The sequence below is a fragment of the Aureimonas glaciei genome (assembly GCF_014643375.1).
In the GTDB taxonomy this organism is placed as follows: domain Bacteria; phylum Pseudomonadota; class Alphaproteobacteria; order Rhizobiales; family Rhizobiaceae; genus Plantimonas; species Plantimonas glaciei.
The window spans coordinates 229,194-286,258 of sequence record NZ_BMJJ01000006.1; the positions used below are offsets into that span (position 1 = coordinate 229,194).

Genomic DNA, 57,065 nt, shown 5'->3' on the forward strand with positions numbered 1-57,065 from the left:
GGCACGTCGGTCGGCACGCAGTTCGCGATCTTCACCTACCGGGACTTCGACGATCCGGCGCGGCGCGATGCGCTCATCGACATCGCCATCGACTGCTGGACGGAGGTCGCCGAGCACGGCAAGGCGGCCGGTCTCGACTATGTCTTCTGGGAGCCAATGTCGGTCGGGCGCGAGTTCGGCGAGACGATCGCGGCGTGCCGGTCACTGCAGGACCGGCTGACGGCGACCGCCATGGCGATCCCGATGTGGATGATGGCCGATATCGACCATGGCGACGTGACCAGCGCCGATCCCGACGATTTCGACCCCTATGCCTGGGCGCGCGCGGTACCGAAGGTGTCGCCGATCATCCACATCAAGCAGTCGCTGATGGACAAGGGCGGCCACCGGCCGTTCACGGCGGAGTTCAACGCCCGCGGCCGCATCCAGCCGGCGCCGCTGCTGGCGGCCTTCGCCGAGGGCGGGGCCGAGAACAACGAGATCTGCCTGGAGCTTTCGTTCAAGGAGCGTGAGCCGAACGACCGGGAGGTGGTCGCGCAGATCGCGGAATCGGTGGCCTTCTGGGCGCCGCACATCGACACCGGCGTGGCAGACCTCCACCTCTGACCGGGCGCCTCACCGCTGAAGGTGACTTCGGCCGTGCGGCCACCCGCGCCGAAGAGTCGGCGCTGGCGCCTCTGGTTGATGCCGGCTCAGGCGGCCCGGGCGACGAGCTTGGCGGCGAGTCGAACGGCGTTCTCGATGGCGCCGGTATCGGCGATGCCGCGGCCGACGATGTCGAAGGCGGTCCCGTGCGCCGGTGTCGTAAACACGGTGGCGAGCCCCGCCGTGACGGTGACGCCGCGGTTGAAGCCGCGCATCTTGGTCGCGATCTGGCCCTGGTCGTGATACATCGACAGCACTCCGTCATAGTCCCCGGCGAACGCCTTGAGATAGACCGTGTCGGAGGGGAAGGGACCCTCGACGGCAATGCCTGTCGCGGCCATGGCCGCGACGGCCGGTCGGATGATCTCGATCTCCTCCATGCCGAACAGCCCGCCTTCGCCGCCATGCGGGTTGAGCGCGGCGACGGCCAGCCGCGGGCTGGCGATGCCCGCCTTCGCCATCATCCTCGTCGCCAGCGTGATCGCTTCGCGGATCGCCGGGCCGGTCACCTGGTCGAGCGCCTGGCGCAGGGATACATGCGAGGTGACGCGCGACATCCACTGGCCGTCGAGGACGTTCATCTCACTGAAATAGCCGGTATGGCCGAGGAGATGGGCGAACATCTTGTGCTCGTCGGGAAACTTCCAGCCGCCGTCGAACATTGCCCGCTTGTTGAGCGGCGCAAACGACACCGCGTCGACGAGACCCGCTTTGGCGAAATCGATGGCGCGCGACAGCGTCTCGCCTGTGACGCGCCCGGACTCGGCGCTACCGATGCCCGGCGGATAGAGCGCCGGATCGGTATTGCCGAGATCGATGAGCGGCACCGAGGGGTCCGACCAGTCGATCGTCGACGGATCGTCGTACCGCTGATAGGCGAAGGTCACTCCGGCCTGGCGCATGCCGAGGTCGAGGACGCGCGCATCGCCGACCACGACGAGGCGGGCGACATCCGCCATGCGGCGGTCCGAGAGGATGCGGGCGGTCTGCTCCGGGCCGATGCCGGTGCAGTCGCCGGGGGTGAGGGCGATGAGGGGAAGGGTCATGCGGTCCTCGCGGAAGCTTCGGGGCGGGCGGCCAGAAGCGCGTCGGCGATGGCCTTGCCGGCGGTGACGGTGTCGGCGATGCCGCCGAGATCGCCGGTGCGCGCGGCCGGATCGACCAGCGTCGTCTCGATGGCCTCGACGATCGCGGCGGCGGCCTCTGTATGGCCGAGGTGCTCGAGCATCATCGCGCCGGCCCAGATCTGGCCAATCGGGTTGGCGATGCCCTTGCCGGCGATGTCGGGAGCCGAGCCGTGCACGGGCTCGAACAACGAGGGAAATTTTCGCTCGGGATTGATGTTGCCCGACGGCGCGATGCCGATCGTGCCTGTGCAGGCGGGGCCGAGGTCGGAGAGGATATCGCCGAACAGATTGGAGGCGACGACGACGTCGAACCGGTCCGGGTTCAGCACGAAATGCGCGCAGAGAATGTCGATGTGGTACTTGTCCCAGCGCACGTCCGGATAACGCTTCGCCATCTCCTCCACCCGCTCGTCCCAATAGGGCATGGTAATGGAGATGCCGTTCGACTTCGTCGCCGAGGTCAGGTGCTTCTTGCCGCGGCTTTGGGCGAGCTCGAAGGCGAAGGCGAGGATGCGGTCGACGCCGATGCGGCTCATCACCGTTTCCTGCACGACGATCTCGCGCGCCGTGCCCGGAAACATCTTGCCGCCGATCGAGGAATATTCGCCCTCGGTGTTCTCGCGCACGACGAAGAAGTCGATGTCGCCGGGCTTTCGGCCCGCGAGCGGCGAGGGAACACCCGGCATCAGCCGGACCGGACGAAGGTTCACATACTGGTCGAACTCGCGCCGGAACTGCAGCAGCGAGCCCCAGAGCGAGACATGGTCGGGCACGGTGTCAGGCCAGCCGACGGCGCCGAAATAGAGCGCGTCATGGCCGCCGATCTGCGCCTTCCAGTCGTCGGGCATCATCTGGCCGTACTCAGCGTAGTAGGCGCAGGACGAGAACTCGAACTCATCGAACGTCATGTCGAGGTCGAAGCGCTCCGCCGCGGCCTTGAGAACGCGCAGGCCCTCCGGCACGACTTCGGTGCCGATGCCGTCGCCGGGAATGACCGCGATGCGCATGCTGTTGCGGCTCATGGAAGCTCCTCTTCGTCGTCGCCGGGAGGCCGACGGACATGCCACCGGCGCTCCCTGTCATCCCGAACTGTACCACCGGAATGCAGAACGTAAGCCAAATTGTCAATTATAAACTGTTGACAATTAGGACGCCTTAGCGCGAGATTTCTGGCTACTGCCGCCGCCCGCGGCACCCGGTGAGGAGATGCCATGCCGTCCGAACCCGCGACCGCCATGCCGCCGCTCGAAACCCATCCGGGGCAGCTGATGGCGGGCTTTCGCAGCGAACGGATCCGCACCGCCGGCGCGGAGATCCACGTGGCCATCGGCGGGTCCGGGCCGCCGCTGCTGCTCCTGCACGGCAACCCGCTGACGCATGTCAGCTGGCACAGGATCGCCCCGACGCTGGCGAAGAGTTTCACGGTGGTGGCGCCGGACCTGCGCGGCTACGGCGACAGTTCCAAGCCGGCGGGCGGCGAGGACCATGCCGCCTATTCCTTCCGGGCAATGGGCGAGGACAATGCCGAGATCATGACGCAGCTCGGCTTCGACCGCTTCCAGGTCGCCGGCCACGACCGCGGCGCCCGCGTCGCCTTCCGCATGGCGCTGGATTTTCCGGACCGGGTGACGCGGCTCTGCGCCCTCGACATCATCCCGACCTACAACCTGTTGTCGGACATCACGCTGGGCTGGGGGCTGGAGAGCTATCACTGGTTCTTCATGGCCCAGAAGGCGCCGTTTCCCGAAAAGCTGATCGGCGCCGACCTCGACTATTACATCAACTACAAGCTGAACAAGAAGGGCGTCGGCCTGTCGATCTTCGCGCCCGAGGCTTTTGCCGAATACGTCCGCTGCACCACGCCCGAACAGATCCACGCGGTCTGCGAGGATTATCGCGCGACGGTGACGCTCGACTACGCCTTCGACGGCGCCGACCACGCCGCCGGCCGCAAGATCGCCTGTCCGGTGCTGGTGCTCTGGGGATCGAACAGCCATGTCGGCCGGCATCTCAGGCCGCTCGAGGCCTGGGGGCAGTGGGCGGACGACCTTGCGGGTTGGGCGGTTCCGACGGGGCACTATCCCGCCGAGGAGCGGCCCGACCTGATCTATGAAGCGCTGTGGCGGTTCTTCAGCGGCGCCGCGCCGCGGCCGTCCTGATGCCCGGCCCGATCACGGCTGTCGCGGCCAAAGCCGTGCTGCACGGAAAAGACGAGGTCGCCTGCCTCGACGTCCGCGAACACGGCCAGTACGGCGAGGGCCATCCCTTTCTCGCCGTGCCCTGTCCCTGCAGCCGGCTCGAGATCCTCGCCCCCGCGCTGCTGCCGCGCGCAAGCGTGCCGGTCATTCTCGTGGACGACGGCGACGGCGTGGCCGAACGCGCCGCGGCCGCCCTGGCCGGTCTCGGCTACCGCGACGTCGCGTGGATCGAGGGCGGCGCGGCGGCCTGGGCGCAAGCCGGTTTCACCCTGTTCAAGGGCGTCAATCTGCCCAGCAAGACGCTGGGCGAGCTTCTGGAGGCGGAGTGGCACGTCCCGCGCATCGACGTCGAGACGCTCGACGCCTGGCAGCGGGAGGAGCGTGCCTTCCACCTGTTCGACGGTCGTCCTGCCTCGGAGTACCGCAAGATGACGATCCCCGACGCGGCGTCCATGCCGAACGGCGAACTGGCGCACCGCTTTTCCGTCGCCGACCCGGCCGAGCCCGTCGTCATCCACTGCGCCGGCCGCACCCGCAGCATCGTCGGCGCCGCCAGCCTCGCGCTGGCGGGCGTGCCGAACCCGGTCTTCGCGCTGGAGAACGGCACGCAAGGCTGGGCTTTGTCGGGTCGTGCGCTGCATCATGGCGCCACACCCGCCCCGCTGCCGGATCTGAGCGAGGACGCCCGGCTGAGAAGCCGCGACCGCGCGGATGCCGTGATCGCGGCGAACCGGCTGACGGTCATCAAGCCGGGCGATCTCGATCGTCTGGCCGCCGATCCCGCGCGGACGCTGTATGTCCTCGACGTGCGAACGGAAGCCGAATTCGCCGCCGGCACGCTGACGGGAGCGGTGCATGCGCCGGCGGTGCAGCTGGTGCAGGCGAGCGACGCCTGGCTCGGCGTGCGGCGGGCCCGCGTCGTGCTGGGCTGCGATACCGGGCTGCGGTCCGCGACCGCCGCTGTCTTCCTCGCCGCTCTGAACTACGAGGTCTTCGTGCTTCCCGGGATCGAGACGTTCTCCGGCCATTCCGGCCCGGGGCGTCGCGATGCGCCGACGCCGCCGACGTTGCCGGCTCTTGAGCCGATGTCGGTCGAAGCGGCCGTGGCGTTGGCGGCCGCCGGCGAAACGCTTCTCGATCTCCGGGGATCGCTCGATTTTCGGGCCGGCCATCTCGCCGGCGCGCGCTGGGCCATCCGCCCGCGCCTCGGCGGGCTCGACCCGGCCCGGCCGGTGGCCCTGGTCGGGACGGCCGAGGTCGTCGCCCTGGCCGCCCGCGATCTGCGCGCCGCCGGCCATGCCGATATCCGCCATGTCGCGGGCGACCCTGCGGTTTGGCGTGCGAGCGGCCTCGCAGTCGAGGCCATGTCGGACGACCCGCCGGATGAGGCCGCGATCGATCACCTGTTCTTCGTCCACGACCGCCATGACGGCAATCTCGACGCGGCCAGACGCTATCTCGCCTGGGAGATGGGGCTGGTCGCCCAGCTCGATCCGGCCGAGCGCGCCGAGTACCGGATCGGCCCCGGTCCTTTCGCCTCGCCACGGGCGTAAGCCGGGGCGGGGGCGGCCGCAGGGATCCCGGTCCACGACAGGCCTCCGGTCGGTCGGCCGCTCTTGCGTCGTCCGCTGTTGGGCGCCGCGGGTCTCGCCGCTCGACAGGCCTGGGTGGGATACACTACGACCGGCCCTGCCGTCGGGAACGGCAAGAGCCGAATCTCTGGGAGAACAACGCCATGACCCTCAACCGCCGCGATTTTTCGATGATGCTCGCCGCCCTCAGCGGGGGCGCCGCGTTGCCGATGCTGCGCCCGTCCCGGGCCCAGGCGGCCATGGTCGAAGAGCTGACCATCATCGCCGCCGCCAGCACCGGCGGTGGCTACGACACCCTCGCCCGCACCGCGCAGATGCTGCTTCAGGACCAGAAGCTCGCCGGCAACGTCGAGGTGATGAACGTCCCCGGCGCCGGCGGCACGGTGGGACTCGCCCAGCTGATCAGCCGCGGCCGCTCGTCGGCGCTGCTGACCGCTGGCCTCGGCATGGTCGGGGCGGTGATCATCAACAAGTCGGCGGTGTCGCTGGCCCAGACCAAGCCGGTCGCGCGCCTGCAGGGCGAGTACCAGCCGCTGGTGGTCGCCGCCGACTCGCCGATCAAGTCGCTCGACGATCTGGTGAAGGCCTACAAGGCCGAGCCGGGCGCCGTCTCCTGGGCCGGTTTCGGCCTCGGCAGCCCCGACCATCTGGTCTCGGCGCAGGTGGTCAAGGCGACCGGCGGCGACGTCACCCAGATGAACTACATCGTCGTCGGCGCCGGCTCGGAAATGCTGCCGCTGGTGCTGTCGAACCAGGTCACCGTCGCCACCGGCGGCTACAACGAGTTCGCCGACATGATCACGACCGGCAAGCTCCGGGCGCTCGGCATCTCCTCGCCGGAGCGGCTGAAGGGCATCGACGTGCCGACCTTCCGCGAGCAGGGCGTCGACACGGAACTGGTCAACTGGCGCGGCCTGGTAGGCAGCACGAAGCTCACGGCGGAAGAGCTCGCCGACCTCGACGAAGCCTTCGGCGCCATGGCCAAGAGCGACGAGTGGAACGAGATCTGCGCCAACCGCGGCTGGCAGAACCTCTATATGCCCTCGGCCGAGTTCACGACCTTCCTCGAGGCCGAACAGACCCGCGTCACCGCGCTGCTGGCCGAGCTCGGCCTCGGCGGCTGAGACGCCTTCGGGTCTCTGACGACGAATAAGCAGAACGGCGCCGGTCCATCAGACCGGCGCCGTTCTACTAGGCAGGGATGGTTGTGCCAGCCGAGGGGCGCACCCCGTGCCTCAGGCCGCGTCGGCCTCGATTGCGGCGATGATGCCCTGCGTCATGCCCTCGGTGCCGGTCCTTCCCTTGATGTCGCGGGTACGGGTGGCGGGATCGGCAAGCGCCTTGGTGATCGCCCGTTCCATCAGCGCCGCGGCCGCGAGCGCCTCCGGAATTTGCCGGTTGTGGCCAAGCCACTCGACCATCATCCGCGCCGATTCGATCATCGCGAAGGGATTGGCGATGCCCTGGCCCGCGATGTCGGGAGCAGAGCCGTGCGTCGCCTGGGCCATGGCGAGCGCGCCCTCGCCGATGCACAGGCCCGGCGCCATGCCGAGCCCGCCGACGAGGCCCGCCGCCTCGTCGGTGAGGATGTCGCCGAACATGTTGGTGGTGACGACGACGTCGAAACTCCAGGGATCGCGGATCAGCCGCATCGCCATCGTGTCGACGATCACCTCGTCGATGGTGACGTCCGGAAATTCCTGGCCGACGCGGTAGCATTCCTCGACGAACATGCCGCAGCCGAGCTTGAACACGGTGTTCTTGTGCACGACGGTCAGCCGCTTCTTGCGCTGGCGGGCGATCTCGAAGGCGGCGCGGGCGACCTTGGACGAGCCGGCGCGGGTGATCACCCGGACCGAGATGGTGACGTCCTCGGTCGGCCGGAACTCGCCCGAGCCGGCAACGACGTTGCGGTCGGGCTGGAAGCCCTCATTGTTCTCGCGCACGATGACGAGGTCGATGTTGTCGTAGACGGCGCCGAGGCCGGGATAGGAACGCGTCGGCCGGACATTGGCGAAGAGGCCGAAACCCTTGCGCATGATCGGGTGCGGGTTGATCGCGCCGGGTACCTTCGGGTAGGCGCGGTGGCCGATCGGGCCGAGGATGAAGCCGTCCATCTTCGCCAGCGCCTCCATCGTGCCTTCCGGGAAGGTGGAGCCGTGGGTGGGAAGCGCGTTGGCGCCGATCGGCATCGGCCGCCAGTCGATGGCAAGGCCGGTGCGGGCCGCGGCGGCCCGCACGACGGCGACCGCCGCCGGAACGATCTCGAGGCCGATGTCGTCGCCGTCGAGGACGCCGAGGGTGAGATGGGGCTGCATCGGAGCCTCCGTCATGCCGGTCATGCCTGCGCCGCCGAAGCGCTGGCGATGGCCGCGACGTCGTCGCTGGATTCCAGCGCCCAGCCCATGGCGAGCAGGGCCCGCGACGCGACCTCGCCGATCACCGGGACCGACTGGGTGACGAATTTTTCGCCGATGGCCTCGTTCGACAGCGGCCGCTCCAGGCTGCCGATGGCGTGCGGCACGTGCAGTTCGATCCGCTCGCCATCAGTGAGCGTCACCGCGATGTGCACGGCGTCCTCGTGAACGGAGCCGTCGCTGGTCGCCTTGACCTTGTCGCGCAGCGCCATGACGGCGGGATCGCGCACCCGCTCGTCGGTGAAGGCGGTGGGCGAGCCATCGCCATAGAGAAGCGCCGTCGCTGCGGAGTGGAAGACCGAGAATTTCCCCTCGAGGCCGGTGGTCGGCGCGGTCTTGCCGGTCAGCTCCAGCACCAGCGGATGCGTGCGCAGCTCGACCGACGCGATGTCGGCGACGCGCGCGCCGAGCTTGTCACGCAGCTGCTGGCAGCCGTCGATGGCAGGGTGGATGACGATGCCGCAGGCAAACGGCTTGTAGGTGTTGAGGCCGGCCTCCCAGCGCGTGCCGAGGCCGTCGACGATCTCGCCATAATCCTGCTTGGTCGACAGGACGTTCGCCCAGCCGCGCGGCGCCTCGATGGCGCGCAGCGAGGAGTCGAAATCGGCCTTGGCAAGGAAGGCAGCCATGGCACCGTTCTGCGCCGCGCGGCCGGGGTGAAAACTCTTGCACATGGTGCCGAACATTTCGCGGAAGCCCGAGGACTGCGTCGCGGCAATGCCGAAGGCCCAGGTCATCTGCAGCTCGGTCAATCCGAGCAGGCGGCCGGTCGCGGCCGCGGCGCCAAACACGCCGGCGGTGCCGGTGATGTGCCAGCCGCGGTCGTAGTGGTCGGGATAGACCGAGTTGCCGATCCGGCACTCGACCTCGATGCCAGCGATCAGGGCGGTAAGAAAATCGCGGCCGGACACCGCACGCGTCTCGGCGACGGCCAGGATCGCCGAGGCGACCGGCCCGGCGGGGTGGATGATGGTCTTCAGATGCGTGTCGTCATAGTCGAGGACATGCGAGGAGATGCCGTTGAGGAGCGCGGCATGCAGCTCGTCGACGCGCTCGGCGCGGCCGATGACCTGGGCCCGGGCCGGGCCGGAGAAGGGCAAGGCCGCCGCCAAGGCCCGGTCGACGGTCTCGTGGCGGGCGCCGCCGACGGCGCAGCCGAGCCAGTTGACGAAGGTGCGCACGCCCTCGGCGCGGACCGTTTCCGGAATGGCTTCGGCGTCGAGGCCGACGGTCCAGGCGGCGAGGCGCCGGGTGATCTCGGTATCCTGCATGGTCGTCTCTTTCTCGGAAGGGGCACGCTGGGTTTGCGGCGGACCTGTGTGCGGACCGGCAGCACGGCGCGCCGGCGCGGCCCGATGCTCTTGGGGGAATGGATCTGCCGGCGCGCCGTCGCTCCGGCTGCCGACCTGTCGCGGGGCGTGGGGGAGAGCGCCTCTTCCCCCGCGCCGCTCAGGCGACGGTGATCAGGCGCTGGGTCAGCCGGTCGAGCGAGGACATGTCCTCTAGGCCGCGCACGAGGTCGACGATCTCGTCGGCCCGGGCCCGGCCCATGCCGGCGAATTCGGCATTCTCGCGGAATTTGTCGGCGACCTCGTCGTAGCTCATCGGGAAGGCCGGGCTGCCCTTGCCGAAATCGGCGCGGCCGGAGATCTTGCGCCCGTCGGTGAGCTCGATGTCGATCAGCGTCGTCATCAGATGGTAGCCGGCGGCCTCCGCCTCGTCGTCGATGACGAAGTCGACCTTCTCGATCATCGCCTTGACGTCGTCGCGCTCGACCGCTTCGTCGGTGAACTCGGCAAGCCCGGCGCGGCCGTCGAGGAGGAGGATGGCCATGCAGAATTCCATCGAGAATTTCGCCTGCAGCTCGTCCTTCGGACGATGATGGATGAGGGCGTTCGGCATGTTGGAATTGGTGCCGACGCGCACGTGCCGGACGTCCTCGGCGCGGATGCCGTTTTCCTTGATCAGGCGCAGCATCTCGGTCATGCCGGGATGGGTGAGCGAGCCCGACGGGTGCGGCTTGATCGAGATGCCGGGGCTGGCGAAGGTCCAGGGCGCGCCCAGCTTGCCGTAGATGGCGCCCTGATCGTAGCCGCCGCCGGCCGCTGCGAAGAACCCGCGCGGAGCTTCGAGGATGCGCGCCGCCGCGGTCCAGCCATAGGAGGCGAACTGCGCCGCCGCGACGCCGCTCTCGGCCGCCTTGCCGGCGTGGAAAGGCTTCGTCATCGTGCCGAAATTCTCGCGCAGGCCGGCCGACTGGCTGCCGGCGAGGGAGAGGGCGCGCTGGGTCGTCGCGACGTCGAAGCCCATCAGTTTTGCCGCGGCCGCGGCGGCGGCGAAGGTGCCGCAGGTGGCGGTGGCGTGGAAGCCGGTCTGGTAGTGGCGCGGCGCAATCGCCTCGGCGATCTTGCACTCCACCTCGACGCCGAGATGGTAGGCCAGCATGAAGTCGCGCCCGGCGGCGTTGACGAGTTCCGAGATCGCGAGCGCCGCCGGCAGGGCCGGGGCGGTCGGGTGTGTCAGCAGGCCGTAGACCCGGTCCTTGGCGACGGCGAGCTGGGTGTCGTCATAGTCGTCGGCATGAATGCCGACGCCGTTGGCGAAGGCGGCAAAGCGCGGGGCGACGCGGCGACCGCCGCCAATCACCGTGGCCGCGCCTTCGCCGAGATCGAGATCGCTGAGATGCCGGCGAACCAGCTCGCCGCTCTTGGCGACCGAGCCCGAAAGCGCCAGGCCGAAACCGTCGAGGATCGACTTCTTGCCCAGTTCCACCACCTCGGCGGACAGGTCCTCGACCTTCGCCGCGACGATGAATTCGGCAACGTATTTCGTCAGTTCGACATCGACTGCGCTGTTCTGGTTCATGCCCATCCTCGTGAATTCGTATCGGTGCAAACCCGATGTGTCAGGAGGACGGTGCTTCGTCAACTGTTAATTGTCAACAGTTTTGTAGCCATGTCAAACGGCCGCTGCTCCGCCGTGTCGTGAGCGGGCCGGCATCCCGATGGCGTTGGAGAGAAGGCAGACGCCCACGCACGGCGGCGCCTGATCAGGCTGCCGCTCCTTCGTGTTGGGTCGCGAAAAGGGACCGGCGCCCGGACGAGCGCGCGTTCCCGCGCGGTGACTCTCAGCCCGGCTTCGTTGCCCGCGGCTTGCGCGGCGGCTTCGCGGCAGCCGCCTCGCCGGGCTCGGCCGGAGCCCCGGGCTGGCCGGCCTTGCGGGTGCGGATGATGCCGTTGAGGATATGGGTGCGGGCCGCGACGAGAGCGGCGGCGGGGTCGCGGGCCGCGACCGCATCGACGATGGCGCAGTGCTCCTGATTGGAAATGGCGAGCACGTCGCGGCTCGACAGGGCCCGGTAGCGCTGGATGTGCAGTTCGCGCACGAAGCTTTGGTAGATCAGCGCCAGGCGGTTGTTGCCGGCCATCGTCGCGATCTGTTTGTGAAATTCCAGATTGACGGGATAGTAGACGTGCACGTCGCCGAGTGCGACGATCTCGTCCATGCGCTGCAGGAGCGCGCGCAGGATGGCGATCTGGGCGTCGGTCACGGTCTCGGCCAGCATCATCGCCATGCAGCCGAAGACGGCGGCGCGGGCCTCCGACAGGTCCTGCGCCTCGTCGTTGGAGAGGGCGCGGATGAAAAAGCCGCGGTTGGGGATGATCTCGATCAGCCCCATCGCAGCCAGCGCGCTGCAGGCCTCGCGGATCGGTCCGCGGCTGACGCCGAGGCGCTGTGACAGGGCGTTCTCGTTGACCCGCTCGTTCGGCGTGAGTTCGCCGTCGATGATCATCCGCTCGATCTCGGCCTGCACCACATTGGCGAGCGAACGGGTCCGCAGGAAGTCGATCGCCGAGAGGTTCTGCGGCTGCGTCAGGCTGTCCGACATGCAAGGCCCATGGTTGAGGTTCCGATGAAATGAGAGCGGGATGGCAGGCCCAGAGCCCTGCCATCCCGCAGCAAGTTTAGCAACTTACGGTGCCGTTGGCGATGCACGCCGCCCGCGCCGACATCAGCCGCGGGCGTTCATCTGCGAGCCGCCGAGAACCGGCACCCGGTTGGCGACGAAGACGACGGCGAAGGAGGCGGCAAGGAGGATGATGCCGAGCACGCAGATCGCGCCGAGATCACCACTCTCGTTGAGGTCGTAGATGATCACCGAGACCAGCTTGGTGTTGGCGGTGGTGAGCAGGATCGTCGCCGACAGCTCGCGGATGGTGCCGACGAAGACGAAGCACCAGGCGGCGACGACGCTGGTGCGCAGCAGCGGCGCCGTGATGTCCCAGAGCGTGCGCAGCCGCGACGCACCCATGATCCGTCCGGCCTCCTCGAGCTCGGGATGCACGCCCGAAAAGGCCGACGACATCTGCTGGTAGCCGGCCGGCATCTCGATGGTCATGAAGGCGATGAGCAGGATCCACAGCGTGCCGTAGAGCTGGAAGGTTGGGTTGGCATAGCTGAGGAACAGGCCGACGCCGAGGACGATGCCGGGGATCGCCACCGGGGCGGTGGCGAGCACGCCCAGAAAGCCAGAGCCCGGCACCGAGCGGCGCGTCACCAGATAGGAGACGACGACGGCGATGGCGGTGACGATCGTCGCCGTCGCGAAGCCGAGGAGGAAGGTGTTGCGCAGCGCCAGCTGAGTGGCCGAGAACTCGAACAGGACAAAGTTCCAGTGCCGAAGCGTCAGGTTCTCGAAGCTCAGCGAATCGCCGACCGTGGTGGTGAAGGCGGTCTTGATGATCGCGGCATAGGGAAAGATGAAGGTCAGCGACAGCACGGCGAAGACGAAGGCGATCGCCGGCCATTTCCAGGGCCCGAGCGCCACGATGCGCGGCGTGCCGCTCTTGCCGCCGAGGACGGTGTAGCCCTTGCGGCCGAGGATCTGCTTCTGCGCCCTGAGGAGGATCACCGTGATGATGAGGAGCGGCAGGGCGGCGGCGGCGGCAAGGCCGAGCCGCGGCGGAAACTGGAACAGGCTCCAGATCTTGGTGGTGATGACGTGGAAACCGGCCGGCAGCGCCAGGATCGCCGGCGAGCCGAACATGGTCAGCGCCTGCAGGATGGCGATCAGCGTTCCCGCCAGCATGGCCGGCAGGACGAGCGGGATCGTCACCTTGCGCAGCGTGGTCATCGCCTTGCCGCCGAGGATCGACGAGGCGTCCTCGAGGTCGGAGGGCACCCGGTCGAGCGCATTGGCGACCAGCGTGAACACATAGGGGAAGGTGAAGCAGGCGATGGCGAAGACGAGGCCGGTGAAGGTGTAGATGTTGACGAGATAGGCGCCGCGCTCCAGCCCGAAGATCGAGCGGTAGATGACGTTGACGATGCCGCTGTTGGGCGCGGCGATGATCTCGTAGGCGATGGCGCCGAGGAAGGGCGGCGTGACGAAGGACGCGGTCACCATGATGCGGATCAGCCGGCGACCCGGCAGGTCGGTGCGCGAGACCAGCCAGGCCATCGGCGTGGCGACGACGCAGGCGAGGACGCCCACGCCGAGCGCCATGCCGATGGCGAGGCCATAAGCCCTCAAGAGGGTGGGGTCGGCGACGAGGGCGACGAAGTTGTCGAAGGTGAAACCGCCCCCGGCATCGTTGCGAAAGCTGTAATAGACGAGCCAGAACAGCGGTAGGATTACCAGAACGCTCAGGACCAGGGTCAACAGAGCGAAGGTCGGCCAGGAGAGGTCGATCCCGCGGCGCAGGCCGAGGGCAGGAGCGTTGCTGGTCATGACGGATGGATCCCGATTGCCTTACGTGCCGAAGTACTTTTCGTAGTTCGTCTTGATGGTCTGGATCTCAGGCTCGAGCTTGGCCGGATCGGAATGCAGGAGCTTGATGTCGGCGATCGGCGTGCGGCCGGCCTTCTCCTTGACGTCCGGATGGAACGAGCGGAGCCCGCCGAAATCGCTGTTCAGCTGCTGCGCCTCTTTGGAGAACAGGAAGGCGTAGAACAGTTTGGCGGCGTTCGGGCTCGGCGCCTCTTTCAGCACCGCGGCATTGCCGACGGCGAGCGGCGTGCCCTCGGCGGGATAGACGATGTTGATCGGCACGCCCTCGTCCTGCAGGCGGAAGACGTTGTATTCGTTACCGTCGACCTGGATCGAGCGTTCGCCCTGGGCAAGCTTCTTCGGTGGCTCGGTCGAGGATTGGACCTGCATCACGCCCTGCTCGCCGAGCTTTTCGAAAAACTCCCAGCCGAGCAGTTCGGAGAGGACGAATGTCGAGGTCATCACCGTACCGCTGTAGCCGGGATGGGCCTTGACCATCTTGTCCTTGTATTTGGCGTCGAGCAGGTCGGTCCAGGTCTTCGGCGCATCGGCTTCCGGCAAGAGGTCGGAGCGATAGGCGAGGACCGAAAGGTGGGCGCGGTAGGCGGCGAAGTTGCCGTCGGGGTCCTTCTCGTCGGCCGGCCACTTGTCGGCGACTTCCTGCGGGACCATCGGCGCCAGCCAGCCCTCGCGCTTGAAATACTCGAAATGCACGGCGTCCGAGGTCTCGATCACGTCGGCGCCGTAGATGCCCGACGAGTATTCCTGGCCGATGCGCTGGAACACGCGCTCGGAACCCGCCCGCTCCACCTGGACGGCGATCTCGGGATATTTCGACTTGAAGAGGTCGGCGAGCTTCTCGGCGACGGTGACGTCGGTCGCGGTGTAGAAGATCACCTTGCCCTCCGCCTTGGCCGCAGCCTCGAGCTCGGGGGTGACCTGGTAGGGCTCGGGGGCCTGCGCCATGGCCAGTGACGAGACCGACAGGCCCGCCGCCAGGATGGCTGCGCCGAATGTTTTCGTCCACATGCTGTGATTCCTCCCTTATTGCGCGAGCGCCCGGCAGTGCTGTGGTGGAAAGTGCAGCCAGACGTCCTGGCCGACCGGGATCGCGACGTTGACCGGTGCGACGGTGCGCACCGTTTCTCCACCCTTGAGGGCGACGAGATAATCCCGGTGCGAGCCGAGATAGATCTGCCGCGTGACGGTGCCGATGGCGCAATTGGTGGCGTCGGCGGGCTTGTTCTCTGACAGCGCGACGTCGTGGTGGCGCACCGAGACGGCGGCCCTGCCGGTGGCCGGAACGGTCCCGCTGCTGCAGCGCAGGACGAGCCCGCCTTCGCAGACCACGGTGTCGGCCTCGCCGCGGGTGCCGGTCAGAATGTTGGTGCCGCCGATGAAGCGGGCGACGAATTCGGTCTCCGGCCGCTCGTAGATGTCCTCGGGCGATCCGGCCTGCTCGATCCGCCCGTCGTTCATCACGACGATGATGTCGGCGGTGGTCATCGCCTCGACCTGGTCGTGGGTGACGTAGACGGTGGTGTAGCGGAACTCGTCGTGCAGCCTTCGGATCTCGAAGCGCATCTCCTCGCGCAGATTGGCGTCGAGATTGGACAGGGGCTCGTCGAGGAGCAGGATTTCCGGCTTGATCACCAGCGCCCGCGCCAGCGAAACACGCTGCTGCTGGCCGCCGGACAGTTCTCCCGGATAGCGCGCCTCGAGCGCGAGGAGCTGCGTCGCCGACAGGATTTCGCGCACCCGTGTCTTGATGTCGGCCGGGGAGAGACGGCGCAGCTTGAGGCCGTAGGCGACGTTCTCGAACACCGTCATGTGGGGCCAGAGGGCGTAGCTCTGGAAGATCATCGACATGTTGCGGCCTTCCGGCGGCACCGTCGCCGAGGCCGAGGAGACGGTCTGGCCGTCGACGCGAATGGCGCCGCCATTGGCCGCGACGAAGCCGGCGATCAACCGCAGCGTCGTTGTCTTGCCGCAGCCCGACGGCCCGAGCAGACAGACCAGTTTGCCCTTCTCGACCGAGAGGTTGACGCCTTTGACCACGGTCAGAGCGCCATAGCTCTTGGTCAGGCCGTCCAGTTCGAGGAACGCCATGCCATCTCCCAATACTGCGCTGCGCGTGGGCTCCGGCCGGGACCGGGTCCACTGTTCTGCCTTTGTAAGACCCTAGAAACGAAATTGAAGACTGTCAACAGATTACCATTTACATTTCGAGGCTCTGCGTCAGGCTGCTGGACGAAGCCCCGCCGCCCACCGGATCAGCGGGGGCAGGCAGAGGTTGGTGAGGATCGACCGGGTCAGTTGGAAGCCCGCGACAGCTGCCGCCAGGAGGCCGAGGGTGGCCGCCGAAGCGATCATTTCGCCGAGCCCGCCGGGGGCGACGGCGAGGATCGCCGAGACATGGTCGAGATCGCTGAAATGCTCGACCACGGCGGCGAGGCCGACAAAGGCCGTGCCGATGAGGACGATGCCGCTGAGGCAGCCGCCGAGCGCTAGCCGCGGCATCCGGCGAAGCCGGTCCAGCCGGAAGCGCAGGCCGAGCGAGGTGCCGATGGCGATCTGCGCGGCGAAGAGGACGAGCGGCGGCACCGGCGGCAGCGGATGGCCGGCACCGACGACGGCGACGCACAGGAGCATCGGCGCGATGATATAGGCGTTGACGATCCTTGCCCGCGTCGCTGCGGCGGCAATCGCGGCAGAGACCGCGGCGAGGACCAGGATTTCGCTGAGGCCGGCCATGCCGAACAGCGGTTGCGGCGCCTGGGCGGTGCCGGCGACGAGGCCGAGCCAGAGCGGGATCAGCATCAGGACCAGGACGACCCGGAGCGTGTGCACCAGGGCGACGGCCTGTTCGTCGGCCTTCAGCTCCTGCGCCAGCGTCGCCATTTCGGCCATGCCCGCCGGCAACGAGCAGAGCACCGCCGTCAGCCGGTCGACGCCGGCGATTTTCGCCAGCGGCACCGCCAGCAGCAGTCCGGCAAGGTTCGACAGCACCGCGACGGCGAGCATCACCGGCAGCAAGGCCGTCAGGGCGCCGAGAATGTCGGGGGAGAGCACCGCGCCGACCGAGGCGCCGACGAAGAGCTGGCCGCCGCGCCGCAGAGTGCGGCCGCCCGGCACGGTGCCGACGAGATTGGCGACGAGGGCGGCGCCGAGAAGCGATCCGAGGATCGCGGCGAGCGGCAGGTGCAACGCCCGAAACAGTAGGGCGCCGGCCAGGGCGGCGCCGAGCGTCGCGGCCCACAGGCCGGCGGCCCGCAGCAACGTGGCCCGCCGCCGGCCCGGGGGCGGCGGGGCGGGAGAGGGCGCGGACACCCGCGTCAGACCATCAGGGCGCCGCCGTTGACGTGCAGCGTCTGGCCGGTGACGTAGCGCATCGACGGGCCGGCGAGGAGGCGCACCGCGGCCGCGACCTCCTCGGGTGTGCCGCGCCGGCCAAGGACGTTGGTGCGCGTCGCGTGGTGTTTCGGCTCCTCGCCGTCGCGCTTGGTCTCGATCAGGCCGGGGGCGACGCAGTTGACCGTGATGGCGGCCGGGCCGAGATCATGGGCGAGCGCCTTGGTGAGACCCGCCAGCGCGGCCTTGGCGGTGATGACGTGGACGCGGCCGGACGCGCCGCTGTGGCCAGTGAGGCCGCCGATCGAGACGATCGCCGCCCGGTCGCTTTGCTTCAGCGCCGGCAGCGCCGCCTTGGTCAAAAGGAAGACGCTGTCGAGGCAGAGCGCCATGACGGCGCGCCAGTCTTCATAGGTGAGGTCCTCGATCGTCTCCTCCGGCCGGATCGCGGCATTGGCGACGAGGATGTCGAGCCGCCCGAAGGCGGAAAGCGCAGCCTCGACGATCGTCTCGGGCACGGCGGGATCGGAAAGGTCGCCGAGCGCCACCGCGGCGCGGCCGCCGGCTTCCTCGACGAGGCGCGCCGTCTCGGCGGCACCGGCGGCGTCGCGGTGGGCGTGGACGAGCACAGAGGCGCCGCCTTCGCCGAGCGACACGGCGATCGCCCGGCCGATATTGCGCGAGGCGCCGGTGACGAGGGCGACGCGGCCATCGAATTCGCGAACGTTCATGTCAGGGACTCCAGGACGGGGGAGGCGGACAGGCCCGCAATGGCGGGCGCGGCCTTGGGGGCGGCGAAGAGCTGGCCGCAGCGGGCGAGCATGGCCGCGGGGTCGTCGATGCCGCCATAGCGGGCATTGGCGAGGAATTTGGCGTCGAGCTCGTCGCGGCCGAGCGGCGCGTCGACGCCGCCGCGCATGTGATCCTGGCGCGCCTCGAACACGGTGCCGTCGACCAGCGTGATGCGGACATGGCCGGTGAAGCGGGCGGGATAGGGGTCGGCGGGATCGACGACGTAGCTGACGCGGCGGCTGAGCGACAGAAGCGCCGGGTCGGCGATCGCCGCATCCGAGAAGTCGGAGAGGCCGGCTGTGCCGCGCGCGAGACCGAGTGCCACGCCGAAGGGGATGCTGAACTTGGCGGCGTAGGCGGTCGGCGGCGTCTGCTTCATCGCCAGTGGCTCCCACAGCCGGTGAACATAACCGTCCGAGGTGAAGCAGATGATCGTGTCGATCGCCTCCAGCGGCACGCCTTCGGCGCGGAGCTTTTTGGCGCAGTCGATATAGGGCTGCACCATGGTGCCGCAGGGATAGGGCTTGAAGGTGATGGTCTCGGCGATCCAGTTTTCGCCGAGCCCGTCGAAGAGGAGATCGAAGCGCGGCGCCAGCGACGGCGCGAAGGCACGGAAGAAGCCGTGCTCGCCCTCCAGAACCGCGCGGGGGCCGACGAAGCCGGCGCGCCCCATCAGCGCGGCGCGCATTCCCGACTGCGCCGCCCAGCCGGCATGCATGCGCTTGGTCGACGAGCCGTCGCCGAGATATTCGATGATGCCCGACGCGGTCGAGCCGGCGATGCCGAGCGTGTTCTTCAGCGCCTTGGCGTCGGCCCCGATCGCGACGCCCACGGCGAAGGACGAGGCGAGGGCGCCGAGAACGGCGGTCGGGTGGAAGCCGGCCTTGTGGATCGCCTTCGGCGTGACGAGGCCGAGCCGGCAGAGCAGCTCGATGCCGGCGGCGATGCCGAGCATGGTCTGCGCGCCCGACAGGTTCCCGCGCTCGGCCACGGCCAGCACAGCCGGCACGACGACCGCGCCCGAATGCACCGGGCCGCCCTCGAAGGTGTCGTCAAAATCCTCGCCATGCGCTGCCGTGCCGTTGATCAGCGCCGCGTCGGCGGCCGAATAGCGCCCGGCATGGCCGATGGCGACGTGGTTTCCGGGTTCCGCCGCGGCGAGGATGCTGGCGACATAGTCGGTGTGGCGGGCCGCCAGGCACAGGCCGACGACGTCGGTGAGGATGGCCTCGGCCTTATCAGCCATGCCGGTGGGGATGGCCTCGGGCGTGAGCCCGGCGCCCCAGGTGGCGAGTTGCTCCGACAGCGTGGGGCTGAGGGTCTCGGCATTGTCGGGACGGGAAGCTGCAGCCATGGATCAGGATACCTTGTCGATGGGGCTCGCCGCCGGCACCCGGCGGGTGCGGAACTCCTGGACGAGGGAGATCGCGAGGAAGAGGGCGGCGAGAAGGAGGAAGACGACGGCGATGGGATCTTCGAGGAAGATTCGGTGGTCGCCGCCGGCGATGACCAGGGAGCGGCGGTAGTTCGCCTCGATCATGAAGCCGAGCACGAGACCGAGAACGACCGGCAGCATCGGTAAGCCGAAATAGCGCATGCCGAGTCCGAGAACGCCGGCCGCCATGACGATCCCGAGGTCGAAGACGCTGCCGTTCACCGAATAGGCGCCGGCAAGGACGAGCGCGAGGATGAAGGCGCGCAGGTAGTATTTCGGCTGGTTGACCAGCCAGACGCAGCCGCCCAGCGTCAGAAAGGCAGCGGGGATGAGGGCGACGGAGGCGACGATGAGGCCGGTGAACAGGCCGTAGAGGATGGTCGGGTCGCGGTCGAACAGCACCGGGCCGGGGACGAGGCCGTGGATCAGGAAGCCGCCGAGAAGGATCGCCGTGGAATTGGAGGCGGGGATGCCGAAAGACAACAACGGGATCAGGCCGACGCCGGCATCGGCATTGTTGGCCGCCTCCGGCGCGGCGACGCCTTCCGGCGAGCCCTTGCCGAACTCGCTTGGCGTCTTTGAAAAGCGGCGCGCCTCGTTGTAGGCCATGAAGGAGGCGACAGTGCCGCCGGCTCCCGGCATGATGCCGCAGAAGACGCCGATGCCCGAGCCGATGAGGTTGGAGCGCCAGAGTCGTTTCTGCATGGGAAAATCAGGCCATTTCAGCCGCGTGGTCGTGCCCCGGGCGTTGTCGCGCTGGCTCTTGGTCGCCATCTGCTCCAGCACTTCGCTGACCGCGAACAGGCCGACCATCATCAGGATGATCGGCACGCCCGACAGGAGGTCGGGATTGCCGTAGGTGAAGCGGGCGACGCCGCTGACCGGATCGGTGCCGATGGTGGCGATCATCAGGCCGATCAGTGCGGCTAGAACGCCCTTCGAAAGCAGCCCTTCCGAGACGGTGGCGATGACGCTGAGGCCGAGCAGGCCGAGGGCGAAATAGGTGGTGGGGCGGAACTGCAGCGCTAGTTGCGCGAGCGGCGCGGTGAACAGGATGAGGCAGAGAATGCCGGCGAAATTGCCGATCGAGGAGGCATAGAGCGAGATGCCGAGCGCCTCGCCCGACTTGCCCTGCTTCGTCATCTCGTAGCCGTCGATGAGGGTGGCTGCGGCCGCGTTGGTGCCGGGCGTCCGGATCAGGATCGCCGGCACCGAGCCGCCGTACTCGGCCCCGACATAGGTCGCCGCCAGGAGCACGATCGCCGGGATCGGGTCCATCGTGTAGGTGAAGGGCAGGAGCAGCGCCATGGTGATCGAGGGCGACAGTCCCGGCATGGCACCGCCGAAGATGCCGAACACCATGCCGATGATCGCCATCGGCACGACGAGCGTCGTCGTCAGGAGGTCGAGGCTCTGCATGATCGCGTCCATGGGACAGACTCCGGGGCTGACGGGAGGGCGCGCGCCGTCGCGGCGGCCGGACGGTCAAGCTCATTCCGTGCAAGAAGAGGGCGGACGGGCAGGCGGCCTGGTGCCGCCGGCGGCCGCCTTAGAACAGACGGCCGAGGAGACCGGTCGGCAGGTTGAGGCCGAGCAGCGTGTCGAAGAGCAGGAAGAGCGCGACCGCCCCCAGCACCGGCACCAGGATCAGGCGGCGCGACAAGCCGACCCCCTGATAGGCCAGCATGCCCGCCAGAAAGAGCGCGGTCGACGGGATGTAGCCGAGCCAGCGCAGCGCCGCGATGTAGAGGGACGCCATCGCGACCACGCCGGCCGCGATGGCGAAGGTGCGCCCGGGGGTCTCGAACGCTTCCGAGACCGCGGCGGGGAGAAAGCTCCCCGTCCGCTTCAGCCAGAGCTGGTGCAGGATGATCACCGTGGCCGTCACCGCCATGACCCAGCCGAGGATGGTCGGCACGCCCCCGGCGCCGACGCTGTCGCCGAGCGCGCTGCTGCGGATCCGCGACGCCTCGATGAGGTAGACCACCGAAAAGGCGAGGGCGACGAGGCCGAGGCCGAGGTCTCTGGTCATGGTGCGCCTCCTGCTCTGCTCGACCGTCCGGCTACTGGATGACGCCGGCTTCGGTCAGAAAGGTCTTCTGCTCGTTCGCGAAACTCGCCATGAAGGGCGCGTATTCGGCATGCGGGATGAAGGTGCCGATCAGGTTGGAGGCGCCGTAGGCCGCCTTGTATTCCGGATTGGCGAGCAGGATCGGAATGGCCTTCTCCCAGACCGCGATGGCTCCGGGGGAGATTCCCTTGGGGCCGGCGAGGCCGCGGAATTTTCGCACCACGAGGTCGATGCCGGCCTCCTTGACGGTCGGCACGTCCGGAAGGATCGCCAGGCGCTCGTCGGTGGCGACGGCGAGGAGACGGATCTGCTTGGCCTCGAGCTGCGAGCGCAGCTCCTGGACCTCGCCGATGGCGATGTCGAGCGTGCCGTTGAGGACGTTGATCATGGTCTCGCCGCCGCCCTCGCTGGTGACGATGGCGGCATCGACGCCGGCCTTCTTCTTCATGTCCTCCAGCGAGATGCGCTCCAGCGAGCCGGGATTGGCGGCGCCCCAGGCGCTGCGGTTGTCCTTGGCATGGGCGATGACGTCGGCGAGCGTCTGGAAGGGCGCGTCGGCGCGCGTGTAGATCACCGCCGGATCGTAGAAGACGTTCACCACCGGCTCGAGATTCTCGTAGTCGGCCGACAGCTCGCTCATCAGCGAGGTGAAGATGTAGGTCGGGGTCGTGGCATAGAGCACGCTGCCGTCGGTGGCGGCCTGGGCCATGTGCGCCATGGCGTTGGCACCGCTGCCGCCGGAGACGTTCTCGACGACGAAGTCGGCGTCGATGATGTCGCGCAGGTAGCGCGCCATGTCGCGCAGGAAGACGTCGCTGCCGCCGCCGGGGCTGGAATGGGTGACGAGGGTCACGACATCGACCGGATAGGGCAGGGGCTCGGCCGAGGCCGGCTGAAGCAGGAAGACGGTGGCGGCAGCGCCGGCGAAAAGGCCGGCAAGGCGGGGCGCAAAGGACATGTTTCTCTCCCGTTGGTGTGATGGCCCGCCGCTTCTGTCGAGCGGCTGGACCGGTTGGTTTCAGGCGGACCTCGTCTCCTCGACCGGCACGGCAGCCGGAGCCGCGCCGGCCACCTGCGCCATCAGTCGCCGCCGTCCCATCTCGACATGGTCGAAGCAGGCGCGGTAGGCGGCAGCCCCGTCGCGCGAAACGACGGCGTCGACGATCGCCTGGTGCTCGTGATGGGAGACGGCCAGGGTGTCGCCGGACATCAGGTTGCGGGCCCGGAACAGGCGCAGCTGCTTGACCAGCGCGCGGTACTGCGCGGCGAGCACCGTGTTGCCACTGGCGCCGACGATGAAGTCATGAAACTCGAAATTCAGCGGCAGATAGGCCTCGAAAAGGTGGGCGGCGGCGGCCTCGCCCATGACCGCGTGTCGCCGCAGCAGCTCATCACGGTCGCCCGCGCTGCCCGTTTCGGCAAGAAGCTGGCCGGCATAGCCGAACAGGGCCGCGCGCACGCCGTAGACCTCAAGAGCCTTGGCGGTGTCGACGCGGCGGATGAAGATGCCGCGGTTGGGCACGGCCTCGACCAGCCCGGCCGCCTCCAGCCCGCGCAGCGCCTCGCGCACCGGGCTGCGGCTGGTGCCGAACGTCTCGGCCAGCTGCAGCTCGTTGATCCGTTCGCCGACCGGTAGGGCGCCGCGCAGGATCATCGCCTCGATCTCCCGCTCCAGCATGCTGGCGAGAGAGTGCTTTTGCAGGAGGACAAGCTCGGCGGCCGCGGTCATCATGCTTAAAGACGTAATCTGTCGACAAAACTTTGTCAACAATACGCACCACTTTGCGAGTTGCGGTCGAGCAGAGACGAAGGGAGGCTTCGCCGACTGAGGAAGGGAGAGGGAGAGCAGAGAGAGGGGCGGAAGCAGTGAAAGAACGGCCGAGGAAGCCCCGCAGGGCTTTGGGCGTTCGCCTTTAGCTGCCAGCTACCGGTTCGTCGCTGGCGGGGGATACCGCGTGACGACCCCAGGCTTCTCGCCAGGGACACATGAGCGGCTTCCGCCTCTCGTCGCTACCGCGGTCGCTGGACCAGCGGCTGAGGCCCTGCCTGGCCTCACCTCGGCCGATGCCGCCTTGTCAGGTATAGGTGCAGCCCGCGCGCTCCAGCGCCTTGTCGACCCAGGAGCGGTCGACGGTGCCGGCCTCGGTCTCTTCCATCTGCCGCGTCTCGCCCTGGTGCTTCTTCTGCGCGCCGGCGAGGACGGCCGCGGTGTCGCCATAGGCGACCGAGAGGACGCCGTCCATGTCGCCCAGCACCAGATCGCCCGGGGCGACACTCATGCCGTCGAAGGCGACGGGAAATCCGATCTCGCCCGGACCGTCGCGGTAGGGGCCGCGGTGGTTGATGCCGAGCGCGAAGACTGGGAGGTTGCGGGTGAGGAAGGCCTCGGCGTCGCGCACAGCGCCATAGAGGACGAAACCGCCGACGCCGCGCTTGATCGCATGCGCCAGCATCAGCTCGCCCATCAGCGAATTGGTGAGGTCGCCGCCGGCATCCATGACGATGATGTCGCCGGGCTCGGCCATGTCGATGGCCTTGTGCAGCATCAGGTTGTCGCCGGGGCGCGAGCGGACGGTGAGCGCGGGCCCGGCAAGAGTGCCGCTCTTGTGCATGGGCCGGAGGCGCGGGCCGGCGGAGGACAGGCGCGACATGGCATCGCTGACATTGGCGACGGGCAGGGCGCGAAAACTGTCAACGGTGGCGCTGTCGACGCGGGTCCAGCTGCGGTTGATTCTGAAGCCTACGGGCATGGTGGTGGTTCCTTTTGCGGTCGAAGGGTCAGGCGGCGAGGGTGTCCGCATGCGAGAGGCTGGCTTCGTCCGGCGCCTTGCCGTCGAGCACGTCGATGATGTGGCGGGCGGCGATCTCGGCCATCGAGCGAGCCGATCCGGTGGTGACGCCGCCGATGTGCGGGGTGGCGACGAGCGTGCCAAGCGGCCAGAGCGGGCTGTCCGTCGGCGGCGGCTCGGCGGCGAAACTGTCGAGCGCGGCGCCGGCAATGCGCTTCTCCGCCAGGGCTTCCGCCAAAGCGGACTCGTCGATGATGCCGCCGCGGGCGGTGTTGACGATCAGCGCCGTCGGCTTCATCAGCGCCAGCCGGCGGGCATCGATCAGGTGACGGGTCTCGACCGTCAGCGGGCAGTGCAGGCTGACGATGTCGGCCGCCGCGACGAGGTCGTCGACGGTCTTCGCCTCGGTATAGCCCGCGGCCGCGATCGCCGCGGAGGCCATCGGGTCGTAGACGCTGACCTCCATGCCGAGCGCCTCGGCGAGGCGAGCGGTGTGGCGGCCGATGGCGCCGAAGCCGACGAGGCCGATCAGCGAGCCGGCGATGTCGCGGCCGATGAAGGTCGGCTTCGGCCATTCGCCTGATTTCACCGCCCGGTCGAGCGGCAGCACTTCCTTGATCAGGGTCAGCGCCAGGGCGATGGCGTGCTCGGCGACGGCGAGCGAGTTGGAGCCGAGCGAGCGCAGCACCGGAATGCCGCGGGCGGCGGCGGCGCGCAGGTCGATGTTGTCGATGCCGACGCCGTGCTTGACGATCACCTTCAGCTTCGGCGAAGCCGAGATGACGAGGTCGTTGACCTTGCCCTGGCGCACCATGATGGCGTCGACGCCGAGGTCCCGGGCCCGCGCCGCGACGACGTCCGGCGCGTCGTAGGGCGGCGAGAAGAAGACGTCGATGTCGTGGGCATTCAGCAGCGCCACGGCGCTCGGGGCGATCTGGGTGTGGGTCACCAGGATGCGCCGGCTGCGGCCGCTGCCGTTGGGGGTTTCGCTCGGCATGGCGAGGGCTCCTTGACGGAAAGGCTAGAGGCGTTCGGAAAGGGCGATGACCGCTTCGGCGCGGGTGACGATCGGCGCGTCGACGAAGCGGCCGTCGAGGGTAAAGGCGCCGGTGCCGGCGGCTGCGGCCTCGGCATTGGCCGCGATCACCCTGCGCGCCCAGGCGATCTCCGCCTCGGACGGGGCGAAGGCCTCGTTCAGAATGGCGACGACGCTCGGATGGATGCAGCTGGCGCCGTCGAAGCCGAAGTCGCGGGCCTCGCGGGCGGCCATCCGCATGCTCTCGACGTCGCTATAGTCGGCGACCGTGCGCAGGAGGCCGAAGGACAGGACGCCCGCCGCCTTCGCCGCCATGTGGATCAGCTGCTTCGGCAGCTTCAGCACCTCGGGCGTCGGCAGCGCGCCCATGGCGGTGGCGAGATCTTCGGCGCCGGCGCTAAGGGCCAGCACCCGCTCGTGCCCGGCGATCGGCCGGGCGTCGAACACCGAGCCCGGATCCTCGATCAGCGGCACGAAGACCATGGGCTTGCGGCCGAGTTTCACCTCGATCGGGGCGATATGGCGGGCGATGGCGGCGAGGAGGTCGGGCGTCGTGACCTTCGGGATGTAGAGCCCGTCGGCGCCTGCCCGGCAGGCCGCGGCGGCGTCCGGCAGGAGACGCTCGTCGGAATTGTTGACGCGCACGAAGGTCGTGGCGCCGCCGCGGCCGACGCTCCGCACGCTGTCCGTCAGGGCCTCGCGCGCCGGCGTCTTTTCGGACGGCGCGACGGCGTCCTCGAGATCGACGATCACCGCATCGGCGCCGCGCTCGTGTGCCTTGGCGATGAATTTCGGGCTGCTGCCGGGGACGTAGAGCAGGGAGCGGATCATGGCGTGGCCTTGCTCGCCGCGGCAATGGCGGCGATGGCGTCCGCATCGAGGCCGATCTCGCTGAGGATTTCGCCGTTGTGCTCGCCCAGCGAGGGCGCAGGCCGCCGCCAGACGCCGGGGGTGGCGGAGAGGCGCGGCACGATGTTGTGCATGGGCAGCGAGCCGTTGTCGGCGTCCTCGACCTCGACGAAGATCTCGCGCTCCTCGAAATGCCGGTCGACCGCGATGTCGGCGATGTCGAAGACCGGGCCGACGGTCGCCCCGGCTTCGCGCATGATCGCCAGAGCCTCGTCGCGGTCGCGTGCGGCGAACCAGGCGCCGACGGCGGCATCGACCAGGAAGCGGTTGCGCACGCGTTCGCCGTTCGTGGCAAAACGCGGATCGGTCTTCATCTCGGGATGCCCGATGATGTCGAAGATGCGCATCGTCACCGCCTGCATCGAGCCGGACAGAGCGACGAACTTGCCGTCGCGGCAGCGGTAGATGTTGCGCGGCGAGACGGTGTTGGAGCCGCTGCCGACGCGTTCCTTGACCTTGCCGGTGACGCGGTGGATCGAGGCCTCCGGCCCGAGCACGGCGAAGATCGGCTCGAGCAGCGACAGGTCGATGACCTGGCCGTGCGCCATGCCTTTCTCGCGGGCGAGCAGCGCCATGGTGGTGGCCTGCGCGCCGAACATGCCGGAGATCATGTCGGCCAGCGCCAGCGGCGGCAGCACCGGCTCGCGGTCGGGGAAGCCGGTGCGGGCGGCAAAGCCGCTCATCGCCTCGACCAGCGTGCCGAAGCCGGGGAGGTGGGCATAGGGGCCGGTCTGGCCGAAGCCGGAAATCCGAACGACGATCAGCTCGGGATTGAGCTCCAGCAACGTCTCGGGGGCGAGGCCCATCTTTTCCAGCGTCCCCGGGCGAAAGTTCTCGACCAGGACGTCGGCGGTGCGGATCAGCGTCTTCAGCGCGTCGAGCGTTGCGGCGTCGCGCAGGTTCATCACCAGCGAGCGCTTGTTGCGGGCATAGGTCTTCCAGTGCAGCGACTGGCCGTTGTCCTTCCAGTCGCGCAGCGAGTCGCCGGAGGGCGGCTCGATCTTGATGACGTCGGCGCCGAAGTCCGCCAGCTGCAGCGTCAGCATGTTGCCGGCGACGAGGCGCGACAGGTCGACGACGCGCACGCCCGACAGCGGGCCCTTGGCCGAAGGGTCGAAGCGGATGACGGGCTTTTCGGTCTTCATGCCGGGCCCCTCACTTGCCGTCCGGCTCGGCCGGGAAGATGGTCGCGGCCTCGGGCGGAATCCGGATGTAGACCTGGCCCTGCGCGATCTCTTCGGCGGTCTGGATGCGGAAGCGCGAGCCGGCGCCCGCCACCTCATACTGGTAGATCGAGCCGAGATAGGTGCCGTGTTCGATCGTGGCCGGAATCGCATTGTCCTGCGGGCCGGAGACGATCTCCAGCCGCTCGGGACGGACGGCGACGACGAGCGTGCCGTCGGCGGCGGCGCGGCCGGGCAGGGTGCGGATGCGCGAGCCGTCGGCGAGCTCCACATTCGCCCTTCCATCAAGCTCTTCGCCGCCGGCGAGCTTGCCGGTGAGGAAATTGGACGAGCCGATGAAGTCGGCGACGAAGGCGTCGGCGGGGGTGTTGTAGATCTCCTTCGGCCGGCCGAGCTGGCGCAGATGGCCCATGCTCATCACCGCGATGCGGTCGGAGACGGCGAGCGCCTCGGACTGGTCGTGGGTGACGTAGATGGTGGTGACCTTTAGCCGCTCCTGCAGCTCGCGAAGCCAGACCCGCGCCCGCTCGCGCAGCTTGGCGTCGAGGTTGGACAGCGGCTCGTCGAGGAGGAGGAGGCTCGGCCGATAGACCAGTGCCCGGGCCAGCGCCACGCGCTGCTGCTGGCCGCCGGAAAGCTCGAACGGGAAACGCTCGGCATAGGGCATCATCTCGACGAGGGTCAGCGCGTCGCGGATCCGCTCCTCGCGCTCGGCCTTGCCCATCTTGCGCAGCTTCAGCGGGAAGGCGAGGTTGTCGGCGACGCTCATATGCGGCCAGAGCGCATAGCTCTGGAAGACGAGGCCGATGTCGCGGTGCTCCGGCGCGACGGAAATCCCCTTGGCGCCGTCGAACAGAACCTTGTCGCCGATGCGGATCGTGCCCGACGTCGCCTTGTTGAGCCCGGCGATGGAGAAGAGCGTCGTCGACTTGCCGCAGCCGGAGGGGCCGAGCAGGGTCAGGAACTCACCCGAAGGCACGGTGATCGACACGTCGTTGACGGCGGTGACGTCGCCGTACTGGATGGTCAGATGGTCGAGGACGAGATCAGCCATAGATCTTGGCTCCCAGTACGCGGCGGGCCAGAAGGACGAAGACCGCAGTGATGACGACTTGGATGGTGGCGAGGGCCGAGACCGGGCCGTTGTCGCCCTGGGCGACCAGCTGCAGCATGGTGGTGCCGATGATCTCGGAGCCCGGCTGGTACAGGAAGACCGCCGTCACGTATTCCTTGAAGAAGTGGATGAAGAGCAGCGCGAAGCAGGAGAACAGCGCCGGCTTCAGGATCGGCAGGATGATCCGCGTCACCGTCGTCCACCAGTCGGCCCCCGAGATGCGGGCGCCGCGATCGAGCTCCTCGCCGACCTGCGACAAAGCCGGGGCGATGGCGCCGAAGCCGACCGGGATGTAGCGCAGGATGAAGGCGATCATCAGGATCCAGATCGTGCCGCGGATGACGTCGAGGCCGGGAATCCAGACCACGGCGTAGAAGAAGCCGAGGCCGGCGATGATGCCGGGCAGCGAGCGCGGGAACAGCGCCACATATTCCAGCGGCCGGGCGAAGCGGAACTCGGAACGGCGGGCGACGAGGGTGACGATGGCGATGAAGAAGGTGCCGATCACGGCGCCGACCAGCGAGATCACCACCGAATTGCCGATCGAGCGCATGTAGGAGCTGGAGTTGAAGATCAGCTCGAAATTCGCCGTGGTCAGAAGCTTGTAGAAGGGGATCAGCGGCGTCAGGAAGGTCACGCCGGCGCGCATGAAGATGCCGACGAAGATCGCGACGATCGTGGTGAGCACATAGAACGCGACGAGCGCAAAGGCCGCCCAGCGCCAGGGACCGAGGTCGAGCGTCGAGGGCCGGGTCGCCTTGCCGCGCACGGTGACGAAGCGGCCGCTGCCCTTCATCAGATAGCCCTGCAGCCAGACCAGGAAGCCGACCACGAGGAGCAGGACCAGCGAGGCGGCGCCGACGATGCCGTAGTCCGGCTGCACGGCGGCGTTGATGCCACGGTCGTAGAGGAAGGTGGTGATGGTGTTGATGCCGCTCGGCGCGCCGAACAGAAGCGGGATCGCCAGCATCTCGATGCCGATGACGAAGTTCAAAACGGCGGAATAGATGATCGCCGGGCGCATCATCGGCACGGTGACCGACCAGAGCGCGCGGAACGGGCCGGCGCCGGCCGAGCGGGCCGCGTCTTCCAGCGACGCGTCGGCCTTGGTGACGGCACCGAGGCACATGAGATAGGCGAGCGGCGCCTGGCTGAGGCCCGCGACGATGCCCATGCCGGTGATCGAATAGAGGTTCCACGGGATCGTACCGATCCAGCCGCGCACCGCCAGCGAGACGTAGCCGGACGGGCCGTACATGGTGAACCAGCCGAAGGCGATTACGAGGTTGGAGACGAACAGCGGCCAGAGCAGGAGTTCGCCGAAGATCCGGCGGCCGGGCAGGTTGGTGCGGCCGACGATCACCGCCATGACAGCGCCGAAGACCTGCGCCACGACCATGGTGAGAACGGCGAAGGCCACCGTGTTGAAGAAGATGCCGAGGATTTCGGGATCGCCGAAAAGCCGGCTGAAATTGGAAAAGGTCAGTCCCGCCGCGATGTCGTAAAGCGGCTTGTCGAGGAAGGCCTGGACGAGAATCGGGGCGATCGGACCGACCACCATCACGGTGGTCAGCGCGAAGATGCCCCAGAAGATCAGCCGGGAGCGATCAAAGCCCGCGGGCGATTCCCTGACGGCGGTCGTGGCTGTCATGGCAAATGTTTCCGATGAGGAGGCGGGTGCGGGACGGACAGGAATCCGTCCCGCGATGGAAGCGCTATTACTCGCCCTTGAGGGCGGCGTTCCACTTGGTGACGAAGGCCGGTGCCTCGTCGATCAGGGCCTTGTCGAAGCCGGCCTCGATGACGTTGTCGGCGCCGATCAGGGCCTGGAGACCCTGGTAGGTATAACGCACCTGGTCTTCCGGCACGTCGTCGCGGTAGGGCACCAGCCCGCCCTTGCCGATCAGGGTCTGCCCGGCCTGGCTGAGGGCGTAGTCGACGAACAGCTTCGCCGAGTTCGGATTGGCGGCTTCCTTGGGGATGCCCATGCCGCGCAGCATGACGATGGTGCCGTCGTCGGGGAAGGCGAAGCCGAGAAGCTCGCCGCCCGGCTGCTCGAGACGCGGGAAGATGGTGATGCCGGAGACGGCGACGCCGATGACGTATTCGCCGGTGGCGATCTTCTCGTTCATCGGCCCGCCCGAGGTCTCGCCGCGGATCATCGTGCCGATCTGGCGCAGCTCGTTCCAGCCCGTGTCGCCCTTCTCGGCCATGAAGTTCCACCAGGCGGCGAGGCCGAAGGAATTGCGGGCCGCATCATAGGTGGTGATCTTGCCGTCGAAGGTGGAGGGATCGGCGACCGCCGCAGCCACCAGCGAGGCAAAGCCCTTCGGGCGCTGCTCTTCGCTCAGCAGCGCGGCATTGTAGGTGATCACCAGCGGATCGGTCGACATCACGTAGACGCCGGCATAGGGATTGGCGAAGTCCGGCAGCTGGGCGATCTCGGGGCTCTTGTAGTCCAGCATGCGGCCTTCGGTGCCGTAGTTCGCCCAGCGGTCGTTGGCACCGGAGATCAGGATGTCGGCCGTGCGCGAGCCGCTGCCGGCCTCGGCTTCCCAGCGCGAATGCACGGTGCCCGATCCAAGGTCGAGCGTCTCGATGTTGATCCAGGGATAGGCGGCCTTGAAGCCTTCGACCACCGGCTGCCAGTTGTTGTCGGCCATGTTCGAATAGATCACCAGGCCCTTCTCGGCCCTGGAGGCCTCGATGGTCTGGGCGTAGTCGGCGGGGTAGCCAGCGGGCACGGCCTGCGCGCCGGCCTGCGTCGCAAAGCCCGCGGCGGCGACGCCGAAGACGAGAGCGGCGAGTTTGTCCTTGAACATATGGTCAGTTCCTCCCTGGGTTTCTGCTTTGTGTCCGGCTCCGACGCGTCAATTCCTCCGAGACGAGGCGGGCCGTGTGGACGGCGATGTCGGTGAGCCGCGGAACATTGGCGACGATGCGCTCCCGCGGACCCGAGATGTTGATGGCGGCGACCGTCATGCCGTCGCCGTCGCGGATCGGCGCGGCGATGCCGGCAGCACCTTCGACGACGCCCTTCAGATTGACGCAGAAGCCGTCTGAGCGCGCCGATGCGACCGCCGCCGAAACCTCGCTGCGCAGCTCGGGCGCGAGCTGGCCGAGATAGTCCTCGAAGTCGGACGCCGCGAGCCCGGCGAGCATCACCACGCCGCTCGCCACCTGATGCGCCATCCGCAGCTTGGTGATGTCGCGGTCGTAGCGGATCTCCCGGGCGGGCAGGACCTTGGTGAGGTAGCGGACCTCGCGCTTTTCCAGGATCGCGATGAAGCCGGTCTCGTTGGAGGCGGCGACCGCCTCGCGCAGCGGCGCCTCGGACAGCCGCAGCAGGGTGCCCCAGGCTTCGCGCCCGGGTTCCCGCTCGCCCGGCAGGCGGATCAGCACGTAGGTCCCGTCGCCGAGACGCTCGAGATAGCCGCGTTCGGCCAGAAGCCGCAGCAGAAGGAGCGTGCTGCTCTTGGGGAGATCGAGCGCCTGGACCACGGCCGCCAGCGAAACGGCACCGGCTTGCGCCGCGAACCATTCCAGCATGTCGAGAACGCGTTCCGAGCCCCGTCCACTCACTCTCTTGCCTCCCAGCATTGTTCAATATGTTGAACGTATTCATTATCGTGAACGATATGGCTTGCTTTGCTGGCTGTCAACCCGGCGCCGTTCCGGTCGGACGAGCGGTGTTCGAACCTCGCCAAGCTGGCGGTCCAGGCGTTGTGGGGGCGGTCGTGGCCGGCCGATCCATCGGGGCTGAGCGTCTTGACAGCGAAGCCTGGGTCGCTAGCGTGCCGGCAAAAGACGCTGGCGACGCCGGTCCACAGGGGCCGCGATATGTCGGCAGGCCGCCAAAGCGCGGCCGGGAGGATCCGTTGCCCATCACGCCACATCTGACCGATGCCGCAGGTCCCGGCCGTTCCGGCGGGGGCTCGAATCGTCGCTGGCGGCCCCGCCGCTGCCGGACCCGTCCTTGTCCGCCGGTCGGCACCGCAACCGGGTCGACCCGGCGCTGGTCAGCAGCGTGACCCTGCCGGACGACGATCGATCCTAGCTATGCCCGGCCCGCGCCGGATCGCTCGGGCACCGGCCCCTCACTCGATTTTCCCCACCAGACAGCCAAGGAATTCCATGGATCGCATGAAGGACAGGATCGTGCTCGTGCTCGGCGCCGGCTCGGTCGGCGAGGGCTGGGGCAACGGCAAGGCGGCGGCCGTCGCCTATGCCCGCGAGGGCGCGAAGGTCGCCTGCGTCGACATCCATCTCGAGGCGGCGCAGAACACGCTCGGCGTCATCGAGAGCGAAGGCGGGGAGGGCCTGGCCCTGTCGGCCGACGTCACCAAGGCGGCCGAGATCGCCGCCGTGGTGGAGGCGGTGATGGCGCGCTACGGGCGCATCGACGTGCTGCACAACAATGTCGGCATCAACCTGCCGGGCGGCGCGGCGGACGCGACCGAGGAAAGCTGGCGGCTGGTCATGGACGTCAACCTCACCAGCGTGTTTCTGGCCTGCAAGGCGGTGCTGCCGATCATGGAGAAGCAGGGCAAGGGCGCGATCATCAACATCTCCTCGCTCGCCTCGATCCGCTGGACCGGCTATCCCTACGTTTCCTATTACGCCTCGAAGGCGGCCCTCAATCATTTCACCCGCGCCGTCGCGGTCGAATATGCCGGCAAGGGCATCCGCGCCAACGCCATTCTGCCGGGCGTGATGGACACGCCGCATATCCAGAAGCAGATCAGCGGCTACTACGACTCCGCCGACGAGATGCGGCGCAAGCGCGACGCCATCGCACCGATGCGGCGCCAGGGCGATGGCTGGGACATCGCCTGGGCCTCGGTCTTCCTCGCTTCCGACGAGGCGAAATACATCACCGGCATCGAACTGCCGGTCGATGGCGGCCTGCACGTGACCGTGTCGGGCAGCCTGCCGTCCTGAGGCGGGACGTCGGCACGAGGTCTGCGGGGCAGAACTAACGCGAGAGATCCACATCGTGGATCGATTGATCGCCTTTTTCCGCGGCGGAAGGCATTGTCTCTTGCGAGTTGGCGGCCTTTCGCTCATGACGGTCGATAAGGCGTCAGAAAAAGATCCACCAGATGGACCTGAGGCCGGGCGGTGACGACAGGCCGTCGGGAGGAAGCGAGCGGAACGATTGCGTTGGGGCGAAAGCCCCAATCGCCCGGTCCGCACTCTGCCGCAGATCTCCCCGACGCCAAGGACTGCCGATCGATAAGGCGGTGCCGAGGGGAGGATGCAAGCGTGAGCTTAGTCAACGAGCCAGCCGGCGATGCCGCCCTGCTTGCCGGCCTCGAAGGCGCGTCGGTCCAGCCCGGTTCGCGCTGGATGCGGCCGGTCGAAGCCGTCGCCGCCGCGCTTCTCGTCGGGATCATCGGCCTGCTCCTGGCCGGCGTCGTCTCGCGCTACGTCTTCTCCGTCCCCGTGATCTGGATCGACGAGGTTGCGTCGATTTCCTTCCTTTGGCTGGCGATGCTGGGCGCCGGCATGGCCGTCGACCGCAGCGAGCATCTGCGCCTGACCGTCTTCCTCAACCTTCTGGCGCCGGAGCGGCGGCAGTTCGTCGCCACGCTCGGCCTGGTCCTGATGGCGCTGTTCCTGGCCGTGATGCTGCGGCCGGCGATCGACTACGCGTCCGAGGAATCCTACGTGACGTCAGCGGCGCTGAACATTCCGATGAGCTGGCGCGCCTCGGCCCTGCCGGCCGGCATCGCCCTGATGCTCTTGCTCGCCCTCGTCAACGCCTTCCGGGGCGTGAAGCTTGCCCATCTCCTCGTCTCGGTGGCGCTGATCGCCGTCGTCGCCGCCATCCTCTGGCAGGTGGGCCCAGGCCTGCGCACGCTCGGCAACTGGAACATCCCGATTTTCCTCGTCGGCTTCGTCGGCCTGTTTCTCGTCATGGGCGTGCCGATCGCCTTCTGCTTCGGCCTCGGCACGCTCGCCTTCCTCGCCACCACCACCTCGGTGCCGGTGATGGTGATGATCGGGCGGATGGACGAGGGCATGTCGAGCCTGATCCTGCTCTCGGTGCCGATCTTCGTGCTGCTCGGCTGCGTGCTGGATGCGACCGGCATGGGCAAGGCAATCGTCGAGTTCCTGGCGTCCTTGCTCGGCCATGTCCGCGCCGGCATGTCCTACGTCCTCCTCGGCTCGCTTTTCCTCGTCTCGGGCATTTCCGGCTCGAAAGTTTCGGACATGGCGACGGTGGCGCCGGCGCTGTTTCCCGAGATGAAGCGGCGCGGCCACAAGCCGAAGGAGATGACGGCGCTCCTGGCGACCGGCGCGGCGATGGCCGACACGGTGCCGCCGTCGATCGTGCTCATCGTGCTCGGCTCGACGGCGGGCGTCTCGATCGCCGGCCTCTTCACCTCCGGCTTCGTCATCGCCTCGGTCCTCCTCGTCGTCCTGGCGCTGCTGGCGCGCTGGAAGGCGAGGGCCGAGGTGATGGACGGCATCCGGCGCGCCCCGATGAAAACGGTCGGCAAGACGCTTCTGGTCGCCGCGCCGGCGCTGGTCCTGCCCTTCCTGATCCGCTCGGCCGTGGGCGGCGGCGTCGCCACGGCGACCGAAGTGTCGACCATCGCCGTGATCTACGCGATGGCGATTGGCGCGGTGGTCTATGGCGGCATCCGCTTGCCCCGGATCTACACCATGCTGACCGAGACGGCCGCCCTGTCGGGCGCCATCCTCCTTATCCTCGGCACCGCCTCGGCGATGGCCTGGGCGCTGACGCAGACGGGGTTTGCCGGCAAGCTGGTCGGCCTCGTCCAGGTCATGCCCGGCGGCTGGATCAGCTTCATGGGCGTGTCGATCGTCATCTTCATGGTGCTCGGCTGCGTGCTGGAAGGCCTGCCGGCGATCGTCCTGATGGCGCCGATCATGTTCCCCGTCGCCCGCAGCCTCGGGATCAACGACGTGCACTATTCCATGGTCGTCGTCACCGCGATGAACATCGGGCTGATGGCGCCGCCGATCGGCATCGGTTTCTACATCGCCTGCAAGATTGGGAATACGCCGCCGGACGAGGTGATGCGGGCGATCTGGCCCTATATCGGCGCCCTGTTCATCGGGCTTCTCCTGATCGCCGCCTTCCCCTTCCTGTCCACGGCCTTGCTGTGAGGCCTGCCTGAAGCCTGCCGCCCCGAAGAGACTGCCAACCCCAAAAGACTGACCACCCCAAAAGAATACCCACCAAGGAGGAAACGACATGACCATCACCCGCAGAAAGATCCTGCTCGGCACCGTCGCCGCCGGCGTCGCGACGCATTTTTCCATCCGCACGACCCCGGCGCGCGCCGCCGAGTTCACCTACAAGTTCGCCAACAACCAGGCGGCGACGCATCCCTTGAACATCCGCGCCAAGGAAGCCGCGGACAAGATCGCCGAGGAAAGCTCGGGCCGGATGGAGATCCAGATCTTCCCCTCGAGCCAGCTCGGTGCCGATACCGACATGCTGAGCCAGGTCCGCTCCGGCGGCGTCGAGCTGTTCAGCCTGTCGCCGCTGATCCTGTCGACCCTGGTGCCCAACGCCTCGCTGAGCGGCATCGGCTTCGCCTTCCCGAGCTACGACGCCGTCTGGCCGGCGATGGATGGCGATCTCGGCGCCTATGTTCGGGCCGAGATCGGCAAGAAGGGCCTCGTGACGCTCGACAAGATCTGGGACAACGGTTTCCGCCAGATCACCTCGTCGAAGGCGCCGATCGCGACCCCGGCTGACCTCGAGAGCTTCAAGATCCGCGTGCCCGTCAGCCCGCTCTGGACCTCGATGTTCACCGCCTTCGGCTCGGCACCGGCCAGCCTCAACTTCGCCGAGGTCTACACCGCACTGCAGACCGGCGTGGTCGACGGCCAGGAGAACCCGCTGGCGATCCTCTCCACCTTCAAGCTCTACGAGGTGCAGAAGTTCTGCTCGATGACCAATCACATGTGGGACGGCTTCTGGATTCTGGCCAACCGCCGCGCCTGGGAAGGCCTGCCGGACGACCTGAAGGAGATCGTCTCGAAGAACTTCAACGCCTCGGCAGACCTGCAGCGCAAGGACGTGATGGATCTCAACGCCTCGCTGCGGGGAGAGCTCGAATCCAAGGGCATGACGTTCAACGATCCCGATCCCGCGCTCTTCCAGGAGAAGCTGAAGTCGGCTGGCTTCTACGCCGACTGGAAGGCCAAGTACGGCGACGAGGCCTGGGCCATCCTGGAAAAGGCGGTCGGGCACCCGCTCGGCTGATCGGGGAAGCGCGGCGGTGGGCACGATGAGCGAGGCTGCGGGCGGCGTTTCCGGCGAGGAGACGCTGTCGGCGGCGATATCCGGCTCCGGCGCCCAGGCGGTGGAGCGGGCCCTCAGCCTGCTCGCCGCCGTCGGCAGCGGTGCCGAACGCGGCGTCACGCTCAGCGAGGCGGTCTTGGAAAGCCGCCTCAACAAGCCGACCGCCCGGCGCCTCCTGATGGCTCTGATCCGGGCGCGCCTGGTCGACCAGGACGAAGTCAGCCGCCGCTATTTTCTCGGCGGCGAGCTCTACGTCCTCGGTCTGCTGGCGGCCCGCCGCCACGGCCTTCTCGAAATCGCCGGCGAAAGCCTGCGGCGGCTGTCGGCCGTCACCACCGACACCAGCTTCCTGTCGATGCGGCGGGACGACTACGCCGTTTGCCTGCACCGCGAGGAGGGCACGCATCCCGTGCGCACGCACGCGCTGCTCGCCGGCGACCAGAACCCGCTCGGCGTCGGCGCCGGCTCCTTGGCGATGCTGGCGGCCCTGTCCGACGGCGAGGTCGACGCCATCATCGGGCGCATCGCCGAGCCGATCGCCGCGCGCTATCCCGGCTATTCCGCAGCGATCATCCGCGCCGATGTCGAGCGCACGCGCGCGGCGGGGTTTGCGCTCAATCCCGGACGGGTGCTCGCCAGTTCCTGGGGGATCGGCATGGCGCTACGCTTTCCCGACGGCCGCGTGGCCGGCGCTTTGTCCATCGCCGCCATCGACAGCCGGATGACGAGCGAGCGCCAGCCCGAGCTGGCGGCGCTCCTCGGCGAGGAGGTTCACCGCATGGAAGCCAAGCTGGCGCGGCTGTTCTCGGGCAGCCGGCCCGCTTCCCGGACCCCGGTGATCGCCCGGTCCGGCACCAAGACCCACACCGCCGCCTGAGGCGATCGGTTTCGAAGGAGAAGACCATGGCAGAAGCGCAGATCGTCGGCTGGGCCCATTCCAAGTTCGGCAAGTCCGAGGCGCCCTCGACGCGCGAACTGATGGCCGAGGTCGTCAACCCCGCGCTGGCGCATGCCGGCATCACCGCCGCGGACGTCGACGGCATCTTTGTCGGCGTCTACAACAACGGCTTCTCAAAACAGGATTTCCAGGGCGCGCTCGTCGCCATGGCGGCCGACGGGTTCGACCACGTGCCGGCAGTGCGGCTGGAAAATGCCTGCGCGACGGGGTCGGCGGCGCTCTATTCCGGGCTCGACTTCATCGCCGCCGGGCGCGGCCGCATCGCGCTCGTCGTCGGCGCGGAGAAGATGACGGCGCTGCCGACGCGCGAGACCGGCGACATCCTGCTCAGCGCCTCCTTCCGGCAGGAAGAGGCCGATGTCGAGGGCGGATTTGCCGGGCTCTTCGGCCGCGTTGCCGGCGCCTATTTCCAGCGCCATGGCGACCGCTCTGAGGAATTGGCGATGATCGCCGCCAAGAACCACCACAACGGCCTCGCCAATCCCTATGCGCACATGCAGAAGGATTTCTCGGTCGAGTTCTGCAACACGATCTCGGACAAGAATCCCTATGTCGCCGCGCCCCTGCGGCGCACCGACTGCTCGCTCGTCTCGGACGGCGCGGCCTGCCTGGTGATCGCCGATGCCGAGACGGCGGCGACGATGCAGCGCGCCGTCGCTTTTAGGGCGCGGGCCCATGTCAACGACATCCTGGCGCTGTCGCGGCGCGATCCGACTGCCTTCGAGGGCGCGCGGCGCGCCTGGAGCGGGGCGCTGGAAAGCGCCGGGCTCGGCCTCGACGATCTCGACCTCGTCGAGACGCATGACTGCTTCACCATCGCCGAGCTGATCGAATACGAAGCGATGGGCCTCGCCAAGCCCGGCGAGGGGCACCGTGTCATCCGCGAGGGCGTCACGCAGCGCGGCGGGCGGCTGCCGATCAACCTCTCGGGCGGGTTGAAGTCGAAGGGCCATCCGATCGGCGCGACAGGCGTTTCCATGCACGTGATGGCGGCAATGCAGCTCTGCGGCGAGGCCGGCGCCATGCAGCTGGAGGGCGCCTCGATGGCCGGCGTCTTCAACATGGGCGGCGCCGCGGTCGCCAACTACGTGTCGATCCTGGAGCGCGCGAAGTGACGGCCGATCCCAAGGGCGGGGTGGCGCCGCAGTCGCTACGGGTGATGAACCTGTCGCACTTCGTGACGCAGGCGGCGCGCCGCCAGCCGGAGGGCGTCGCGCTGGTCTGGGGCGAGGCGAGCTGGAGCTGGTCGGCCTTCGAGGCCCGCATTGACGCCATGGCCGCGGCGCTCTCGACGCGCTTCGGCGTGACCAAGGGCGACCGGATCCTGGTGCAGTCGCAGAACGGCAACCAGATGTTCGAATCGATGTTCGCCTGCTTCCGCCTCGGCGCGGTCTGGGTGCCGACGAACTTTCGCCAGACGCCGGACGAGGTCGCCTATCTCGCCAAGGCGAGCGGCGCCACCGGCATGATCTGCAACGCCGCCTTTCCCGAGCACGTCGCCGCCAGCCGGCGCGACTGTGCCGAGATCGGCTTCGTCATCGCCATCGGCGACGCCGATTTCGGCCCGTCCTATGACGGGCTCGTCGAGGAGTTTCTCGGACAGAAGGTGGCGGAAGCCAGCGTCGACCGCGACGACCCCTGCTGGTTCTTCTTCACCTCCGGCACCACGGGGCGCCCGAAGGCCGCCGTCCTCACCCATGGCCAGATGGCCTTCGTCATCAACAACCATCTCTGCGACCTGATGCCGGGCCTAACGGCGGACGATGCGGCGCTCGTTGTCGCCCCGCTGTCCCACGGCGCCGGCGTGCACCAGCTGACGCAGGTGGCGCGCGGCGTGAAGACCATCCTCCTGCCGACCGAGCGCTTCGACATCGACATGGCCTGGCGGCTGATCGAGCGCTGGCGCGTCTCGACGCTCTTCACCGTGCCGACCATCCTGAAGCTCCTCACCGAGCACGAGGCGGCGAGCCGCTACGACCATTCCTCGCTGCGCTACGTCATCTATGCCGGCGCGCCGATGTACCGCGAGGACCAGAAGCGCGCTTTGAAGACGCTCGGCCCCGTGCTGGTCCAGTATTTCGGCCTCGGCGAGGTGACCGGCGCGATCACCGTGCTACCGCCGGCGCTGCACGCGGCCGAGGACGGCGAGGGGGTGCGCCTCGGCACCTGCGGCGGCGAGCGCACGGGCATGCAGGTATCGATCCAGGACGAGGCTGGCAAAGAAATGGCGCCGTTCGAGACCGGCGAGATCTGCTGCACGGGACCGGCCGTCTTCGTCGGCTACTACGACAACCCGGAAGCCAACGCGAAGGCCTTCCGTGACGGCTGGTTCCGCACCGGCGATCTCGGCCATGTCGACGCCGAGGGCTTTCTCTACATCACCGGCCGCGCCTCCGACATGTACATTTCCGGCGGCTCCAACGTCTATCCGCGCGAGATCGAGGAGAAGATCCTCATGCATCCGGCGGTCAACGAAGTGGCGGTGCTCGGCATGCCCGATCCGCTGTGGGGCGAGATCGGCATCGCCGTCTGCGTCGCCCGGCCGGGGGCCATCGTCACCGAGGCCGAGATCGCCGCGCATCTCGACGGCAAGATGGCGCGCTACAAGCTGCCGAAGCGCTATCTCTTCTGGGAATCCCTGCCGAAATCGGCCTATGGCAAGATCACCAAGAAGCTGATCCGCGAGGAGCTGGAACGCCGTGGCGACCTCGGCGCCGTGGCGGCCGATATTCCGTCCCCCGATCGGCAGACCGCCTGATGCGCCCGATCGTCCATCCCGGCCCACCGGCGGAACCGCGTGTCGAGGCCGTCGCCACCGACCTCATGCCGCTGGCAGGCGTCCTTGAGCCCAGCGAGACGGTGATGGCCGGCGTCGCCCGGATTTTCGACGCCGCCGGCTGCCGGGGCGGAGTGCTTCAGCTCGACGGCGGCGCCTGCGACCCTTTTCGCTACGTGCTGCCGGCGCTTTCGTCCGACCCGCTGCATGCCGCCTGGTACAGCGACACGCTGGCGCCGGCGCGAGGCGCGACGATCGTGACGGCGACCGCCATGGTCGGCCGCCGCGACGACGCGCCCTTCCTGCACTGCCACGGGCTCTGGGACACCGGCGAAGCGGCGCCGCGCATGGGGCACATACTGCCCTTCGACAGCATCGTCTCCCAGCCGATCCGCGTCAGCGGATACGGCAGTGCCACGGCATGGTTCGAAGGACTGCCGGATACGGAGACGAATTTTACCCTGTTCTCGCTGCAAGACGCCCCCGAAACGAGGGGTGCCGGCCATCTCTTCCTGCGGGTGCGGCCGAACGAGGACATCGGCACCGCCGTGGCCGCGGCCTGCGAACGTCATGGGATCGGCGCGGGGAAAATCCTCGGCATCGGCAGCATCCACCAGCCCGCCTTCGACGACGGCCGCCGCATCCCATGCCCGGCCACGGAAATCCTGATCGAAAAGGGCACGCTGATCGCCCACGCCACCGGCCTTCAGGCGGTCCTCGACGTCGCCATCGTCGACGTCGCCGGCGCCATCACGCGCGGCCGCCTGACACCAGGCGAAAACCCCGTCGGCGTGACGTTCGAACTGCTGGTCGTCGGCGCCCTTTAGGACTGGCGCCCGCGCAGCGGCCGTCGCCGCCTGACGGGTCGCCCCCCGTGCTGCCGGCCCCGCGAAGGTCCTGATACATCCGCTGGCCGACCCGTTGATGCTGCAGCGCAGCATTAATCCCGCTCTCGTCATCATCTTGGCCCGCTTCCGTTTTAGGGGAGGCGGCGAGGGCGCCGCGGCCGGAAGGCGCTGCGCCGGAATATGTCGCCGTCGGTCGGACAGATCCCGACGCGGGCGGCAGCCGATCTGAAAGGCGAACGCATGAGCGCGACACCCGCTTCTCCGACAGCACGAGCCGTGCCGAAACTCCGCTCGACCCTGTCGGACCGGATCCGCATCGGCCGGACGCTCTGCATCTTCTGCATGACCTTCGTGCACGTACAGCCCGGCATTGCCGACAATGTCTACGACAGGGACGCCGGGGCTTTCGACATCGTCTATTTCCTGATCACCCGGATCGTCGGTCTCAGTGCCGTCTCGCTGCTCAGCCTCGTCTCGGGCTATCTCGTCGTCTCGACCTTCGGCAAGCTCGGGACCGGGAAGCTCTTTGCTTCAAAGTTCCAGACCCTGGTGGTCCCGCTCTTCGCCTGGAATGCCGTGATGCTCGCCCTCCTGCTGGCCTATGCCGGGCTGAGCGGAAACTGGCGGGACGTTCCCGAAGCGACGCCCCTCGGCATCGCCAATGCCCTTTTCGCCATCACGCAATGGCCCGTCGTGGTGCCGCTGTGGTTTCTGCGCGACCTCTTCGTCTGCGTCCTGTTCGTGCCGGTCCTGCTCTTTGGGCTCAAGCGACAGCCGCTGCTGGTGATGGGCGCGCTGGTCGCCTTCACGCTATTTGGCGAGGAGATGCTGATCATGCAGCGGCCCTCGCTGCTGCTGTTCTTTGGTATCGGCATGTGGGTGCGGGTGGCCGGCCATGACGAGGCGGCGATCGACCGGATCGCGCGGCCCCTGGCCTGGGGCCTGGTGGCCATGGTCGCGGTCTATCTCACCATTCGGATCCAGCGGGTGTCGATCGCGGAGATGGACGAGAGCCTGCGCATCTCGCTCGACTGCCTGCTGCGGATCACCATGGCCGCCGCGTTCTGGCGCCTGACGGAACTCGTCCGTCGCTCGTCCTTTGCGGGTGTCGCCACCTGGCTCGAGCCCTACACCTTCGTCATCTTCTGCAGCCACGCCATCCTTTTTCAGTTCGGCGGGATCGCGTTCCGGCCGCTGTTCGGCAATTACGGCGCGGAGCTTTTCTGGGTGACGTTCGTGACGCTGCCGCTGTTGGCCGTGCTGGGGGCGGTGGCCGGGCTGCAGGCGATCGGGTGGTCAAAACCCTTGCTCTATCTCTTCAACGCCGGACACGGCGTCCCGCCGCTGGTAAGGCGGGCGGCCGTCGAACCGGGTCGCGCCTGAGCCTGCACTCTGCGCCTGCCGGAGTCGCGGCCCCGGCAGGCGCAGAGCGGCATTCTGGCTTCCGCCAAGCGGAAAAATTGGGGAAAAGCCGCCGCTGCCGCGTCCGTCCGGGGGTGGCAAAGCTCCCCCGCAGGCGCATGCCGAGTGCTGGGCACTGCGGCGCGCCGGGCGACCTCGATCAGGCGGCCAGTTGACCCGGCAAGCCTCGCTGGCCGCCGAGGGCGGCGGACTGGCGGGAACTGCGCACCGGCTTGGTCGCCAGCTGGGCCGCGGCATAATAGAGCAGGAAAGAGCCGATGGCGTAGGGGTTGAGAACGTCGATCTCGAAGAAGGACCGGACGATCAGCAGCGCCATGATGCCCAAAAGAACGTGCGATACGGTGTTGCGGCGCTCGAACAGGAGCCGCTTCACATGGCCGATCAGCGTCACCCCGATCAGCATCACGAGACAGCCCGCGCCGACGAGGCCAAGCTCGACATAGGTCTCGATATAAGTGTTGTGAAAATGGAAGCCGGACCGGCCGGTGATGAAGAAGTCGTACCAGAGCCGCTCGGCATCCGGGAAGCCCTGCACCCAGAACCCCTGATAGCCCGTGCCGAACACCGGTGCCAGCGCCGCTGCCTCAAAGCCCTGTGACCACAGATAGGTTCGCCCCGTCAGCGTCGTGTCTTTGCCGAAGACGCCCAAGAGGGCATCGAGGCCGCCAAGGTTGAGGGCAGCGAAGGCCCCGACGCCGATGAAGACGAGGCTGACGACGAAGGTGACCTTGCGCTGCTTTGGCGAGAAGCGGAGGTAGAGGAAAAAGGTCGCGGCGATCAGGATCGAGCCGATCACGGAGATGATCGAGGTGGCCGACTTGGAGGCGAAGAGCGCGTAGGCGGAGAGGGCGCCGATTGCCAGACTCGCCAGCCGCCAGCGGCCTTTCTCCTTCAGCATCAGCAGACCGGCAAAGGCGAAGTAGACGCCGAGCGAGGCGTAGAAGCCGAGCTGGTTCTTGGATTCGAAGGCACCGACGAAGCTGTAGTCGCCGTCGAGCGCGTCGTACTGATAGGTGCCGAAGGCCAGGGAATAGAGAAGGACGACGAGAACGCCGGCTTGAACGCCACGCGACAGGGTTCGCATGCCGATGGTGCGGGCGGCGACGAGGGCGCAGACGATGTGCGTCATGTACTGGATGCCGGCGCGCAGGGTGACGTTCGGCGCCTGCGACCAGAAGACCGAGAGCAGTGCCAGGACGCCGAAGGCGATGATCCAGTGGAAGCGGCCGTAATTGCCCAACGAGTGCCGGTAGTCGATCGCCACCATCAGGAACCAGACCCCGTAATAGGCCAGGATCGAGATCTGCCCGAAGCGGGCGGAATAGGCGAACACGACGACGGACAACGCTACCGCCAGCACGCCGTAGAGCATGTTGCGGTCGGGATCGACGAAGCGGAACTTGGCGAGCCTCATCGTGGCGATCCAGGTTGGGCCGCAGCGCTCAGTTGAGCGCCGGCGCCGGCGCGGGAACCAGCGTCACCTTCACGACATCGCCGGGCAACAGCTTGGTGTTCTCATCGGCCGCCAGCTCGGCGGTCTTGCCGTCGCTCTCGCGCACAATCGCGTAGCGGATCACCGCGCCGCCCGGCGCATTGAGGGCGGCCTCGGGCGCGCGGGCGAGCGCCTCGGCCACCAGGCCGCGGTTCATCGCGATCTTCAGGTCGACGCCCTTCAGGTCGGCTTCGGCGGTCTGGCGCTGCTGGGCGATCTCCGCCTCGCGGTCGTTCTGCAGATCGATGGCCCGCTGGTTGGCCTCGACGATGTCCTGCTTCGCCTGCAAGAGGGCCGTCTCATAGTCCAGCACCTTGCTCTCCATCTCCGCCAGCGTGCGCTCGACCGACATGACGCGGGAATTGACCACCAATCCTCTATCGGACAGGGTGCCGACATTGCTCTGCTCCTGCCGGGTCAGCTCGATCTGGCGGTTCTGCGAGACGACCTTCTTCTCCAGCGCGACGATCTGGCTCTGCAGCAGGCGCTTGAGATCCTCGATCGACTCGAGCTGCAGGCGCAGCCGCTTGGTCCGCGTGGACATGATCGCCTGCTCGTCGCTGAGCATGGAGTCGAAATCCGCCACGCCCTTCAACTCGGCCGGCGGCTCGAACGATTCGGCCTCGGCATTGGCGGCTTCGGCCGTGAGGCGCGCGCGCCGGACGATCAGCCGGTTGCGCGAGGCGACCAGCACGGTCTCATCGCCGCGGGCATTGATCATGTCGCGCTCGACGCGCTGGCTGGAATCGGCGCGGTGGAGGCCACCGGCAAGACTGACCGCTTTCAGCACGGTCAGGCCCGGCGCGAAGGGATAACTGCCCGGCGTGGCCGCGTCGCCGGCCACGAAGACGGGGCGAAACTCCGCGAGTTCGACCGAGGCGCTCGGCTTGTCGGGGAGCCCGAGGGTTTGCTGGAGGGCCTCGCCAATGGCTGCGGCAACCTCGGAGGTCGTCTTGCCGGCAGCGGGAACCTCGCCGACGAATGGCAAGGAGATGGTGCCGGCGGGGCCGACGAGATAGTCGCCGCCGAGCCCGTTCCAGTCGCGCACGGCGCCGGCGGCTGTCTGCCACTCCACGACCTTGATGCGCAGCTTGTCCATGGTGCCGAGCTGGTAGTCGGCAGCCTGCGCCAGCGGCATCAACTGCAGAAAAAGGGCGGCAGACGCGATGCCGGTTCGCAGCAGCATTCCGGAAAGGGCGAAACCGGCCGATGGCCGGGGGAAACGGATGGTCAAAACGGTCTTCCTCATCGAACGACCGTCCTTCGGGACGGACGCCTCCAGGACGGGCCTGGAGGGCGGGGGAGGGTCTTCGGGTCTTTTTGGCCCTGTCTGCAGCCTAATGCGCCGATGAGAACGCATGATGGCGCTGATTCATTAGACGCTCAGACGGTCCTCTCGGGTGGGTGAACCCACCCGGTTCAGGATGCTCTAGTAGCTGCCACGGGACGCGAGCACCGCCGGCACCGTCCGCAGGATGATCGAGAGGTCGGTCCTGAACGACCAGTTCTCGACATAATGCGTGTCGAAGGCAACGCGGCTGACGTAAGAGACGTCGTTGCGACCGCTCACCTGCCAGAGGCCGGTGAGGCCCGGGCGGGACTTCAGATAGTAGACGGCGGCCGGGCCGTAGAGGTCGAGTTCGTCCGCGACGACCGGGCGAGGGCCGACGATGCTCATGTCGCCGCGCAGGATGTTCAGGATCTGCGGCAGTTCGTCGAGGCTGAGCTTGCGCAGGACCGCGCCGACCCGGGTGACCCGCGGATCATCCTGCAGCTTGCGGGTTGCTTCCCACTCGGCTGCAGCCGAGGGGTTGTCGGCAAAATGCTGCGCCAGCACGCCGGCGCCATCCTGCATCATGGTGCGGAACTTCAGGCATTTGAAAGATTGTCCGCTCCGGCCGACGCGGGCATGGCCGTAGAAGATGGAGCCGGGGCCCGATGCCTTCACCAGAAGCGCCAGGAGGACGAAGAGCGGGCTGAGAAGGATCAAGCCGATCGTCGCGCCCAGAACATCGAACCCGCGCTTCAGAAAGCCGCCGATCGGAGGATGGGAATGCGAACGAGGTGCATGGGGCAAGGGAATGGATCCCAGTCGTGCGTTTGGTCTCATGGTGCTGCTTCCACGCTGATGAGGACTGGTACGATCGGAGGATACTCGAAAAATGCTGCAGTGCAACGTGTATCACGAGCTGAGAGATAGAGCAGGTTCGTGATCAAAAAGCGTCAGCCTGCCGAATTTGCGATCAAGAATCGTCGCAATCGGAATTATACGGCGCCACAATTGCCGCCTTAATTCATTCAATCGGGCAGCGATGGCGCCAGTGACCCTTTCTGCTATTCGTTAACTGCTCATTAGTCGTTATAGCAGCAAGTCAACTGCGATATACTTACGGGAGAGGGGATTTCGGCAGTAGCCGCGGGTGGCGGCAAGGCCGGCACTAATCGATTGAAGCGTCGGGTACTAACCGATTTTGCTGCAGTGCCCAAAACACGCCGACAAATCTATGCCGAGGGGCTTTGTGCGCATTGCGTGACGGTGCGGAGCTTCCTATAATGATCCTTCAAGTCCCGAGAGCTTGCCACGGCAATTTGGGCAGCCCGCCTTCCACCCGCCATTTTCTCAGCAAGTTCTGGTTGAGTTGATGCCAGCGGAACGGAGGGCCAAGGCGGAACTGGGAGGCTGCATGTCTAAAATTGCACGGCTCGGCCGCGATCGAAGGTCTCGCTAGGGATGTCCTTCGTTCTGTTTTTTCGCGGCATGCTGGCAGCACTGCTGATCTTTGCAGTCACTATTTATATGCTGACCGGCTCCTTCTGGAGCACCGTCCTCCAGACCGTGGCGTGCGCGGTCCTGCTGCAGGTCGGCTATTTCATCGGAGTGCTGTTCTTGGTCTGGCGCGCAAAAAAGCGTGCGGGAACAACGCTGGTGCAGGACGAGGACGGGTCCCGGGAAAGCGCGGGCTCGATCGTCGGTGCCACTCGGAAGCTCCCTGGCCGGACTTTTCCGCACCGTCCCTGAGCGTCGTGCAGCCGGCATGCTTCTAAAGCGACGCGATCGCCCCGCGACATTCTGACGCAGGTACCGGTTCTGGCGGCTTTCCGGCGAAATCCGGCGCCCCGCCATCGCTGCCCTTGAATTCAGCACCGTCCCCGTCCAGCTTCGCGCTCCCTGGCCGACGCGGGTTTCCCGCTGTCCGCCGCGTACCCGGATCCTGCCGGGCTGGACAGGAGAAGACGATGGACAGCGTCTCAGTGGTCATCGCCGCGATGAATGCCCGCGATACGATCGGCCGTGCCGTTCGCTCGGCGCTGGCGGAGGCAGAGGTTGCCGAGGTGGTTGTCGTCGATGACGGCTCCCGCGACGATACGGCCGCCACCGCCCGGGCCGCCGACGATGGCTCCGGGCGGCTGGCCGTTCTGGAACTCGGCAAGAACCGCGGCCCCTCCGCCGCCCGCAACCATGCGATCGCCCATTCGCAAGCGCCGCTGATCGCCATTCTCGACGCCGACGATTTTCTGCTGCCGGGCCGTTTCAAGCCGATGCTGGCCGAGGATGACTGGGACTTCGTCGCCGACAACATCCTGTTCGTCGATGCGGCCTGGCCGGCCCTCGACAGCATCGAGGCGCCGCGCTTCGCACCCGAGCCGCGTTTTCTCGATCTCGCCGGGTTCATCGAGGGCAATATCTCGCGGCGGGGCAAGGAGCGGGGCGAGATCGGCTTCCTGAAGCCGGTGATGCGCCGCCGCTTTCTGGCCGAGCACGGCCTTTCCTACCGCGAGGAGATGCGCCTCGGCGAAGACTACGACCTCTATGCCCGCGCACTGATCTGCGGCGCCCGATACAAGATCCTGCACAGTGTCGGCTATGGCGCGGTCGTGCGGGCGAACTCGCTGAGTGGGCGACACCGGACGGTCGACCTCCACTGCCTTGCCGATGCCGATGCCGCCATGCTGGCCGATCCGCAGTTGACCGGGCGTGCGCGCCGTCTGGTCGCCGAGCACGAGGCGCATGTGCGCGGCCGCTTCGAACTGCGTCGCTTCCTCGACCAGAAGTCGGAGCGCGGGCTGGCGCAGGCAGGCCTTGCGGCACTGGCGCGGCCCGCGGCGCTGCCGGCGGTGGTGCTGGGGATCGCCCGCGACAAGTTTGACGCGCTGCAGCGCCGGGGCGCGGGTAGCGGACCCGCCGCGCCGCTGCCGCCGAGAACCCTGATGCCGGGGCGAGCGGCCTAGCCGGCGAGGCGCGGGGAGGCAGTGGTCCGGCGGCGCATGGCGCTGGATCACCCGCGCGGCCGCTGCGCCTTGCTGAAACGCAGGCCCGCCAGATCGAGCAGGCACAGCGTCCTTTGCACGTCCCGCTGAACGCACGGCACTCTAGAAATAGTCGCGCCTGATCTCCGCCAGCACGGCGCGGAAGCGATCCTTGCGGGCGGTGAGGACGGCGGCTTCGCTAAGCTGGGTTGGGGCAGTCTTTGCGCGGCGCAGCGCCAGGATGGCCGGGGCCGCCAGCGCGAGCTTGGCGAGGCGGCGGGACGCGGAGCCGAGGCGCTTGGCATCGCCTTCCGGATCGGGGCGGGTGACGGTGGCGTCCGATGGCGCATCCGGGGAACGGGTATAGTCGGTTCCCCAGAAGCGGGCGCCCTTGCCGATCGCCTCGGAGCGCGACGAGATCGGCACGGACAGCGGATCGTAAGTGGTGCCGACCGTCTCCGTCCAATCCGACCATTTGAACCGGTTGATCGACGCGGAGGTCGAGACCGCCACCCAGGGCACGCGGAAGGCGTCGGCGATGATCGCCGCATGCATGGATTCGGCGACGACCAGGCTCGCGCCGGCGATCGCCCGGATGACGGCCTTTGCCTCGCCGCAGGGATCGACATAGCCGAGGCCCGCCGCCTTGGCGACGTCCGGCCAGATGCCGCCGATGGTGGATTCCCAGTGCGGGATGAAGATCGGCTGCCCGGTCTTGGCGACCCCTTGGAATTCCGGCATCTCGGCGACCATGACGGCGGGGTCGACAATGCCGAAGGCCGGATCGATCCCCAGCGCCTTGGCGGTGGCGGGGCCGCGCACGCAGCGGATATCCCAGTCGGCCGAGGTCGTGTCGGGGAGGGTGCCGTAGCCGAAGCCGCTGCCGATCACCAGCTTCTTGCCGGCCGGCGGCAGCAGCTTGCCGTTCAGCACGGTGCCGACGCCGACGAGGAGAACCTCCGGGTGCACCTCCCTCAGCCCCGGCAGCAGGAAATCCCAGAGCCAGAGGTTGAGGTCGTCGCCAAAATTGCCGTGGGCGGATTCCCAATAGAACGGGGTCATGTCGGGCCTTTCTGCCGGCGCGAGCCGGTGGGGCGGGCAGGGCGGGCAGCAGAAAGCCGCTCCAGCCGCAGCGACCGCCTGGGGGTCAGCGGGAAAATTTCGAGAAGGCGAGGCTGGCGACGCTCTTCAAAAGCTTCGGATCGCGCCAGGCCCATTCGGCCAGCAGTCGGAACTCCGGCAGCTTGCGGCGCTTTACCCGGCCGGCCTGGCCCCAGAGCGCCTGTCGCCGGGCGGTCTCGCGATACCCCTCGAGCGAGGCGAGGTCGGCGGGCTTGTGATCGAAGCGCTTTGCCAGCGTGTCGAGGGCAACGAAGGTGTTGTACTGCTGGCGCAGGAATTCCGGCGACTGGTTGTCCACTCCGTGGAAAATGTTGAGGCCCTCGCCCCGCACCGCGCCGGTGCTGCCGGACAGGACCGTGCGCCGCGCGGTGCGCACGCAGTCGTAGAAGAACAGCACATCCTCGGCCGCCAGCCGGAATTCAGCCTCGAACCGTGCGGTGCGAAAGAGGCTCTCGCCCAGCACCAGGCAGGACAGGTGCATGAATGACCAGTTCTTCAGCATCGCGCCGGACAGGTCGGGCACTTCCAGGATCAGGGGATCTTCGGCGAGGCGCACCACCTCGGTGGTCTCCGCGAGCTTGGCCATGTCGAAATGGTAGTAGAAGGCATCGCCGCCGGTGATCGAGGCGAAATAGCAATCGGCGTCGAACCGGTTCATGGCCCGGACCGCGGTGGCGAGGTGGTCCGGCGTCCATTCGTCGTCGGAATCGATGAAGGCGGCGAACTGGGTGCCCGGGGTGATCGCAGCGAGCCCGGTGTTGCGCGCGCCGCCCGGCCCCATGTTCGCCTGGTGCAGGATGCGGATCTTCGATTGCTGCGCTGCGGTAAATCCGCCCAATTCGGCCTCTACGGGGAGCGGCGAGGCGTCATCGACGATGACGATCTCAAAATCCTGATAGCTCTGCGCAAACACAGAGTTGAGCGCCCGGACAAGGATGCCCGGTGTCTTTTGATAGTATGGAATGATCACAGAGCAGTTTGCCAATGGCGCACCTTGCTGGTTTGATCGAAGAGGATTAGGGGCCACAAGAATACGGCTCGTCTTCCTTTCGAAATTACTTCTCCCTTAGCGGGTTTTGGCAAGACGCGCGCCAAAAGACAACGGGGCATCGCGCATGACATCTCGCGTCAACATCAACTCCGTGACGAACAACGTCGGCTGGAGCGTTCTCTCGCGCATCGGAACCTTCGGCCTGAAGTTCCTCACAGTGCCGATCCTCGCCCGTCTCCTGTCGCCGGAAGAGTTCGGCGTGGTGGCGGTGGCGCTGACCATCGTCCAGTTCCTCGCCACCATCGGCAGCGCGGGTCTTGCCGCCGCTCTGATCCTCCAGAAGGACGAGGACATGGAGACCGTGCATTCGGTCTTCTGGGCAAACTTCGTCATTTCGGTGGTGATGATGGTCATGATCATCCTCTGGGCGGATGGCATCGCGGCCTTGCTGGGGTCGGTCGAGGCGTCGGCGCTGCTGCAGGTCTTCGCCCTGCTGATCCCGCTCCAACTCTGCGGCGACGTCGCCTATTCGCTGCTGGCGCGGCGGATGTCGTTCGGCAAGGATGCCGCCTGGAGCGTCACCTCGGAGACGCTCGGCGTCGTCGCCGCCGTGGGCCTCGCCCTTCTCGGCTGGACGATCGGGGCGCTCGTGGCGCAGCAGTTCGTCTCGGCGATCATCCGTTTCGTCGGCCTCTACTGGGCGGCCGGCTACCGGCCGCGCTTCGTCGTCTCTCTGCCGAAGCTGAAGGGGCTGACGAATTTCAGCCTCGGCCTGATGGGCTCGGAGATCGCCAACTTCGTCACCTTCCAGTCGCCGCAGGTCGTGGTTGCCCGTGTCCTCGGTCTCGGCGATGCCGGCGCCTATTCGATCGCCAACCGTTTCTCGTCCATCCCGAACCAGATCATGCTGACCGGACTGATGGGCGTGCTGTTTCCCGCCTTCTCGCAGATGATGCACGACCGGGAGCGCCGTGCCGCGGCGCTGATGCTGGCCACTCAGGTCTCGACGCTGCTGATCGCGCCGATGATGTTCGGTCTGTGGGCCGTGGCCGAACCGGCCATGACGGTGATCTTCGGCGAGAAATGGGCCTTCGCCTGGCCCGTGCTGGGGCTGCTGGCCGTCTCCAAGGGCATCATGTCGCCCTGCGGGACCTTCATCCCCTATCTCAAGGGCGCCGGCCATTCCGGCACGCTGTGGTGGTCGGCGGTGATCCGCGCCGTGCTGGTGACCGGGATGGTCACCTATGGCGCGGTCTATGAAGGCCTGGTCGGCGCCATGGCCTGGCTCTGCATCGCCAATGCGCTCACCCTGGTCGGCTATTCCTGGGCCGTCCTGCGCACCAATGACGGCTCCTTCTTCCGCGATTTCGCGGTGATGTGCCGGCCCATGCTGGTGGCCGTGGTGATGGCAATCGCCGTGCGCTTTCTGCTCGACCAGGTGAAGGCCGATATTCCGAGCGACGTGCTGCGCGTCTTCCTGGGCATGGCCGTGGGCGGCGTCCTGTATGGGGTGATGGTGCTGCTGACCGAGCGGCCGCTGATCATGAAGCTCCTCGCTCTGGTGATGAAGCGCCGGGCAGCGCCGGTCGTCGCCTGAAGCGCGCCGCCGGCCGACCCCGGATCACAGAAAACTATCGTTTCCGATCAACGGCATGACGGGTTCGATCGAGGCTAGGCCGGGCCGGCGTCACATTCTCCACGCAAAGCCGGAGCATTGCTGCGGTGCAATAACGCCCGTTGGAACGCGCCGCTGGCTTCGATCGGTGCGCGAGAGCGGGCCGCAGTCCCAGCGAGAAGCCTCGTGCCAAAGGGTACGGCTGCCAAGGAGACGATATGCCGAATCACCGTCCGGCCCTCATTCCTCTGATCATGCTCGTCGGCCTTGGCGCCATGGCGCCGGCGCCCGTCAGCGCGCAGCCGAAGCCGAACGGCGAGAGCTTCGTCGACAATTTCGACCGGCTCGACCCCAAGCGCTGGTTCATCTCCGACGGCTGGAACAATGGCGATCACCAGAACTGCACCTGGCTGAAGCGCAACGTTGGCATCACCGACGGCGTGTTGAAGCTGAACTATGGCGCCCAGAAAACCAAGGACCGCGCCTATGGCTGCGCCGAGGTGCAGACCAATCCGCGCTATAGCTATGGCACGTTCGAGGTGCGGTTGAAGGCGGCGAAGGGCCCAGGCCTCAATTCCTCGATGTTCAGCTATATCGGCCCGGTTCACAAACAGCCCTGGGACGAGATCGATTTCGAAATTCTGGGCAAGGATCCATCGAAGGTCCAGCTCAACCAGTACATCAACGGCAAGGGCAATAACGAGAAGACGGTGCCGGTCCCCGGGGGTGCTGATACGGCCTTCAACGACTATGCCTTCGTCTGGGAGAAGGATCGGCTCCGCTATTACATCAATGGCAAGCTGGTGCAGACTGTCACCGATCCCTCCGCCATTCCCAGCCATCCGCAGAAGATCTATCTCGCGATCTGGGCAAGCGAGACCCTGAAAAGCTGGCTGGGCACGTTTGTCGACCCAGGCCAGGCGGTGCTCGAGGTCGACCGCGTTTCCTATACGGCACCGGGCGAGCCCTGCCAGTTTCCAGAATCCGTCGCCTGTCTTCCGCAGTAATCGCTCAGTAGCTTGCAGGTTCACTGATCCGTTTAAATCGGTTTATGTTGCATCGCAGCAAGTTTTAGATTATCTAGACTTCTGAAGATTGGCGTGAGGGAAACAGCCTATGCTGCACATCTTGTATCTGGTGCACGATCTTTCCGATCCTGCCGTGCGCCGGCGCATGATGATGCTGGCCGCGGGGGGCGTGCGGGTGACCCTGGCCGGGTTCCGCAGGACGGAGATACCGGCGGATTCCGTGGCCGGCGTCGTGCCGATTGACCTCGGCATGACCGCCGACGGGAAGTTTCTCGCCCGCGCGGCGACGCTAGCGGCTGCGGCGGTGCGGCTGCGCAGCAAGCTTGGTCGCATGGACGCGCCAGACCTGATCATCGGCCGCAACCTCGAAATGCTGGCGCTGGCAAGCCGCGCGCAGGCGCTGTTCGGCGGCGCCGCGCCGATCGTCTACGAGTGCCTCGACATTCATCGCCTCTTGCTGCGCGGCGATGCCCTGGGTCGGGGGATGCGGGCGGCCGAGCGGGCTCTCGCCCGCAAGGCGGGCCTTTTGATCACCAGCTCGCCCGCCTTCGTCCGACAGTATTTCACGCCAAGAGGCCAGTTCGACGGGCCGGTCATGCTGCTGGAAAACAAGGTTCTGGCGCTCGGGACGCTGCCGGCGGCGCCCAAGACCGAGCGGGTCTTGTCCACACCGATTCGCATCGGGTGGTTCGGCGCGCTGCGCTGCCGCCGTTCGCTGGCTTTGCTGTCGGCGTTCGCCCGCCGACAGGAGGGGCGCTTTGAGGTCGTGCTGCGCGGGCGCCCGGCGCACACGGAGTTCGTCGATTTCGAGAAGGACGTCGCGGCGGCGCCGCACCTGTCCTTTGAGGGTCCCTACCGCAATCCCGAGGATCTGGCCGCCATCTACGGTGACGTGCACTTCACCTGGGCGATCGACTTCTTCGAGGCCGGGCAGAACTCCGACTGGCTCTTGCCGAACCGGCTCTATGAGGGGTGCCGGCACGGTGTGGTGCCGATCGCCATGGCCGGCACCGAGACGGCGCGGTTCCTATCCGTGCGCGGCATTGGCCTGATCCTGCCACAGCCTACCCCCGAAGCGCTGGAAGGCTTGCTGGCGCCGATCGATGGACCGGCCTACGCGGCGGCTCGCACTGCGGTGGCCGCCGAGCCGGACCGTGCCTGGATCGCCGACGAGGCGGACTGCCGGGCCCTGGTCGAGCGCCTGCAGGCGCTGGTCCACCGCGCCCCCGCCTTGCCGGCCCTGGAGATCGCCGCGTGATGACGACCGCCTTTGAATCTTCTCCCGTCGATGCGCCGGCGTCCGGCCTGATCGTCATTCCCTGCCTGAACGAGGCGGCGCATATCGAGACGCTGGTGGCGGACATGCACGCGGCAGCCGTGCGGCTGAACCTGCAAGTCGTCGTGGCGGATGGCGGCAGCACCGATGGCACGCTCAGCCTGCTGGCGCGCCTTGCCGAGGCCTATCCCCGTCTCACCGTGATCGACAACCCGCGGCGCCTGCAAAGCGCCGCGCTGAACAGCGTCGTGGCGCGGTTTGGCGATGCGGTCGATTTCCTGATCCGCATCGACGCGCATGGCGGCTACCCCGCCGACTATTGCGAACGGCTGATCGAGGAAATGGCGGCGACGGGGGCCGATTCCGTCGTCGTCGCCATGGAGACCCGTGGCGCGAAGGGATTCCAGAAGGCGACCGCTGCGGCGCAGAACTCCAAGCTCGGCAATGGGGGCTCCAAGCACCGCAGCGGCGCCGCCGGCCACTGGATCGACCACGGCCACCATGCCCTGATGCGCATCGCCGCCTTCCGGGCCGTGGGCGGCTATGACGAGAGCTTCAGCCATAACGAGGATGCCGAGCTGGACTACCGCCTGCGCGCGGCAGGCTACCGCATCTGGATGACCGACAAGACGCGCATGGTCTACTATCCCCGCGCGACCGCCTCGGCGCTGTTCCGCCAATATCTCGGCTATGGCCGGGGGCGGGCGCGCAATCTCCTGAAGCATGGGAACCGGCCCAAGCTCCGGCAGGCCGTGCTGCTGATGGTGGCGCCGCTGGTGGTGGGAAGCCTCTTGGCCGTCTTGTGGTGGTGGGTGGCCGTGCCGGCGGCGGTCTGGGCATTGCTCTGCCTTGGCTACGGCGTGCTGCTCGGCCTGCAGGGCGGCGCCGGGCCGCTGGTCGGCGTCTCCGCCATGGTCATGCATTTCGCCTGGTCGGCCGGTTTCTGGCTGCAACTGCTGGCGCCCCGTCCCGCCAAAGCGGGTGCCGCATGAGCATGACCACTCCCGTTACCGTGGACATCTGCATCTGCACCTTTCGGCGGCCCCAACTGGCCGAAACCGTGCGCTCGCTCGATGCGATGACCGTGCCGGACGGGGTGTCCGTGCGGCTGATCATCGCCGACAACGACGTGACGCCGAGCGCCGGAGACCTGGTGCGCCGGCTGCAGACTCAAAGCCGGTACGCCATCCTCTTTCGCCATGCGCCGGCGCGGAATATTTCCATCGCCCGCAATGCGTGCCTCGACGCCGCCACCGGGGACTTTGCCGCCTTCATCGACGACGACGAGACCGCGTCGCCGGGCTGGCTCGGCGCGCTCCTGGCCAAGGCCGAGGGCGCCGATGCCGTGCTCGGCCCGGCGCAGGCGGCCTATGAGCCGGGCGCGCCAAGCTGGATGCGGCGCGGGGACTTCCACTCGACCCGGCCGGTCTGGGTCAACGGCGAGATCCGCACCGGATATACCTGCAACGTCCTCTTGCGCCGGGCCTCCCCACTGATCGCGCAGCGCCGCTTCGCGCTATCGCTTGGCCGAAGCGGCGGCGAGGACACAGACTATTTCACCGCCCTGACCGAGGCCGGCGGCCGCATCGCCTATGCCGAGGACGCGGTCGTCGGCGATCCGGTGCCCGCCAGCCGGGCGAGCTTTGCCTGGTTGATGAAGCGGCGCTTCCGCATGGGTCAGACGCACGGCCGCGTGGTGCTCGGCGCTCCGAAGGGGCCTGCGCTCGTCCGGCAGGTGGCGCTCGCGGCCGGCAAGGCGGGCGCTTGCTTTGCCGCCGCGGCGGCCGTCGCCTGGTCGGCACCGCGCCGCAACCGTCTGGCGCTGCGCGGCATCATGCATGCCGGTGTCGTCAGCGGACTCCTAGGGGTCAGGGAAATCACGCAATATGGTGACATCGATGCGGCGGAGGGCAAAGCCGATGCAGCCTGACGTCAGCGTCATCATCGCCGCCTATAATGCCGAGGCCGGCATCGCCCGCGCGATCAGGAGCGCCCTGGCCCAGACCGGCGTCACCGTGGAGGTGATCGTCGCCGACGACCAGTCCAGCGATCATACGGCGGCGATCGTCCGCACGTTTTCCGGCGACGGCGTCCGCCTGCTGCGTCTGCCGCGCAATCTCGGTCCCGGCGGCGCGCGCAATGCCGGGTTGCTGGCCGCCACCGGCCGCTGGGTCGCCATCCTCGACTCCGATGACGTGATGCGGCCCGAGCGCTTGGCGCGGATGATCTCGCTGGGCACGCAGAGAAGCGCCGTGATTGTCACCGACAATCTCGAGGTCGTTCAGGAGGGCTCAAGCAGCGGTGAGGTCATGTTCCCCGGCGATAGGCTCGCCGCGGTCCCGGAGATCAGTCTTGCCGATTTCATCGCCTCTAACGTCATCTTCGAGGCGACGTTCAACTATGGCTACATGAAGCCGATCTTCGAGCGGGCCTTCATCGAGCGCGAAGCCCTGCGCTACGACGAGAGCCTGCGGATCGGGGAGGACTACACCTTCCTGGCCTCGGCGCTGGCCAAGGGCGGGCGCTGCGTGGTCGACCCGGAGCCGGGCTATGTCTACTACATCCGTAAGGC

Annotated in this window: 49 protein-coding genes (2 of these 49 cut by a window edge); 20 read left to right on the forward strand and 29 right to left on the reverse strand. The window is 67.6% G+C overall.

The genetic code is table 11. The annotated features are described in order from the left end of the window. Positions 1-606, forward strand: the 3' portion of a protein-coding gene (locus IEX88_RS14145; RefSeq protein ID WP_188851722.1) for a sugar phosphate isomerase/epimerase family protein. The gene continues 327 nt to the left of window position 1, outside the view; only the last 606 of its 933 coding nucleotides appear in the window; the start codon falls outside the window, past its left edge; the stop codon is at positions 604-606. A gap of 86 nt (positions 607-692) precedes the next feature. On the opposite strand, the gene IEX88_RS14150 is transcribed toward IEX88_RS14145, so the two are convergent. Both IEX88_RS14150 and IEX88_RS14155 read right to left on the reverse strand, forming a co-directional pair. Next, positions 693-1,691: a PdxA family dehydrogenase gene (locus tag IEX88_RS14150; protein ID WP_188851724.1), complete on the reverse strand. Its 999-nt coding sequence runs from the start codon at positions 1,689-1,691 to the stop codon at positions 693-695. Beyond that, positions 1,688-2,794 (reverse strand): tartrate dehydrogenase, encoded by a 1,107-nt coding sequence (locus tag IEX88_RS14155; protein ID WP_188851726.1) that lies wholly within the window; start codon positions 2,792-2,794, stop codon positions 1,688-1,690. Before IEX88_RS14155 ends, IEX88_RS14150 begins: the two co-directional genes overlap by 4 nt. Before the next feature lie 189 nt (positions 2,795-2,983). On the opposite strand from IEX88_RS14155, the gene IEX88_RS14160 reads away from it, so the two are divergent. The 3 genes from IEX88_RS14160 to IEX88_RS14170 all read left to right on the forward strand — a co-directional run bounded on the left by IEX88_RS14160 (position 2,984) and on the right by IEX88_RS14170 (position 6,686). Further along, positions 2,984-3,931 carry an alpha/beta fold hydrolase gene (locus IEX88_RS14160; RefSeq protein ID WP_244640177.1) on the forward strand — a complete coding sequence of 316 codons (948 nt, stop codon included), beginning with the start codon at positions 2,984-2,986 and terminating at the stop codon, positions 3,929-3,931. Beyond that, positions 3,892-5,523 carry a rhodanese-like domain-containing protein gene (locus IEX88_RS14165; protein WP_244640178.1) on the forward strand — a complete coding sequence of 544 codons (1,632 nt, stop codon included), beginning with the start codon at positions 3,892-3,894 and terminating at the stop codon, positions 5,521-5,523. Before IEX88_RS14160 ends, IEX88_RS14165 begins: the two co-directional genes overlap by 40 nt. 182 nt (positions 5,524-5,705) lie before the next feature. Next, positions 5,706-6,686, forward strand: a complete 981-nt coding sequence (locus IEX88_RS14170) for a Bug family tripartite tricarboxylate transporter substrate binding protein (RefSeq protein WP_188851728.1) — start codon at positions 5,706-5,708, stop codon at positions 6,684-6,686. A gap of 111 nt (positions 6,687-6,797) precedes the next feature. Here IEX88_RS14170 and IEX88_RS14175 read toward each other — a convergent pair whose 3' ends face one another. From IEX88_RS14175 to IEX88_RS14280, 22 genes are all read right to left on the reverse strand, one after another. Further along, positions 6,798-7,880, reverse strand: coding sequence for an isocitrate/isopropylmalate dehydrogenase family protein (locus tag IEX88_RS14175; protein WP_244640179.1), 1,083 nt, complete (start codon positions 7,878-7,880; stop codon positions 6,798-6,800). 20 nt (positions 7,881-7,900) lie between these two features. Beyond that, complete coding sequence (locus IEX88_RS14180) at positions 7,901-9,250, reverse strand: MmgE/PrpD family protein (protein ID WP_188851732.1); 1,350 nt, start codon at positions 9,248-9,250, stop codon at positions 7,901-7,903. Positions 9,251-9,428: 178 nt separating this feature from the next. Further along, positions 9,429-10,844 (reverse strand): MmgE/PrpD family protein, encoded by a 1,416-nt coding sequence (locus tag IEX88_RS14185; RefSeq protein ID WP_188851734.1) that lies wholly within the window; start codon positions 10,842-10,844, stop codon positions 9,429-9,431. A 262-nt stretch (positions 10,845-11,106) separates the two neighbouring features. After that, a complete protein-coding gene (locus IEX88_RS14190) occupies positions 11,107-11,868 on the reverse strand; it encodes an FCD domain-containing protein (protein WP_188851736.1) in 762 nt (253 codons plus the stop codon). A 123-nt stretch (positions 11,869-11,991) separates the two neighbouring features. Further along, positions 11,992-13,710, reverse strand: a complete 1,719-nt coding sequence (locus IEX88_RS14195; RefSeq protein ID WP_188851738.1) for an ABC transporter permease — start codon at positions 13,708-13,710, stop codon at positions 11,992-11,994. A gap of 21 nt (positions 13,711-13,731) precedes the next feature. After that, positions 13,732-14,778, reverse strand: coding sequence for an extracellular solute-binding protein (locus tag IEX88_RS14200; protein ID WP_188851741.1), 1,047 nt, complete (start codon positions 14,776-14,778; stop codon positions 13,732-13,734). Between the two features lie 15 nt (positions 14,779-14,793). Further along, positions 14,794-15,858, reverse strand: coding sequence for an ABC transporter ATP-binding protein (locus IEX88_RS14205; protein ID WP_188851743.1), 1,065 nt, complete (start codon positions 15,856-15,858; stop codon positions 14,794-14,796). Between the two features lie 129 nt (positions 15,859-15,987). Beyond that, the gene (locus tag IEX88_RS14210) at positions 15,988-17,028 is read right to left on the reverse strand and encodes an AbrB family transcriptional regulator (RefSeq protein ID WP_188851745.1); all 1,041 of its coding nucleotides are present in this window, start codon (positions 17,026-17,028) and stop codon (positions 15,988-15,990) included. Between the two features lie 56 nt (positions 17,029-17,084). After that, complete coding sequence (locus tag IEX88_RS14215; protein ID WP_188851747.1) at positions 17,085-17,831, reverse strand: SDR family NAD(P)-dependent oxidoreductase; 747 nt, start codon at positions 17,829-17,831, stop codon at positions 17,085-17,087. Then, entirely contained in the window at positions 17,828-19,246 is a 1,419-nt protein-coding gene (locus IEX88_RS14220; RefSeq protein WP_188851749.1) for an MmgE/PrpD family protein, read from the reverse strand. Before IEX88_RS14220 ends, IEX88_RS14215 begins: the two co-directional genes overlap by 4 nt. Positions 19,247-19,249: 3 nt before the next feature. Then, a complete protein-coding gene (locus IEX88_RS14225; protein WP_188851751.1) occupies positions 19,250-20,758 on the reverse strand; it encodes a tripartite tricarboxylate transporter permease in 1,509 nt (502 codons plus the stop codon). Positions 20,759-20,876: 118 nt separating this feature from the next. Further along, on the reverse strand, positions 20,877-21,359 hold the full coding sequence (locus IEX88_RS14230) for a tripartite tricarboxylate transporter TctB family protein (protein ID WP_188851753.1): 483 nt from the start codon (positions 21,357-21,359) through the stop codon (positions 20,877-20,879). A gap of 31 nt (positions 21,360-21,390) precedes the next feature. After that, entirely contained in the window at positions 21,391-22,356 is a 966-nt protein-coding gene (locus tag IEX88_RS14235) for a tripartite tricarboxylate transporter substrate binding protein (protein ID WP_188851755.1), read from the reverse strand. Positions 22,357-22,416: 60 nt separating this feature from the next. After that, positions 22,417-23,130 (reverse strand): FCD domain-containing protein, encoded by a 714-nt coding sequence (locus IEX88_RS14240; protein ID WP_188851757.1) that lies wholly within the window; start codon positions 23,128-23,130, stop codon positions 22,417-22,419. A gap of 343 nt (positions 23,131-23,473) precedes the next feature. Next, positions 23,474-24,148, reverse strand: coding sequence for an RraA family protein (locus IEX88_RS14245; protein ID WP_188851758.1), 675 nt, complete (start codon positions 24,146-24,148; stop codon positions 23,474-23,476). A 28-nt stretch (positions 24,149-24,176) separates the two neighbouring features. After that, positions 24,177-25,184, reverse strand: a complete 1,008-nt coding sequence (locus tag IEX88_RS14250) for a hydroxyacid dehydrogenase (RefSeq protein WP_188851760.1) — start codon at positions 25,182-25,184, stop codon at positions 24,177-24,179. Between the two features lie 24 nt (positions 25,185-25,208). After that, complete coding sequence (locus IEX88_RS14255) at positions 25,209-26,054, reverse strand: HpcH/HpaI aldolase/citrate lyase family protein (RefSeq protein ID WP_188851762.1); 846 nt, start codon at positions 26,052-26,054, stop codon at positions 25,209-25,211. Next, on the reverse strand, positions 26,051-27,277 hold the full coding sequence (locus tag IEX88_RS14260; protein ID WP_188851764.1) for a CaiB/BaiF CoA transferase family protein: 1,227 nt from the start codon (positions 27,275-27,277) through the stop codon (positions 26,051-26,053). Before IEX88_RS14260 ends, IEX88_RS14255 begins: the two co-directional genes overlap by 4 nt. Positions 27,278-27,287: 10 nt before the next feature. Then, complete coding sequence (locus tag IEX88_RS14265) at positions 27,288-28,370, reverse strand: ABC transporter ATP-binding protein (protein ID WP_188851766.1); 1,083 nt, start codon at positions 28,368-28,370, stop codon at positions 27,288-27,290. Continuing rightward, the gene (locus IEX88_RS14270) at positions 28,363-30,081 is read right to left on the reverse strand and encodes an ABC transporter permease (protein ID WP_188851768.1); all 1,719 of its coding nucleotides are present in this window, start codon (positions 30,079-30,081) and stop codon (positions 28,363-28,365) included. The genes IEX88_RS14265 and IEX88_RS14270 overlap by 8 nt, the downstream gene beginning before the upstream one ends. A gap of 67 nt (positions 30,082-30,148) precedes the next feature. After that, entirely contained in the window at positions 30,149-31,252 is a 1,104-nt protein-coding gene (locus IEX88_RS14275) for an ABC transporter substrate-binding protein (protein ID WP_188851770.1), read from the reverse strand. A 4-nt stretch (positions 31,253-31,256) separates the two neighbouring features. Beyond that, the gene (locus tag IEX88_RS14280; protein ID WP_188851772.1) at positions 31,257-32,012 is read right to left on the reverse strand and encodes an IclR family transcriptional regulator; all 756 of its coding nucleotides are present in this window, start codon (positions 32,010-32,012) and stop codon (positions 31,257-31,259) included. A 552-nt stretch (positions 32,013-32,564) separates the two neighbouring features. Between IEX88_RS14280 and IEX88_RS14285 the strand changes: the two genes are divergently transcribed. From IEX88_RS14285 to IEX88_RS14320, 8 genes are all read left to right on the forward strand, one after another. Next, complete coding sequence (locus tag IEX88_RS14285) at positions 32,565-33,371, forward strand: SDR family NAD(P)-dependent oxidoreductase (RefSeq protein WP_188851774.1); 807 nt, start codon at positions 32,565-32,567, stop codon at positions 33,369-33,371. Positions 33,372-33,695: 324 nt separating this feature from the next. Next, positions 33,696-35,570: a TRAP transporter large permease gene (locus tag IEX88_RS14290; RefSeq protein ID WP_373289592.1), complete on the forward strand. Its 1,875-nt coding sequence runs from the start codon at positions 33,696-33,698 to the stop codon at positions 35,568-35,570. 88 nt (positions 35,571-35,658) lie between these two features. Continuing rightward, a complete protein-coding gene (locus IEX88_RS14295) occupies positions 35,659-36,678 on the forward strand; it encodes a TRAP transporter substrate-binding protein (protein ID WP_188851777.1) in 1,020 nt (339 codons plus the stop codon). A 25-nt stretch (positions 36,679-36,703) separates the two neighbouring features. After that, a complete protein-coding gene (locus tag IEX88_RS14300) occupies positions 36,704-37,594 on the forward strand; it encodes an IclR family transcriptional regulator (RefSeq protein ID WP_188851779.1) in 891 nt (296 codons plus the stop codon). A 26-nt stretch (positions 37,595-37,620) separates the two neighbouring features. Continuing rightward, on the forward strand, positions 37,621-38,790 hold the full coding sequence (locus tag IEX88_RS14305) for an acetyl-CoA acetyltransferase (RefSeq protein WP_188851782.1): 1,170 nt from the start codon (positions 37,621-37,623) through the stop codon (positions 38,788-38,790). Further along, a complete protein-coding gene (locus IEX88_RS14310; RefSeq protein WP_188851784.1) occupies positions 38,787-40,433 on the forward strand; it encodes an acyl-CoA synthetase in 1,647 nt (548 codons plus the stop codon). Before IEX88_RS14305 ends, IEX88_RS14310 begins: the two co-directional genes overlap by 4 nt. Beyond that, positions 40,433-41,278 carry a PPC domain-containing DNA-binding protein gene (locus IEX88_RS14315; protein ID WP_210319281.1) on the forward strand — a complete coding sequence of 282 codons (846 nt, stop codon included), beginning with the start codon at positions 40,433-40,435 and terminating at the stop codon, positions 41,276-41,278. The genes IEX88_RS14310 and IEX88_RS14315 overlap by 1 nt, the downstream gene beginning before the upstream one ends. A gap of 261 nt (positions 41,279-41,539) precedes the next feature. Beyond that, positions 41,540-42,682, forward strand: a complete 1,143-nt coding sequence (locus tag IEX88_RS14320; protein WP_188851786.1) for an acyltransferase family protein — start codon at positions 41,540-41,542, stop codon at positions 42,680-42,682. A gap of 178 nt (positions 42,683-42,860) precedes the next feature. On the opposite strand, the gene IEX88_RS14325 is transcribed toward IEX88_RS14320, so the two are convergent. The 3 genes from IEX88_RS14325 to IEX88_RS14335 form a co-directional block, all read right to left on the reverse strand. Continuing rightward, positions 42,861-44,135 carry an O-antigen ligase family protein gene (locus IEX88_RS14325; RefSeq protein ID WP_188851788.1) on the reverse strand — a complete coding sequence of 425 codons (1,275 nt, stop codon included), beginning with the start codon at positions 44,133-44,135 and terminating at the stop codon, positions 42,861-42,863. A 28-nt stretch (positions 44,136-44,163) separates the two neighbouring features. Beyond that, entirely contained in the window at positions 44,164-45,462 is a 1,299-nt protein-coding gene (locus tag IEX88_RS14330) for a polysaccharide biosynthesis/export family protein (RefSeq protein ID WP_244640180.1), read from the reverse strand. 180 nt (positions 45,463-45,642) lie between these two features. Continuing rightward, a complete protein-coding gene (locus IEX88_RS14335) occupies positions 45,643-46,323 on the reverse strand; it encodes a sugar transferase (RefSeq protein WP_188851790.1) in 681 nt (226 codons plus the stop codon). 621 nt (positions 46,324-46,944) lie between these two features. On the opposite strand from IEX88_RS14335, the gene IEX88_RS27060 reads away from it, so the two are divergent. After that, positions 46,945-47,232: an exopolysaccharide production repressor protein gene (locus tag IEX88_RS27060; protein ID WP_188851792.1), complete on the forward strand. Its 288-nt coding sequence runs from the start codon at positions 46,945-46,947 to the stop codon at positions 47,230-47,232. Between the two features lie 218 nt (positions 47,233-47,450). Continuing rightward, positions 47,451-48,443, forward strand: a complete 993-nt coding sequence (locus IEX88_RS14345; RefSeq protein ID WP_188851794.1) for a glycosyltransferase family 2 protein — start codon at positions 47,451-47,453, stop codon at positions 48,441-48,443. Between the two features lie 141 nt (positions 48,444-48,584). On the opposite strand, the gene IEX88_RS14350 is transcribed toward IEX88_RS14345, so the two are convergent. Both IEX88_RS14350 and IEX88_RS14355 read right to left on the reverse strand, forming a co-directional pair. After that, the gene (locus IEX88_RS14350; protein WP_188851796.1) at positions 48,585-49,523 is read right to left on the reverse strand and encodes a polysaccharide pyruvyl transferase family protein; all 939 of its coding nucleotides are present in this window, start codon (positions 49,521-49,523) and stop codon (positions 48,585-48,587) included. Between the two features lie 85 nt (positions 49,524-49,608). Then, the gene (locus IEX88_RS14355; protein WP_188851798.1) at positions 49,609-50,568 is read right to left on the reverse strand and encodes a glycosyltransferase family 2 protein; all 960 of its coding nucleotides are present in this window, start codon (positions 50,566-50,568) and stop codon (positions 49,609-49,611) included. Between the two features lie 130 nt (positions 50,569-50,698). Here IEX88_RS14355 and IEX88_RS14360 point away from each other — a divergent pair, with 130 nt between their 5' ends. The 6 genes from IEX88_RS14360 to IEX88_RS14385 all read left to right on the forward strand — a co-directional run. Continuing rightward, on the forward strand, positions 50,699-52,171 hold the full coding sequence (locus IEX88_RS14360; protein WP_188851800.1) for a lipopolysaccharide biosynthesis protein: 1,473 nt from the start codon (positions 50,699-50,701) through the stop codon (positions 52,169-52,171). A 236-nt stretch (positions 52,172-52,407) separates the two neighbouring features. Then, positions 52,408-53,196 carry an endo-1,3-1,4-beta-glycanase ExoK gene (gene exoK / locus IEX88_RS14365; RefSeq protein WP_244640181.1) on the forward strand — a complete coding sequence of 263 codons (789 nt, stop codon included), beginning with the start codon at positions 52,408-52,410 and terminating at the stop codon, positions 53,194-53,196. 109 nt (positions 53,197-53,305) lie between these two features. Continuing rightward, positions 53,306-54,475 (forward strand): glycosyltransferase family protein, encoded by a 1,170-nt coding sequence (locus IEX88_RS14370; RefSeq protein ID WP_188851802.1) that lies wholly within the window; start codon positions 53,306-53,308, stop codon positions 54,473-54,475. Further along, on the forward strand, positions 54,475-55,485 hold the full coding sequence (locus IEX88_RS14375; protein WP_188851804.1) for a glycosyltransferase family 2 protein: 1,011 nt from the start codon (positions 54,475-54,477) through the stop codon (positions 55,483-55,485). Before IEX88_RS14370 ends, IEX88_RS14375 begins: the two co-directional genes overlap by 1 nt. Before the next feature lie 2 nt (positions 55,486-55,487). Continuing rightward, complete coding sequence (locus IEX88_RS14380) at positions 55,488-56,423, forward strand: glycosyltransferase family 2 protein (RefSeq protein ID WP_244640200.1); 936 nt, start codon at positions 55,488-55,490, stop codon at positions 56,421-56,423. Further along, positions 56,413-57,065 carry the 5' portion of a glycosyltransferase family 2 protein gene (locus IEX88_RS14385; RefSeq protein ID WP_188851808.1) on the forward strand. Its footprint extends 292 nt past the window's final position, so only the first 653 of its 945 coding nucleotides appear in the window; the start codon lies at positions 56,413-56,415; its stop codon lies beyond the right edge, outside the window. Before IEX88_RS14380 ends, IEX88_RS14385 begins: the two co-directional genes overlap by 11 nt.

Excerpts from the sequence above, each read along its gene's own strand:
- IEX88_RS14150 (WP_188851724.1), bottom strand. The coding sequence starts at position 1,691 with ATGACCCTTCCCCTCATCGCCCTCACCCCCGGCGACTGCACCGGCATC.
- IEX88_RS14155 (WP_188851726.1), bottom strand. The coding sequence starts at position 2,794 with ATGAGCCGCAACAGCATGCGCATCGCGGTCATTCCCGGCGACGGCATC.
- IEX88_RS14160 (WP_244640177.1), top strand. The coding sequence starts at position 2,984 with ATGCCGTCCGAACCCGCGACCGCCATGCCGCCGCTCGAAACCCATCCG.
- IEX88_RS14170 (WP_188851728.1), top strand. The coding sequence starts at position 5,706 with ATGACCCTCAACCGCCGCGATTTTTCGATGATGCTCGCCGCCCTCAGC.
- IEX88_RS14175 (WP_244640179.1), bottom strand. The coding sequence starts at position 7,880 with ATGCAGCCCCATCTCACCCTCGGCGTCCTCGACGGCGACGACATCGGC.
- IEX88_RS14180 (WP_188851732.1), bottom strand. The coding sequence starts at position 9,250 with ATGCAGGATACCGAGATCACCCGGCGCCTCGCCGCCTGGACCGTCGGC.
- IEX88_RS14185 (WP_188851734.1), bottom strand. The coding sequence starts at position 10,844 with ATGAACCAGAACAGCGCAGTCGATGTCGAACTGACGAAATACGTTGCC.
- IEX88_RS14190 (WP_188851736.1), bottom strand. The coding sequence starts at position 11,868 with ATGTCGGACAGCCTGACGCAGCCGCAGAACCTCTCGGCGATCGACTTC.
- IEX88_RS14195 (WP_188851738.1), bottom strand. The coding sequence starts at position 13,710 with ATGACCAGCAACGCTCCTGCCCTCGGCCTGCGCCGCGGGATCGACCTC.
- IEX88_RS14200 (WP_188851741.1), bottom strand. The coding sequence starts at position 14,778 with ATGTGGACGAAAACATTCGGCGCAGCCATCCTGGCGGCGGGCCTGTCG.
- IEX88_RS14205 (WP_188851743.1), bottom strand. The coding sequence starts at position 15,858 with ATGGCGTTCCTCGAACTGGACGGCCTGACCAAGAGCTATGGCGCTCTG.
- IEX88_RS14215 (WP_188851747.1), bottom strand. The coding sequence starts at position 17,831 with ATGAACGTTCGCGAATTCGATGGCCGCGTCGCCCTCGTCACCGGCGCC.
- IEX88_RS14220 (WP_188851749.1), bottom strand. The coding sequence starts at position 19,246 with ATGGCTGCAGCTTCCCGTCCCGACAATGCCGAGACCCTCAGCCCCACG.
- IEX88_RS14225 (WP_188851751.1), bottom strand. The coding sequence starts at position 20,758 with ATGGACGCGATCATGCAGAGCCTCGACCTCCTGACGACGACGCTCGTC.
- IEX88_RS14230 (WP_188851753.1), bottom strand. The coding sequence starts at position 21,359 with ATGACCAGAGACCTCGGCCTCGGCCTCGTCGCCCTCGCCTTTTCGGTG.
- IEX88_RS14235 (WP_188851755.1), bottom strand. The coding sequence starts at position 22,356 with ATGTCCTTTGCGCCCCGCCTTGCCGGCCTTTTCGCCGGCGCTGCCGCC.
- IEX88_RS14240 (WP_188851757.1), bottom strand. The coding sequence starts at position 23,130 with ATGATGACCGCGGCCGCCGAGCTTGTCCTCCTGCAAAAGCACTCTCTC.
- IEX88_RS14245 (WP_188851758.1), bottom strand. The coding sequence starts at position 24,148 with ATGCCCGTAGGCTTCAGAATCAACCGCAGCTGGACCCGCGTCGACAGC.
- IEX88_RS14250 (WP_188851760.1), bottom strand. The coding sequence starts at position 25,184 with ATGCCGAGCGAAACCCCCAACGGCAGCGGCCGCAGCCGGCGCATCCTG.
- IEX88_RS14255 (WP_188851762.1), bottom strand. The coding sequence starts at position 26,054 with ATGATCCGCTCCCTGCTCTACGTCCCCGGCAGCAGCCCGAAATTCATC.
- IEX88_RS14260 (WP_188851764.1), bottom strand. The coding sequence starts at position 27,277 with ATGAAGACCGAAAAGCCCGTCATCCGCTTCGACCCTTCGGCCAAGGGC.
- IEX88_RS14265 (WP_188851766.1), bottom strand. The coding sequence starts at position 28,370 with ATGGCTGATCTCGTCCTCGACCATCTGACCATCCAGTACGGCGACGTC.
- IEX88_RS14270 (WP_188851768.1), bottom strand. The coding sequence starts at position 30,081 with ATGACAGCCACGACCGCCGTCAGGGAATCGCCCGCGGGCTTTGATCGC.
- IEX88_RS14275 (WP_188851770.1), bottom strand. The coding sequence starts at position 31,252 with ATGTTCAAGGACAAACTCGCCGCTCTCGTCTTCGGCGTCGCCGCCGCG.
- IEX88_RS14285 (WP_188851774.1), top strand. The coding sequence starts at position 32,565 with ATGGATCGCATGAAGGACAGGATCGTGCTCGTGCTCGGCGCCGGCTCG.
- IEX88_RS14295 (WP_188851777.1), top strand. The coding sequence starts at position 35,659 with ATGACCATCACCCGCAGAAAGATCCTGCTCGGCACCGTCGCCGCCGGC.
- IEX88_RS14300 (WP_188851779.1), top strand. The coding sequence starts at position 36,704 with ATGAGCGAGGCTGCGGGCGGCGTTTCCGGCGAGGAGACGCTGTCGGCG.
- IEX88_RS14305 (WP_188851782.1), top strand. The coding sequence starts at position 37,621 with ATGGCAGAAGCGCAGATCGTCGGCTGGGCCCATTCCAAGTTCGGCAAG.
- IEX88_RS14315 (WP_210319281.1), top strand. The coding sequence starts at position 40,433 with ATGCGCCCGATCGTCCATCCCGGCCCACCGGCGGAACCGCGTGTCGAG.
- IEX88_RS14320 (WP_188851786.1), top strand. The coding sequence starts at position 41,540 with ATGAGCGCGACACCCGCTTCTCCGACAGCACGAGCCGTGCCGAAACTC.
- IEX88_RS14325 (WP_188851788.1), bottom strand. The coding sequence starts at position 44,135 with ATGAGGCTCGCCAAGTTCCGCTTCGTCGATCCCGACCGCAACATGCTC.
- IEX88_RS14330 (WP_244640180.1), bottom strand. The coding sequence starts at position 45,462 with ATGAGGAAGACCGTTTTGACCATCCGTTTCCCCCGGCCATCGGCCGGT.
- IEX88_RS14335 (WP_188851790.1), bottom strand. The coding sequence starts at position 46,323 with ATGAGACCAAACGCACGACTGGGATCCATTCCCTTGCCCCATGCACCT.
- IEX88_RS27060 (WP_188851792.1), top strand. The coding sequence starts at position 46,945 with ATGTCCTTCGTTCTGTTTTTTCGCGGCATGCTGGCAGCACTGCTGATC.
- IEX88_RS14345 (WP_188851794.1), top strand. The coding sequence starts at position 47,451 with ATGGACAGCGTCTCAGTGGTCATCGCCGCGATGAATGCCCGCGATACG.
- IEX88_RS14350 (WP_188851796.1), bottom strand. The coding sequence starts at position 49,523 with ATGACCCCGTTCTATTGGGAATCCGCCCACGGCAATTTTGGCGACGAC.
- IEX88_RS14360 (WP_188851800.1), top strand. The coding sequence starts at position 50,699 with ATGACATCTCGCGTCAACATCAACTCCGTGACGAACAACGTCGGCTGG.
- exoK (WP_244640181.1), top strand. The coding sequence starts at position 52,408 with ATGCCGAATCACCGTCCGGCCCTCATTCCTCTGATCATGCTCGTCGGC.
- IEX88_RS14370 (WP_188851802.1), top strand. The coding sequence starts at position 53,306 with ATGCTGCACATCTTGTATCTGGTGCACGATCTTTCCGATCCTGCCGTG.
- IEX88_RS14375 (WP_188851804.1), top strand. The coding sequence starts at position 54,475 with ATGACGACCGCCTTTGAATCTTCTCCCGTCGATGCGCCGGCGTCCGGC.
- IEX88_RS14380 (WP_244640200.1), top strand. The coding sequence starts at position 55,488 with ATGACCACTCCCGTTACCGTGGACATCTGCATCTGCACCTTTCGGCGG.